Consider the following 57,671-nt stretch of genomic DNA (forward strand, 5'->3'; position numbering starts at 1 on the left):
GGCATGCTCAGGCCGGCTTGCTTGAACAGGTCGGTGCGGTAATAAGTGACGGTGCTTTCGCCGTAGAACGGCAAGGCGTACAGGGTGTCGTTGACCGACAGGCCCTGGCGCACCGAGGGGAAGATGTCTTCGGCGTCGTAGTCGGCGGGCAGTTGGGTCAACGGCTCCAGCCAGTGCTTGGCGCCCCACAGCGGGGTTTCGTAGGTGCCGATGGTCAGCACGTCGAACTGCCCGCCCTGGGTGGCGATATCGGTGGTGAGGCGTTGACGCAGCACGTTTTCTTCCAGCACCACCCAGTTGAGCCGGATGTCTGGGTGCTGCTGCTCGAACACCTTGGACAGGCGTTGCATGCGGATCATGTCGCTGTTGTTGACCGTGGCGATGGTCACGGTGTCGGCGGCCTGGCTGGGCACGGCCAGTGCCAGGCCGGACAGCAGGAACAGTGCTTGCGGGAACGTGGCTTTGCAGGACTGGAGCATGGCGGTTTGCACCTGTTGTTTTTGTTGTCGAGGGCCGATTACAGCAGCTTGGCCAGGCCCTAACAAACCCATGGCGCATGCACGACTGATACTTTTTTAACCGCCGGCCCCGGATCAAAAAAGTATCAGCGCCGGACGAAACCAGAGGTAGCGCTGCCGTTGCCAACCCGCGTATTTTGAGGCGATTCCACAAGCAAAAGAGGCATCAGCATGCCCGTCGACCGCGCCGCCCTGTTCGAACACCGCCCTGCCGAGCTGGAAGTGATCCTGCCCGAACCTGAGCACGGCTTTCGCTGGTTCGAACATGACTACCCTTTTGAGCTGGCGCGCTGGAACCACCACCCCGAATTCGAAATCCACCTGATCCGCCAGGGCAGTGGCAAGCTGGTGGCGGGCGACTATATCGGGGCGTTCAGCGCCGGGCATGTGGCGCTGATCGGCCCGGACCTGCCCCACGACTGGATCGGCGAGCTGGCACCCGGCGAATACCTGAAGGGTCGCGATGTGGTGCTGCAATTCGACGGCGCCGCCCTCCTCGCCCTGCGCAAGACCCTGCCGGAGCTCGGCGACTTGCACACGCTGTTCGAACAGGCCCGGCGCGGCCTGGAGTTCAGCGGCGACACCGCCGCGCAGGCTGCACGCTTGCTCGAGGCCATCGGCAGCGCCCACGGCCTGCAACGCCTGATCCTGTTCCTGCAACTGCTCGACACCCTGAGGAACGCCCCGCCCCCCGAGGTGAAAGCCCTGGCCAGCGCCTGCTACGCACCAACCCTGGACGCGCGCAGCGCCGAGCGCATCAACAAGGCGTTCGACTACCTGATGCGTGAACTGACCGGCGACTTGCGCCTGTCGGTCATCGCGCAGCAACTGGAGATGAGCGAACCGGGCTTCTCACGCTTCTTCAAGCGCAACACCGGCCACGGGTTCATTGACCTGATGCGCAAGTTCCGCGTGCAGCGCGCCTGTCGCCTGTTGCTGCAAAGCGAGATGTCGGTGGCGGATATCTGCTTTGAGGTGGGCTACGCCAACCTGTCCAACTTCAACCGGCACTTTCGCATCGAGATGCACCAGACACCCAGCGAATACCGGCGCGAAACCGCCATGCACTTGTTCAATCGGATTGAAAAAATGACACCGCGTCATTTCTGATCAAAAGGTCGATTAATCGCGATTTTTTCCAGTCCATTCAAGCCATTGCGCAAAGTTGGTACGACCTGTGCGAGCGTGTGCGCAACGAACTTGGTCGCCAAGTTCGCCTCAACCCGAAGAATCGGGTTCAAACCGCGTACGAATAGGGATTTTCAATGCACTTGACCTCAAGGCGTCCTGCTTATTTTGGTGTTTCCCTGCTACTGGTTGCCGTTACGGGAGTACTCAGCCCGCCCATTTTGGCGCAGCAACCGCCCATCGATGACTCAGCACAGGGCGAAACCCTCAGCCCGGAAGCCAGCCCGGCGAAAAAAGGCGTGTACCTGTCGGACTGGTTTAACCAGGACCTGACCTTGATCGGCAGCAAGGACATCAGCTTCGGCCCCAAACCGCAGGACGATGTCTACCTGGAATACGAGTACTTCGGCCGCAAGGGCCCCTTCGAGTTGTACGGCTACATCGACGTGCCGAAGATCCTCGGCATCGGCAACAGTCACGACAAAGGCGCGTGGGACCATGGCTCGCCGGTGTTCATGGAGCACGAGCCGCGTATCTCCATCGATTACCTGGCCGGCCGCAGCCTGGCCATCGGCCCCTTCAAGGAATGGTACGTGGCCTTTGACTGGATCTACGACCACGGCAGCAACCAGGCCAACCGTGCCAACACCCTGTACAGCGGCCTCGGCACCGATATCGACACCCACTCGCGTGTCAACCTCTCGGCGAACTTCTACGGGCGTTACCAGTGGGAAAACTATGGCGCCAGCAATGAATATTCGTGGGACGGCTACCGTGCGCAGATGAAATACATCGTGCCCATCGACACGTTCGACAACGGTGCCTCGCTGACCTATATCGGTTTCACCAACTACGATTTCGGCTCGGACCTGCACAAGGACAACCCGGCCCGTACCGCCAACGCGCTGGTGGCAACCAACGTGCTGCTGTATTCATTCACCCATTTGCGCTTCACCCTGGTCGGCCGTTATTTTCATAACGGCGGCAACTGGGAGGATGGCAGCGAATTGAATTTCGGCGAAGGCAACTTCCGCGCACGCTCCGACGGCTGGGGTTACTACGCTGGCGTGGGCTACCAATTCTGATCAAGGAGTACTGGATGAAAGCGTTTACCCGTCTCACGCTGGCTATCGGCCTGACCCTGCTGCCCCACATGGTGCTGGCTGACACACCCACGCCGATCAAACCGAAAGTGATGCTGATCACCATGTTCGCCCCTGAGGCGCAAACCTGGATCGAGCGCCTGGAACTCAAGCAGGAGGTGCGCGTACCGGGCTTGTCCGCCGACTACCCAGTGATCCGCTGCAACACCCAGGACGTATGCCTGCTGGTCACCGGCATGGGCCAGACCAACGCCGCCGCGTCCACCCTGGCCCTGGCGTTGTCGCCCAAGTTCGACCTGCGCCACAGCTATTTCCTGATCGCCGGGATCGCCGGCATCAGCCCCAAGCACGGCACCCTCGGCACGGCCGCCTGGGCCCACTACCTGGTGGAATTCGGCACCCAGTGGGAGCTGGATTCGCGGGATGCACCCAAGGATTGGCCGACCGGGTATATCGGCATCAACACCAAGGGGCCCAACGAAAAGCCGCCACTGGACTACAAGACCGAAGTGTTCGAGCTGAACCCCAAGCTGCAGGCCAAGGCGTTCGCCCTGTCGCACAAGGTCGAACTCACGGAAAGCAAAGAGTCCGCCGCCTGGCGCAAACACTACCCCGCCGCCCCCGCCAACCAGCCGCCGCAAGTCACCCGTTGCGACACCCTGGCGGGCAATACCTGGTTCTCCGGCACGCGCCTGAGCGAACGCGCCGAGGTGTGGACCAAGCTGCTCACGGACAACAAAGGCGAATACTGCACCACCCAGCAGGAAGACAACTCCACCTATGAAGCGTTGCTACGCGCCAGCCGTGAAGGGTTAGTGGATATCCAGCGCCTGGCCGTCGTACGTGCCGGATCGGACTTCGACCGCCCGTACCCTGGCTACAGCGAAGTGGACAACCTGCTCAAATACGCCGACCAGGGAGGGTTCGTACCCGCGCTGGAAAACCTGTACCGCACGGGCAATCCGTTGGTACAGGCGATCCTGAAGAACTGGTCGGCATGGGAAAAAGGCGTTCCCGACGCCTAGTGCCGAGCGAAATGTGGGGCAGCGTCCATCGCCTTCTGTAGGAGCGAGGGGGACGCCTAGTTCTTGCTCGCGAAAAACTCACAGGCGCCGCGTTCATTCAGGAAGCGCGCGTTATCGTTGAGGTTTTTCGCGAGCAAGAACTAGGCGTCCCCCTCGCTCCTACAAAAAGGCCTTAACTGCCCCGATCGTGTCAGGGCAGCAAGATGATTTTGTCGGCGCTGCCTTGATTCACGTCCTCATAGCACTGCACGCCATCGGCCAGCGCCACTTCGCGCAGGCCAGTCGGCAATGGCAGTTGCCCTTCATCGAAAAAGCGTCCGAACTGCTCCAGCATCACCGCGCATTGCTCGCAGTTGTAGAGCAATGAATTGATGCCCACCACCGAGCCACCCTTGCGGTACAGGGCCAGGGCCGGCAGTTGTACGTGGCCGTCCACCGGTGCGGCAATGATCGCGATGCGGCCAAACGGAGCCAGGCCGGCCACGGCGGCTGGCAGCCAGAAACCGGTGGTGTCGAAGATCACATCGGCGCCGCCCTTGAACACCGCATGAACCTGCGCGCCCAGTTCTTCGGGCTTGCCCAACGCAATGGCGTCGAACCCTTGCCCCTGCAACACCTCGACCTGGTCAGCCTTGCGCACCGCCGCCAACACGTGGGCGCCGCGGATGTTCGCCAAGGCCAATGCCGCACTGCCCACAGCACCATTGGCGCCGATCACCAGCAACCGCGTGCCTTTGCCCACGCCACTGCGCTCCAGCGCATCCCAGGCCGTGGTGTACGGCACTCCCAGGCTGGCGGCCTGGGAAAAACTCAGGTGCGCAGGTTTATGCGCGACACCTTTGGCCGACACGGTGAGGTACTGGGCGTGGGAGCCGTCAGCGAAAAAGCCCAGGTCGCGGCCGGTACCCCAGACTTCCTGGCCCACCAGTGCCTGCGGACCTTGCACGACCACGCCGGCAAAGTCGCGGCCAGGTATGCGCGGCACTGTGGTGTAGGGGAAACGCCCGAGTACGTTCTTCACGTCGCTGGGGTTAAGGCCCGCGGCCTTGATCTGGACCAGCACCTCATCGGCGGCGGGCACCGGGGTGGCAACCTCGACGAAGCGCAGGGCGGTGAGGTCGCCGGTGGCGGAAAATTGCAGTGCATTCATGGCCAATATCCATCGAGGGGAAGAAAGGGATCAGGACAACCAACCGGCGACCAACTGCCGGCCCATGGGCCAGAGCTGCTCACCGAGCAGCATGCCCATCAGGCCCACCAGCGCGATGGCCGGCGGTGCGGGCGAACGAAAGTCCAGGGCGCCGTAGATCAAGCCGACGAACAGGCCGATAGCCAGGGAAATCAGATAGTTCATGGTGGTGAGTGCCTGATGGGTAGATGGGCCCAGTGTAGAGAGCCCATCGCTGAAGCATCGGCCAAGTGCTTCAGGATTTCGGCCAACCCTCAGCCGTTGTATTGCGACGGTGCCACACCGAGCTCGCGGCGGAACATGTCGCTGAAACTGCTCGGCGAATAGCCCAGGGAGCGCGCGATAGCACTCACCGACTGGCCCTGGATCAACTCAGCCACCGCCGTGGCCAGTTGCACCTGGCGACGCCATTCGGCGAAGCCCATGCCCAGGTGGTTCTGGAACAGTCGCGCCAGCGTCCGCACACTGGCGCCGGCCGCTTCGGCGTGTTGCTCGAAGGGAATCTCCAGGGACGGCGCCGCCATGACCGCCTGGCAGGCATTGATCAGCCGCCGGTCGACGCCCACCGGCATGGCGATGCGAATGGGCGAGCGGCGCGCACGTTGCAGCTCCAGCAAGGCCAGGCCGACCACCGCGTCGTAATAGCCTGCATCGCCAGTGTCCCCCTGCTCCACCAGCGTGACGATCAACTCGCGCAGCAACCCACCGACTTCGATGACCTGCACCTGGCTGTCCAGCGTCGTCGCCAAGGCTGGACGCAAGTAGATATTGCGCATTTGCAAATCCGAGACCACGCGGATGCCGTGCTCCACCCCCGGTGGCAACCACACCGCCCGCTGGGGCGGCACCACCAGCGCCTCCTGGGGTGTCTCGACCCACATCACGCCGCTCATGGCGTAGAGCAACTGGCCCCAGTCGTGGCTATGGGGCTCCACGTACAAACCGCGCGGGTAGGTGCGGGCCAGGGGCAGTACGGGGACGGCGTGGTCACTGAGGTCGGGGGGCGCGGCCTGGGCCATGGGAAACACATCGTTCAAGGGTGAGCCGCCATGGTAATGACCACCGCTCGACAATCCGAGTGAATTTTTGCGGCCCACGAGGATCACTTGCTTACACCTGAAGGTTTGATGGGCCCATGAATAACGCAAAACTGTTTGTGATCGACTACACCCTGCATGGCGAACCCAAGTCATTCATCATTCGCCTGGAACAGCTCGATGCCGCTCAAGCCTGGCATTGGGCGAGCTGTGACGCCGGCGTGGGGCGCATCGGTCGCTTTGCCCGTGAGCAAGTGAAGAAAACCAGCCAGGAGCAGGCCGAGAAATTCGGCATTGAAAACGTGCAATGGCGCCGCTCGGATGCGCGCGCCCAGGCTTGATCAAGGAGCGATACCCATGGATTCAACCCGGCAAGTCAACGGCAAGGCCCGGATTGACTACACCCAGGACACGCTGTTCGGGCCACTGGCCAAGCATGTCGAATGCCAAGTGAGTGTGCAGCAAAGGGCCGGATGGCTGGTGTTGAAGGTGTTCCAGCCACTGCCCGATGATCTACATGCCGCGCAAACCGTAGTGTTTGCATTGGAGAGGCGGCGCACCAGCGCCGTGGTGAAAGACAGCCACCGCCTGGCCGATCACAGCCTGCGCCTGGAACTGGAAACCCAATAGCCGAAATCGAACCGCTGAAGCGTGGGAGGAAGCAGGCCCCCTCCCACCGTCATAACTGCGCTCAGCCTTTGGCCGACTTGGCGCACTCACACCCCGTCGGCGCTGCACAGGGTTCGCCATGGGCATGGTGCTCGGCACAGCCCTGGCAGCAATAACCCTTACCGTCTTTCATTACTGCATCAGCCCCCAACACGCACTTGCAGTGTGGGCAGGCACAGGTTGCATCTGGCATGGTCAGACTCCTTCTTCATGGTCGTCCGGTGCGGCGAGCGCCAGCACCTTAAGCAGTGACTGCGGGCCGGCGCGGATGGTTCCAACCATCAATCGGTGCGGGTATTGCTGCGGTACATGAACACCAGCGCCAGGGCCAGGCAGGCCATGGCCACGATGCGGCTGCCCGACAATTCGATCGCCGGGTTGCCCAGCCAGCCGAAGTTATCGATCAACATACCCATGCCCAACTGCCCGACGATCACCGCGACAGTGGCGACCGCCGTGCCGACCACCGGTACCGCGCCGACCATGACCATCATGTACACCACGCCGAACAGCGCGCCGGTCAGTTGCCATTTCGGTACGTCCAGCAGGCTCAAGGCCTGGGCCGGCTCGAAGAAGAAAATCAACAGCGCAGTGGTCAATGCGCCCACCGCAAAGGTCAGCAGGCTGCTGCGCAATACCCCCACCGCCTGGCCCAGGCGACCATTGATCGCCGCCTGCACACTCAACACCGCACCCGCGGCAATCACCAGCACCAATAACAGAATCAGGTTCATTGCCTTACCCTCGTGCAATCAAAACAAGTGCCGCCACAATCAACGCCAAGGCGATCCAACGCTCGCCATTGACCCGCTTGCGCGCGGTGCCGAACCAACCGAAATGGTCAATCAGCACGCTCTTGCCGACCTGGCCCGACAGAATCGCGATCATCGTCATCGCGATACCGATATGCGGCGTGGCCAGGGTCAACACCACCACATACATCGGCCCCAGGAAGCCGCCGATCAACTGCCAACGCGGCAAGTCGGTCAACGCCGGGCCCTTTTGCGGGCCGCTGAACAACAGCAGCAAATACAGGATGGCCGAGCCGACGCCGAAGATGCTCAAGGTCGCCCACAAGTGGCCCACCTGCACACCCAACGGCCCGAGCAAACCGGCTTCCACGGACAAGCCCATGCCCGCCAGGATCACCAGTGGCAACAACAGCAACCTGAGCGCATTTTTTTTCGTGGTGGCCCGCGCCACACCCTCGATAGAACTGGCCTGCATACATCACCTGCGCTTTAACAAAAGATTGGATGGCGCGCATTATCCGGTGGCCGTGCTGTGCGATAAATGGGAGCATACGGACAACACCTTTGCGCATTACGCACAACACGGGGGCACGATGCAGGGTTTGAATGAATTGAGTTTCAAGGCGCTGCGCCTGTTCGTCGCGGTGCTGGACCATGGCAGCTTTTCTGAAGTGGCGCGTCGCGAAAGCCTGGCGCCCTCCTCCATTTCGCGGCAGATCCAATTGATGGAACAGGCCCTCGGCCAGCAGTTGCTCTACCGCCACACCCGCGCAGTGACCCCCACCGAGGCCGGGCGTCTGCTTGGACGGCATGCACGCGTGATGCTGGAGCAGTTGGAAGTCGCCAGCCAGGCCCTGCAGGAACAGGACAGCGAACCCAGCGGGCTGGTGCGGATCAACGCGCCGATGGTGTTCGGCCAGCGCCACCTGTCACCGTGGCTGGGGGCGTTATGCCGGCGCTACCCCAAGCTGCAACTGGATATCCAGCAAACCGACACCTACGTTGACCCGCTGCAAGATGGCACCGACTTGCTGTTCCGCATCGGCGTGCTCAACGACTCCAGCATGCAAGCGCGCATCTTCGCCCCCCAGCGCTTTCGCATCGCCGCCAGCCCCGCCTACCTGGTCCGGCACGGCACGCCCAGGCACCCGGACGAACTGCTCAATCACCAGTGCCTGGCCTATAAAGGCATCACCGGCCAGCAGCGCTGGTTCTTCCGCCGTGACCAGGGCGACTGGACGCCCTACAGCGTCAAGGGCCCGATCACCGGCAACCACGCCGACACCCTGACCCACGCCGCCGAACAGGGCCTGGGGCTGGTGGTGTTTCCTTCCTGGCTGATCGGCGAAAGCCTGCGGGCCGGAACCTTACAGGCGGTACTGACAGAGTACGAAGTGGCAACCACCCTGGAGCCCCAGCAGATTGCGGCGTTGTGGCCCGGGAGCCGGCGTTTGTCGCTGAAGGTGCGGACGGTGATCGATTACTTCGTGGAGTGTTTTGGGGCCGTGCCGTACTGGGATCGAGGGGAGGTACCGGTTGTGTAGACCGCCCGAGCTACCCAGCTGATTCAAAACAACCACTGCCCAAGTAACCACGCATTCGCCCCGCTGATCACCGCAAACAGAAACCATGCCAGCCACCGCGTCGGCAGCCGATTGACGAACGGCCCCATCAATTGCGGGTCGCCGGTCATGCGGATCAGCGGGTACAGCGCAAACGGCAATTGCAGGCTGAGCACCACCTGGCTGAGGATCAGCAGCTTGCCAATCGCGTCATCGCCCATCAGCCACACGCCAAGGAACGCCGGGATCAGCGCCAGCCCACGGGTGATCAGGCGGCGTTGCCAGCACGGAATACGCAGGTTGAGGTAACCCTCCATGATCACCTGGCCGGCGATGGTGCCGGTAAAGGTCGAACTCTGCCCGGACGCCAGCAAGGCGACCCCAAAGAGGATGCTGGCAAAGGCGCCGCCCACCAGCGGGTCAAGCAGGTGGTAGGCGTCCTGGATTTCCACCACATCGGTATGACCGGTCTTGTAGAAGGCAGCGGCGGCGAGTATCAGGATCGCGGCATTGACCAGCAACGCCAGGGCCAGGGAGCCGATGGTATCGATGCGTGCCAGTTTGACCGCGTCCTGTTTGCTGGCGAGGTCCTTGCCGATCAGGCGGGTTTGCACGATCGAGGTATGCAGGTAAAGGTTATGGGGCATCACCGTGGCGCCGAGGATCCCAATAGCCAGGTACAGCGGTGCGGCATCGCTGATGACCGACAGTGACGGGGTGAAGCCGCTGAGCACGTCCGGCCAATAGGGTTTGATCAGCACCAGCTCGATAAAGAAGCACACGCCGATGGTCGCCACCAGCGCCAGCATGATCGCTTCCAGGCGGCGGAACCCACGGTTTTGCAGGGCCAGGATCAGCAGTGTGTCGAATGCGGTGATGACAATGCCGGTGGTCAGGGACACGCCGAGCAGCAGGTGGAACGCCAGGGCGCAGCCGAGTACTTCGGCGAGGTCGGTGGCAATGATGGAGATTTCCGCCAGTGCCCACTGGGTGCGTGCAGAGCGCGGGCTGTAGCGCTCGCGGCACAGTTGCGCCAGGTCCTTGCCGGTGGCGATACCCAGGCGCGAGCACAAGCACTGCACCGCCATGCCTGCCAGGCTGGCCAGCAGCACCACAAACAGCAGGTTGTAGCCGTAGCGTGAACCGGCCTCGATGGCCGTGGCCCAGTTGCCTGGGTCCATGTAGCCGATGGAGATCAGCAAGCCGGGGCCGGCGAACATCAGCACCCGTTTGAAAAACGAGGCCTTGGGGTCAACGATGACAGAGCCGGCAACTTCCGGCGGGCAGAACGGGGCGGTAGCGACTTTCGGCAGACTGAATTTCACGCGGTATCCCAGGCAAACACACAAGACAGAGGCGCAGCTTATCAGTCGGACGCGACCGTGCGCATTACCGTCTCCCGAGGCAAATCGAATGCCTCGACCACCTGCACCACCAGGTCCATCTCCTGATTCAGCGCCTCGCGCTCCATGCGTTGGCGAATCACGCCGATCACCAGCACCGCCAAGGTGGTAATGGAGTACGCCGGGCCGGAGAACGCACGCACACCGCTTACCACCAGCATCGCCGCCGCCAGCGCCTGGCCCACTACCGGAATCGCCGAGGTCGCCCCCCGGCGCAGGATAAACCCGGTCAGCCCCGCCAAGGCGGTGCCGCTGAGGGCCGTGGCGGCCGAACGGCCGACATCGAAACGATTGAACAGCCCCTGTTCCTTTTGCGCGGCGGCCTGGAGTTCGGCGTCGAATACCTGCCGGTCGGCGTTGCTGAGTTTGTGCTTGTACTGCTCGATCAGTTTTTCCGCGACCTGGGCTTCAATGTCGGCCAATGCAACGGTGTCCACTGGATCATCGAACGTGATCCCCAACCGCTGCGCCACGTCCTCGGCAATCTGGCGATAACTCACGCCATGGCCACGGGCTAGGTTCATAAAGCTGTCACCGCCCATGCGCTGTAGCTCGATCGCCAGCTTCAACGGCTCGCGCACGCTGGCGTCAATTGAGGCGCTGCGTTTTTGCGCCATCAACTCGGCGAGGAATTTCAGCTCTTCCGCGCGTGCCTGTACCAACGCCGGAAACAGGTCCACGTCTTCCTCGGCAAAGCGCACCTGCGCACTGCGCTGGTCGGCGCGGATCATGCCGCGCCGCTCCTGCAACAGGTCGGTGTACTGCACCACCGTACGCAACTGCGGCCAATACGCGGCATGATCGAAGCTGGCCAGGTGCACATTCGTCACCTTGGCCTTGAGCGCCGGCGTGACGGGAATCGCATATCGACCGATGCAGCGCTCGGTGTCGGGTTTCAGCGCCAGGGCCCAGTCCTTGCTGGAGTGGCAGTTGATCACCCGCCCCTTGAGCGGCGCCGCTATTTCATCCCACGGGCTCGACGTACAGATCGCGCCGCCCATCAACAGCAAATTGTCCAACGGCAGTTCGCGGGCGGTGTCGGGGTTGGCCAGCACGCTCTTGACCAGGATCCGTGCGCCGAGGGAATGACCGATCAGGTTGATGCGCCGCACGTCCAGCGATTCGCCGTGCAGGTAGCTGGCCAGCTCCGGCAATAAGGTCTTGGCCACTTCATCGACGCGCGCCTCGACGCTTTTGTAGTGATCGAGAAAATACGCGATCGCCTTGCCCACCCCCACCGTTGCCGCTCCCAGGCCACCCCCGCCGAGCATCGAGGTGATCACGTCCTTGAAGGGCGCAAACACATTTTCCAGGAAATGCCCCGCTGGCCAGAACAGCATCAGGTTGGTCGAACCTTCGATTGCCGCCAGCTGTTCCTTGAAGTTGCCCAGTTGTTGCCGGTTGAAGAATGCCGAATAACCGTGAACGTAGAGATTGAGCACATCCCCCTGGGGCTCGCCACACAGAACGAACGTGGGCTTGCGGGTGCGGTGCATTTCATCCCACTGGTGTTGCATGGGCCGGTGACTCCTGGTGACAAGGGAGAGCGATAGTAACAAAGGGCGGCCCGCTGGAAGGTGAATCCTGACCGACGCGGCAGCGGCACGCCGCCTTGCCCCTGGTATTTTTCATTGCACGCCCCGCCGTGCGGTTCCGCTACGTGGCCGCCTTCGGCTTTATTTTCGGGCTGGCCTGGCGGTGGGGTTATACCGCAGGCCCACCCCGGCGCACGGCAAGACGCGCCGTCAGCGAAAGGAGCGATCTTGCGCTGAACGTCGGGAAACCACGGGATAATGTCCCGGTTCGCGTACATCGCACGGATGCAGCCAGGCAGCGTATTCAGGACCGACCTTCGGCGGTTTCTTCAAATGCTTCCCCCGCCTTCAAGCAAACACCTCTCAAAAACACAATTTTGAAGCGGTAAAAAGCGCTCTAATAGCCGCCTGTCGATTGGTTTTAAAGATTTTGGAGTTCGCAATGCCCCATGAAGGCAACCTGTTACAAGCAGCCGTGGTGTTCCTGCTCGCCGCCGTGCTGACCGTGCCCCTGGCCAAGCGCCTGCAATTGGGCGCGGTGCTCGGGTATCTGTTCGCCGGCGTCATCATCGGCCCGTCAGTGCTTGGGCTGATCGGCAACCCGCAAAGCGTTGCGCAGTTCTCTGAACTGGGCGTGGTGTTGCTGCTGTTCATCATCGGGCTGGAGTTGTCGCCAAAGCGTCTCTGGGTAATGCGCAAGGCGGTGTTCGGTGTCGGCCTGGCCCAGGTGCTGCTCACTGGCTTGGTGATGGGCGCGGTGGCGCTGTGGCTGTTTGGCCAGGCGTGGAACAGCGCAATCGTGCTGGGGCTGGGCCTGGCGTTGTCCTCCACCGCCTTCGGCCTGCAAAGCCTGGCCGAGCGCAAGGAGCTGAACCAGCCCCACGGGCGCCTGGCCTTTGCCATCCTGCTGTTCCAGGACATCGCCGCGATCCCGCTGATCGCCATGGTGCCGCTGCTTGCCGGCGGCGACCACCCGACCAACGAAGCGCAAGGCGTGCAGCACGTGTTGCAGATCCTCGGCAGCATCGCCGTGGTGATCATCGGCGGGCGCTACCTGTTGCGCCCGGTGTTTCGCATTGTCGCCAAGACCGGCCTGCGCGAAGTGTCCACCGCCACGGCCCTGCTGGTGGTGATCGGCACGGCGTGGCTGATGGAGCTGGTCGGCGTGTCCATGGCCCTCGGCGCGTTCCTCGCCGGCCTGCTGCTGGCGGACTCGGAATACCGCCATGAGCTGGAGTCCCAGATCGAACCGTTCAAGGGCCTGCTGCTGGGTCTGTTTTTTATCAGCGTAGGCATGGGCGCCAACCTCAGCCTGCTGCTCAGCTCGCCACTGGTGGTGATCGGCCTGACCCTGTTGCTGATCGGTCTCAAGCTGCCGCTGCTGTATGCCGTGGGCCGCCTGGTGGGCGACCTCAATCGCGAAAGTGCCCTGCGCCTGGGCGTGGTGCTGGCGGCCGGCGGTGAATTTGCCTTTGTGGTGTTCAAGATCGGCCGCGACCAGGGCCTGTTCGAACCGCACCTGTACGACATCCTGGTGTTGACCATCACCCTGTCCATGGCCATTACGCCGCTGCTGTTGCTGGTGTGCCCGAAGCTGTTCAAGCCCAGGGTCAAACCGGTGGAAGTGCCCGAGGAGTACCGCGCCATCGAAAGCGATGCACCGCGCGTGGTGATCGCCGGGATGGGCCGCATGGGCCAGATCGTCGCGCGGATCCTGCGCGCGCAGAACATCTCGTTCATCGCCCTCGACACCTCGGTGGAAACCATCGAGCTGACCCGCAGTTTCGGCGGTATGCCGGTGTTTTACGGCGACCCGCAGCGCCCGGAAATCCTGCACGCGGCCAAGGTCGACCAGGCCGAGTTCTTCGTGATCGCCATGGACGACCCGGAGATCAATATCAAGACCGCCGAACTGGTGCGCAGCCTCTTCCCGCACATGAAAATCATCGCCCGCGCCCGTAACCGCCAGCACGTTCACCGCCTGGTGGACCTGGACGCATCACCGGTGCGCGAGACCTTCTATTCCAGCCTGGAAATGAGCCGCCGCACCTTGGTGGGCCTCGGTTTGAGCCAGGCCCAGGCCGATGCGCGCATCAACCGCTTCAAGAACCACGACCTGCAAGTCCTCGCCGCCCAGCACGCGGTGTATGACGACGCGGCCAAGGTGATGCAAACCGCCCAGGAAGCCCGTGCGGAACTGGCGCGACTGTTTGAAATGGACCGACTTGAGGAAGAGTCCGACAAGGTGTAAGGCAGTGGACGAACGATCTTGCGAAAATTCTGACAGAATACCGCGCAATTTCGTTCATCACTGGAGCGCTTCCCCATGGCCACTTTTACCAAGACCGCCGTCCTGCTGGCTCTTGCGCTCAGCGCCGGCAGCGCCTTCGCCGCGGCCAAGCCGGCCACGCAGACCATCTCCACCTTGGGCGGCAAGTTCACCTTCAGCCTGCCCAAGGCCTATGCGGCCGATACCTTGCCGGCCGGCAAGGCCGAAGATGGCACCGCCGATACCCAAGGCACGATGTACGCGAACCAGACCACGAAAAGTGTGGTGATCGTCGCCGAAACCGTGCGTAACGATGGGGTGACCATCCAGGATAACGACCCGCAGTTCCTCGACGGCGCGGTCGCCGGTTTCGTCAAGGACCAAAGCGCGGCCCTGCCCGATTTCAAGAAGCAAAACGAAAAGAAACTGACCTTCAAGGGCCTGGGTCTGCGCCAGGTGGACAGCACCGCCACCCAGGGCGGCGGCAAGACCTTGAACTCCACCTTCCTCGGTGGTTCGGGCAACCACATGCTGGTGATCCAGGCCATTTCGCGGGCGGATGATGTGAAGGGGCATGCGGAGTTGGTGAAGCAGATTACCGGCGGTAAGTAAGCCGAGCAGGCTTGTCGTGGCGAGCGGGCTTGCCCTAATGCCGTTCAGTTAAGGCTTTTTTGTAGGAGCGAGCTTGCTCGCGAAGAACTCACAGGCGCCGCGCCGAGCTGAACCGCCGCGCCAATCGCCTGGCCCATCGTTTGCTCGAGGCAGGCGTCGGGCCGGATGTGCTGGTGGGCCTGGCGCTGGAGCGTTCCGTCGAAATGGTGGTCGGCTTGCTGGCGGTGCTCAAGGCCGGCGGTGCGTACGTGCCGCTGGACCCGGAGTACCCGCGCGAACGCCTGGCCTACATGCTCGAAGACAGCGGCGTGAAGCTGCTGCTGACCCAGGCGCAGGTGTTGGCGCAACTGCCGATCCCCCAAGGTTTGGAAACCCTGGTGCTGGGTGAATCAACATTCGAAGGCTACAGCGAAGAGAACCCTGGCATCGCCTTGGACGGCGAAAACCTGGCCTACGTGATCTACACCTCCGGCTCCACCGGCCAACCCAAGGGGGCGGGCAACCGGCATGCGGCGTTGCTCAATCGCCTGCACTGGATGCAGGAAGCCTACGCCCTGGATGCCAGCGACAGCGTGCTGCAAAAGACCCCGTTCAGCTTCGACGTGTCGGTGTGGGAATTCTTCTGGCCGCTGATGACCGGTTCGCGTCTGGTTGTGGCAGCGCCGGGGGATCACCGCGATCCAGCCAAGCTGATCAGCCTGATCAAGGCTGAACAGATCACCACGCTGCACTTCGTGCCGTCGATGTTGCAGGCGTTTCTCCAGGCCCCGGAAGTCGCCCATTGCCATAGCCTGCAACGCATTGTGTGCAGTGGCGAAGCCTTGCCCGTGGATGCGCAGCAGCAGGTGTTCGCCAAACTTCCGCACGCCACGCTCTACAACCTCTATGGCCCGACCGAAGCCGCCATCGACGTGACCCACTGGACCTGCATTGAAGAGGGTCGCGACGCCGTACCGATTGGCCGTCCGATTGCCAACCTCGGCTGCTACATCCTCGACAACAACTTCGAGCCCGCGGTCGCGACGCCGTACCGATTGGCCGTCCGATTGCCAACCTCGGCTGCTACATCCTCGACAACAACTTCGAGCCCGCCCCGGTCGGCGTACTGGGCGAGTTGTACCTGGGTGGCGTCGGCCTGGCGCGGGGTTATCACCGTCGTCCGGTGCTGACCGCCGAGCGTTTCATCGCCAACCCGTTCGTAAAAAGCGAACGCCTGTACCGCACCGGCGACCTGGCGCGCTACCGCGACGACGGCGTGATCGAATACGCCGGGCGCATTGACCATCAGGTGAAATTGCGTGGCCTGCGTATCGAGCTGGGTGAAATCGAAGCGCGCCTGCTGGAGCACGACTGGGTGCGTGAGGCCGCGGTGTTGGCGGTCGACGGCAAATACCTGGTCGGCTACCTGGTGCTGCAAGGCGCCGAGGAGGATTGGCGTGAGGTCTTGAGCGCCCACCTGGCCAGCCATTTGCCGGACTATATGGTCCCGGCCCAATGGCTGCGGCTGGACCAGATGCCCCTGAGCCCTAACGGCAAACTGGACCGCAAGGCCCTGCCAAAACCCGAAGCCGCGCAACCGTACGAAGCCCCGCAAAGTGCGCTGGAACAACGGATCGCCGCGATCTGGGCGCAAGTACTCGGGGTCGAGCACGTTGGCTTGAACGACAATTTCTTCGAGCGCGGCGGCGACTCGATCATCTCGATCCAGGTGGTCAGCCGCGCCCGTGCCGAAGGTATCCACTTCAGCGCCAAGGCCCTGTTCCAGCATCAGACCGTGCGCAGCCTGGCGCGCGTGGCGCAGTTGCAGACCGCCCACGTGATCGACCAGGGCCCGGTGCAGGGCGTGACGCCGTTGCTGCCGTTCCAGCAACTGTTTTTCGAACGGGAACTGCCGCACGCGCATCACTGGAACCAATCGCTGCTGCTGACCCCGCGCCAGCCGCTAGAGGCCGAGCGGTTGGCGGCAGCCCTGCAAGCCATCACCCGGCATCACGATGTGCTGCGCCTGAGTTTCAGCCAGCAGGCCGATGGCTGGGTCGCGCGCCATGACGCACCGAGCGCGAGCCTGCTGTGGCACGAGCGCGTACAAGATGCCAGCGAACTCCTGGCCCTCTGCGAACGGGCCCAACGTAGCCTGGACCTGCAACATGGCCCGTTGCTGCGCGCGGTACTCGCCGAGTTGGCCGATGGCTCCCAGCGCCTGTTGCTGGTGATGCACCACTTGGTGGTGGACGGCGTGTCCTGGCGGGTATTCCTTGAAGACCTGCAAAGCCTGTATCGCCAACATACGCTGCCGGCCAAGACGTCATCGTTCAAGGCCTGGGCCGAGCGTTTGCAGGCCCACGCGCGCGGCCCCTCGATGCAGGCGGAAAAAGACTTCTGGCTACAGCAGTTGCAGGGCGTGGCCACCGACTTGCCGTGCCGCGATCCGCACGGCGCGTGCCCCGGCCGGTTGGCGCAGACCGTGGTCAGCCAACTGGATGCCGAACACACCCGGCAACTGCTGCAACAGGCACCCACGGCCTATCGCACGCAGATCAACGATCTGCTGCTGACCGCCCTGGCACGGGTGATCTGCCAGTGGAGCGGGCACGCTTCAAGCCTGATCCAGCTTGAAGGCCATGGCCGCGAAGACTTGTTTGACGACATCGACCTGACCCGCACCCTGGGTTGGTTCACCAGCCTGTTCCCGGTCCGCCTGACCCCGGCCGCGACCCTGGCCGGCTCGATCAAGCAGATCAAGGCGCAACTGCGTGCTATCCCCAACAAGGGCCTGGGCTTTGGCGCGCTGCGCTACCTGGGCGATGCGTCGACACGCCAGGCCTTCAGCCAATTGCCGCAGCCGCGTATCACCTTCAACTACCTGGGCCAGTTCGACGGCAGTTTTGATCAGCCGGACGGCCTGTTTGCCCCCGCGTCGGAACCTGCCGGCGCCGAGCAGAGCCCCGATACCCCGTTGAGCAACTGGTTGACCCTCAATGGCCAGGTGTATGGCGGTGAGTTGCAGATCGGCTGGACCTTCAGCCCATTGATGTTCGAGGCCCGTGAGATCGAAGCGCTGAGCGAGGCGTTTACCCGCGAATTGACGGCCCTGATAGAGCACTGCTGCACCCCGGGCAACAGCGGCTTCACGGCCTGCGACTTCCCATTGTCGCGCCTGGACCAGGCACAACTGGAGTCGCTGCCGCTGGCCGCCGAGGGCGTGGAGGATATCTACACCTTGTCGCCGATGCAGCAGGGCATGTTGTTCCACACCCTGTATGAACAGGCCGCGGGCGACTACATCAACCAGGTCCGCGTCACGGCCGAGGGCCTGGACGTGGCACGCTTCCAGCAAGCCTGGCAGGCCACGGTGCAGGCCCATGAGGTGTTGCGCACGGGGTTCTTCTGGGAAGGCCAGTTGGAGTGGCCGTGCCAGGTGGTGTACCGCGATGCGCCAGTGCGGATCGAAGTGCTGGACTGGCGCGCCATGCCCGAACGTGAACTGGAACTGCACAACCTGCAGCGTGCCCAGCGCCGCCAGGGCTTCGACCTGGCCAAGGCGCCACTGCTGCGTTTGCTGCTGGTGCGCACCGATGAGCAGCGCCATGAGCTGATCTACACCTATCACCACATCCTGATGGATGGCTGGAGCAACTCGCGTCTGTTTGGCGAAGTGCTGCAACGCTATGCCGGCGTGGCCGTCCCCGAGGCTGGCGGACGCTATCGCGACTACATTGGCTGGCTGCAACAGCGGGATGCCGGCGCCACTGAAGCCTTCTGGCGCGCGCAGTTGAGCGCGCTGCAAACGCCGACTCGCCTGGGCAGCCGCCAGCCCGACGCTATCGACGGCTATGGCGACTACCGGTACAGCCTGGCGCAATCGCTGACCGCGCGGCTGGAAGCCTTTGCACGTTGCAATAAAGTCACCCTCAATACGCTGGTGCAGGCGGCGTGGTTGATTCTGCTGCAACGCCATAGCGGCCAGGCGGTGGTGTCTTTCGGCGCCACCGTGGCCGGGCGTCCGGCGGAGCTTTCCGGTGTAGAGCAACAGCTTGGCCTGTTCATCAACACCTTGCCGGTGATCTGCGCCGTGGACGGGCAACACACGGTGGCCGACTGGTTGCAGGCGGTGCAGGCGCAGAACCTGGCGCTGCGCGAGCATGAACACACTGGCCTGTATGACATTCAGCGTTGGGCCGGGCAGGGCGGGGCGGCACTGTTCGACAACATCCTGGTGTTCGAAAACTACCCGGTGTCCAAAGCCCTGGAACAGAGCGGCGGCAGCGGTATTCGCTTCGGCGTGCCCAAGGCCCATGAACAAACGAGTTACCCGCTGACCGTGCTGGTGGACCTCGGCGAGACCCTGTCGCTGCACTTCAGTTTTGCCCATGGGTATTTCAAGGCTTCGACCGTGCACGGTTATGGCCGGCACCTGGTCAACCTGTTGCAAGCCATGGTCGACGACGGCCAACAGCGCCTGGGCGATTTGCCGATGCTGGATATCACCGAGCGTCGGCAGGTGCTGCAGGACTGGAATGCCACCGCACGGGACTACCCGTTGCAGCGTTGCGTGCATGAGCTGATTGAAGCGCAGGTCGCGCGCGTACCGCAGGCCCCGGCGTTGCGCTTCGGTGACGTTTCGTTGAGCTATGCCGAGCTGAACCGCCGCGCCAATCGCCTGGCCCATCGTTTGCTCGAGGCAGGCGTCGGGCCGGATGTGCTGGTGGGCGGTCGCGACGCCGTACCGATTGGCCGTCCGATTGCCAACCTCGGCTGCTACATCCTCGACAACAACTTCGAGCCCGCCCCGGTCGGCGTACTGGGCGAGTTGTACCTGGGTGGCGTCGGCCTGGCGCGGGGTTATCACCGTCGTCCGGTGCTGACCGCCGAGCGTTTCATCGCCAACCCGTTCGTAAAAAGCGAACGCCTGTACCGCACCGGCGACCTGGCGCGCTACCGCGACGACGGCGTGATCGAATACGCCGGGCGCATTGACCATCAGGTGAAATTGCGTGGCCTGCGTATCGAGCTGGGTGAAATCGAAGCGCGCCTGCTGGAGCACGACTGGGTGCGTGAGGCCGCGGTGTTGGCGGTCGACGGCAAATACCTGGTCGGCTACCTGGTGCTGCAAGGCGCCGAGGAGGATTGGCGTGAGGTCTTGAGCGCTCACCTGGCCAGCCATTTGCCGGACTATATGGTGCCGGCCCAATGGCTGCGACTGGAGCAGATGCCGCTCAGCCCTAACGGCAAGCTGGACCGCAAAGCCCTGCCCAAGCCCGATGTCGTCGGCCGTGAGTACCTCGCGCCGAGCAGCGAGCTGGAGCAACAGGTCGCCGCGATCTGGGCTGAAGTACTCGACGTGGAACGTGTCGGGATGCACGACCATTTCTTCGAGCTGGGCGGCCATTCCCTATTGGCCACTCAAGCTGTGTCACGTATGCGCCATGGCTTGGGCCTGGACGTGAATGTGAAGGCGTTGTTTGAGCAGCCCGTGCTGGGCAACTTTGTCCGCGCCTTGACCCAGGCCCGCGTTGCAATCACCCGGATTGAGCGGGCCGAACGTGACCAACCCTTGGCCCTGTCCTATGCCCAGGAGCGCCAGTGGTTCCTCTGGCAGTTGGACCCGCACAGCGCCGCCTACCATGTGCCCCGCGCCTTGCGCCTGAAAGGCCGGCTGGATCGCGACGCCCTGCAGCGCGCCTTCGATACGCTGGTGGCGCGCCACGAAAGCCTGCGTACCCACTTCCAGCCAGAGGCCGGTCGTACCGTTCAAGTGATCAGCCCGCGGGCGCGGATCGAATTGCACCCGGTCGACACCGATGAAGCCCACCTCAAGGCGCAGGTCGAAGCGCGCATCACCCAACCGTTCGACCTGCGCCAGGGCCCGCTGATGCGTGTCAGCCTGTTGCGCCTGGCCGAGGACGAGCATGTCTTGGTACTGGTGCAGCACCACATCATCTCCGATGGCTGGTCGATGCAGGTGATGGTCGATGAACTGGTGCAACTCTACGCCGCCTATAGCCAGGGCCAAATGCTGCAACTGCCGGCCTTGCCGATCCAGTACGCCGATTACGCGCAGTGGCAGCGCGACTGGATGGAGGCGGGGGAGAAGGCTCGCCAACTGGCTTACTGGCGAGACCTGCTGGGGGGCGAACAACCGGTGCTGGAGCTGCCGTTCGATCATCAGCGCCCGGCGGTGCCTACCCATCGTGGCGCGCGCCTGAATATTGCGCTGCCGGTGCCGTTGGTCGAGCGTCTCCAGGCCCTCGCCCAGCGTGAAGGCGTGACCGTGTTCATGCTGTTGCTGGGGGCTTACCAGGCGCTGTTGCATCGCTACAGCGGCCAACGGGATATTCGCGTCGGCGTGCCCATCGCCAACCGCAACCGCGTGGAGATCGAGGGCCTGATCGGCTTCTTCGTCAACACCCAGGTACTCAAGGCTGACATCGACGGGCACACCACCGTCCGCCAGTTGCTGGCCCAGGTCAAACAGCGCGCGCTGGAGGCCCAGGCCCACCAGGACCTGCCGTTCGAGCAGTTGGTCGAAGCCCTGCAGCCGGAGCGCAGCCTGAGCCTTAGCCCGTTGTTCCAGGTCGCGTTCAACCACCATATCAGCCAGTCCGGCCGGCATTTACGGAGCCTGGCGCAGTTGGACATGAGCCCGGTGAGCTGGGACGAAGCCGTCGCGCAATTCGACCTGACCCTGGATATCGAAGAGTCCCCGGAGCAACTGGGCGCCTCGCTGAGTTATGCCACCGATCTGTTCGACGCCTCGACCATCGAGCGCATGGCGCGCCACTGGCAGAACCTGTTGCAGGCGATGGTCGATGATCAGGCGCAGAGCATTGGCCAATTGAACCTGCTGGATCGCGACGAACAGCAGCACATCTTGCAACTGTGGAACCGCACCGATTCCGGCTTCCCGGCCACGCGCCTGGTGCACGAATTGGTCGCCAGGGCAGGATCGGCAGGCACCACATAGGCCACCAGTTGCTTGCCGGTCGGGCCGTCCTGGGCCACGACCACGGTTTCGCCGACGCTGTCCTGCTCTCGCAGGCGCGCTTCGATTTCGCCCAGTTCGATGCGGAAGCCGCGGATCTTCACTTGATGGTCGACGCGGCCGAGGTAGTCCACCACGCCGTCCGGGCGGCCACGGGTCAGGTCGCCGCTGCGGTACACGCGGCTGCCGGGTTTGCCGAAGGGGTCTGGCACGAAGCGTTCGGCGGTCAGGGCCGGACGTTCCAAGTAACCCCGGGCCACACCCTCCCCGCCCAGGTACAACTCGCCGGCCACGCCGATGGGTTGCAGGTTGAGTTGCGCGTCCAGCACATAGCCGCTGCGGTTGCCGAGCAGTGTGCCGATGGGCGCATAGACCGCCCCGCATGGGTCCCCCTTGCGGGCCTTCCACAGCAGCGGCGTGACCACGGTTTCGGTCGGGCCGTAGCCATTGAACAGGTAGGTCGGTTTCAGCGCACGCCAGGCCAGGTCGTAGCTGGCTTGCGCCACCGCGTCACCGCCGAAGCAGTACACCCGCACGGCCGGTGGGTTGCCGTCGCGCTCGGCATGCTCGGCCAGCTGTTGCAGGTACACCGGCGGGAACACGGCCATCGTCACCTGGTGGCGATGCATCTGCGCGTAGGTGTATTCGGGCAACCACAGGCTGTCATCGCGGATCAGCACGCTCGCGCCGTTGATCAGCGGGTGCATCCAGCCTTCGTGGGAGCCGTCGAAGGCGAACGACATGAAGTGCAGTTCGCAATCGGCCGGCGAGGTTTCATAGCGCTCGCCGGTCGCAATGATGTGCGCCACCAGCGGGCCGTGGGACACCGCCACGCCCTTGGGCAGGCCGGTGGAGCCGGAGGTGTAGATCACGTAGGCGAGGTTGTCGCCGTGCAGCTTCACGTCTGGAGCCGTGTCGCTGTAATCGGCCCATTCCTCGGTGCGATCGATCGCCAAACTGTCGAGACCTTCGGGAATCGGCAGTTGCTGCAACGCCCGCGTATGCGTCAGCAGCAACCGGGCGCGGCTGTCTTGCATCATGTACAGCAGGCGATCACGCGGGTATTCGATATCCAGCGGCACATACACCCCACCCGCCTTCAACACGGCGAGGAACGCCACCATGATCTCGGCGCTGCGCGGCATGGCAATCGCCACGCGCACTTCCGGGCCCACACCACGGGCGATCAGTGCGCGGGCCAGGCGGTTGGCCTGGCGGTCCAGCTCGCCGTAAGTCAGGGTCTGCGCGTCGAACTTCACCGCCACGGCCTCCGGTGTTTCAGCGGCGCGGTCGGCGACCAATTCGTGCACCAGGCGCGTGGCCGGGAAGCCGGAATCGGTGCGGTTCCACAGTTGCAAGATGTGCTGCTGGCCCACCAGCACATCCGGCCCGACGCCTGCCTCGAGCAAACGATGGGCCAGGCGATTGGCGCGGCGGTTCAGCTCGGTATAGCTCAGCGATACATCGCCGAAGCGCAACGCTGGCGCCTGCGGTGCACGCGCGACCTGCGCTTCTATCAGCTCATGCACGCAACGCTGCACTGGGTAGTCCCGCGCGGTGGCGTTCCATTGGTAAACGATTTGCTCGCGCTCAGCCGCGTCCAGCACCGCCAGGTCCTGCAACGGCAACGCCGGGTTGGCCACGGCCACGCGCAACAGGCCCAGCCAGTGGCGCAGCATGCGCGACGCCGTGGCGGCGCCGAACAGGTCGGTGGCGTAGGTCAACGAGGCCCGCACGCCGTCGGCGCTTTCCTGGGTGTCCAGGCTCAGGTCGAACTGGGCGCTGCGGGTCTCCCATTCCAGGTTGGCCACGCGCAGGCCCGGCAGTTGCCGGGCGCTCGCCTGGGTGTTGGCCTGATGGTTGAACATCACCTGGAACAGCGGGTTGTGGCTCAGGCTGCGTTCCGGTTGCAACGCCTCGACCAACTGCTCGAAGGGCAGGTCCTGGTGGGCCTGGGCTTCCAAGGCGCGGCGCTTGGTGTGCTGGAGCAATTGAGCAAAGCTCATTTGGCCGTCGAGATCGGCCTTGAGCACCTGGGTGTTGACGAAAAAGCCGATCAGCGATTCGGTCTCGACGCGGTTGCGGTTGGCAATCGGCACGCCGACCCGGATGTCCTGCTGGCCGCTGTAGCGATACAGAAACGCCTGGAACGACGCCAGCAGCAGCATGAACAGCGTCACGCCTTCACCCTGGGCCAAGGCTTTCACCCCGGCCACCAGCGCGGGTTCCAGGGCGATGTCCTGGCGCGCGCCCAGGAAGCTCTGTTGCGCCGGACGCGGGTGATCGAGGGGCAGCTCCAGCACCGGTTGCGTGCCACCGAGCAGCTCACGCCAATAGGCCAACTGCCGCGCCTTCTCGCCCGCTTCCATCCAGCGGCGTTGCCATAGGGCGTAGTCAGCGTACTGGATCGGCAACGGCGCCAGGGTGCAGTCCTGGCCCTGGCTGTAGGCCGCGTAGCGTTGCATCAGTTCCTGCACCATCACGCCCATGGACCAACCGTCCGAGACAATATGGTGCTGCACCAGCACCAGCACGTGCTCGTCTTCACTCAGGGTGAGCAGGCTGACCCGCAGCAGCGGACCTTGCTGCAAATCGAACGGCCGCGCGATTTCGGCTTCCACGCGCGCCTTGAGCCGGGCCTCGTCGACCGGGCTTTCAGCGATCCGGACCACGGTATGGGCCAGCACTTCCTGGGAACGCTGTTCATCGCCCAGGTGCAAACGGGTGCGCAGGCTTTCATGCCGCGCCACCAGGGCATCGAAGCTGCGTTGCAGGGCAGCCTTGTCCAGCCGCCCGCTCAGGCGCAGGGCTCCGGGGACGTGATACGCGGCGCTGTCCGGGTCGAGCTGCCAGAGGAACCACTGGCGCTCTTGGGCGTAGGACAGCGGCAAGTGTTGGCCGTCCTCGCGGATTGCGGCAATCGGCAATTGAGCGAAACTCATGCCACGGCTTTGCAGACGTTGATAGAACTGCTGGCGCTGTTCCAGCGGCAAGCGAAGAAAGCGCGAGACCAGGTCGATATTCGGGTTGGAAAGCATGGTTCAAATCGCCTCTAGTTCGCTCAAAAAGTCACGAAGGTCATCAAAGTCTTCCGCCGTACCCGCGCGGAAGGTGGCAGCCGCCTGGGCATAGGCGCGCAGTGAATCGGTCTGGAACACTTCCACCAGCGGCACTTCCAGGCCCAGTTCAGCCTGAACCCGCGAGGTGATCTGGATGGCCAGCAGCGAATGGCCGCCGACTTCGAAGAAGTTGTCGTTCAAGCCCACCTGCGGCAGACGCAGCACCTCGGCCCAGATCGCGGCGATCTGTTGCTCCAGCTCGGTTTCAGGCGCCACGTAGTGTTGTTGCAACTGGCTCGGGTCCGGCGCGGGCAAGCCCTTGCGGTCGAGCTTGCCGTTGGGGGTCAGCGGCATCTGCGCGAGGAACATGAAGTGCGCCGGCACCATGTAGTCCGGCAGGCGGGACTTGAGGGCGCGGCGCAGGGTATCGCGGAACTCCACCGCGTTGATCAGGGCAGGATCGGCAGGCACCACATAGGCCACCAGTTGCTTGCCGGTCGGGCCGTCCTGGGCCACGACCACGGTTTGCCTGGCGATCCAGCTTGCCGTTCGGATTGAGCGGCATGCGGTCGAGGAAGATCAGGTGCGCCGGCACCATGTAGTCCGGCAGTTGCTCGCGCAAGGTGGCCTTGAGCGCTTCGACATCCTGTTGCTCGGCGACCAGGTAGGCGATCAGTTGATGGTCGGCCGCCAACACCAGCGCTTCACGCACGCCGGGCTGGGCCAGCAGCAACGTCTCGATTTCCCCCAGCTCAATGCGGAAACCACGGATTTTTACCTGATGGTCGACACGCCCGACGTACTCGATCACCCCGTCGGCACGGTAGCGCGCCAGGTCGCCGGTGCGGTACAGGCGCTCGCCGGTTGCGCCGAACGGGTCCGGCACAAAGCGTTCGGCGGTCAACAGCGCACGGTTCAGATAGGCGCGGGCCAAACCGCAGTGGCTGCCGATATACAGCTCGCCCACCGCGCCCAGTGGCGCCAGGTTCAAGTCGCGATCCAGCACGTACAGGGCACGGCCTGGCAAGGAGCGACCAATCGGGCTGGCGGTAGCGCCAATGGTCTCGCTGGACGTGCAATCCAGCACGCTCGAGACCACCGTGGCCTCGGTCGGGCCGTAGGTATTCAACAATCGAACATGGCCCAGGCCGGCCTTCAACCACTGTGCCGGGCCGTCCAGCGGCATGGCTTCACCGCCGATATGGATCTGGCGCAGCGCGCCATACGAGCGCGGCCCCGCCGCCAGGCAGTCGAGCAAAAACAGGTTCCAGTAGGCGGTGGGCAAGTCGGCCAGGGTGACGCCTTGAGCGATGATTTCCTCGTACAACCGCGCGCTGTCCCACAGCTCCGGGCCGCGCAACACCACGGTGGCGCCATGGGTCAGCGCCGGGTAGAGCTGCTCGACGAACCCGTCGAAGTTCAGGGTGGCGAATTGCAGGACGCGATCGTCCTGGGTCAACCGCGAATAGCCCGCCGCGATGCTGGAGAACTCGGTCAGCGCCCCATGGTTGATCGCCACGCCCTTGGGTTTGCCGGTGGAACCGGAGGTGTAAATCACATAGGCGAGGTTTTGCGGGTCGACGGCTACCCGCGGATCCGTCTCGGGGTACTGAGTCAAATCCGTATGCGTCAGGTCCAGCGTCGCCAAGCCTTCGGGCAGCGGCAGGTCGAGAGTCGCCTGGGTCAGCACCAGGCGCACGCCGCTGTCTTCAAGCATATGCAGCAGGCGTTCACGCGGGTATTGCGGGTCGAGCGGCACATAGGCGCCGCCGGCCTTGAGCACCGCCAGCAGGCTCACCACCATCTCGAACGAGCGCGCCACCGCCACGCCAACCAGCCCTTCCGGGCCAACACCCCGCGCGATCAGCGCATGGGCCAGGCGGTTGGCTCGGCGGTTCAATTCGGCATAGCTCAGCGACTGTCCGCCCAGGCACAGTGCCGTGTGCTCCGGACGCCGTTGCGCCTGGTGCTCGAACAGGTGCTGCACCCCCTGTTGAATCGAGCACGCCGGGGCCGGGGTATTCCAATCCCGCAGCAGGCGCGCGTGTTCCTGGCGATCGAGCAGCCTCAACTCGCCGATGGGTTGCCGGGCATCTCGCGCCACAGCGTCCAACAGGTTCTGCCAATGCCGCGCCAGGCGTGCCACGGTGGCGGCCTCGAACAGGTCGCTGGCGTAGGTCAGCGAGGCCCATATGCCTTCGGCGGACTCCTGGGTATCCAGGCTCAGATCGAAATGCGTGGTGTGGCTGTCCCACTCCAGCCCTTCCACCCGCAGGCCGGGCAACTGCTCGCCACGCGGCACACGCGCCTCGGCCTGGTGGTTGAACATCACCTGGAACAGCGGGTTGTGGCTCAGGCTGCGCTCCGGTTGCAGGGCTTCCACCAACTGCTCGAACGGCAAGTCCTGGTGCGCCTGGGCTTGCAGGGCGCGATGCTTGACCTGCTGCAACAGCTGGGCAAAGGACATCTGCCCGTCGATATCGGCCTTGAGCACCTGGGTGTTGACGAAGAAGCCGATCAGGCGTTCGGTCTCCACCCGGTTGCGGTTGGCGATCGGCACCCCGACACGGATGTCCGACTGCCCGCTGTAGCGATGCAACACGGCCTGGAACGACGCCAGCAACAGCATGAACAGCGTGACCCCTTCGCGTTGCGCCAGGCCCTTGAGGCGGGCAACCACGTCGGCATCCAGGCCGACTTCCAGCTGCGCGCCACGGTAGCTCTGCACCGCGGGGCGCGGATGATCCAGCGGCAACTCCAGTACCGGTTGCTCGCCGCCCAGCAGGCCCTGCCAGTACTCCATCTGGCGCTGCTTCTCGCCGGCGTCCATCCACTCGCGCTGCCACCCGGCGTAATCGGCGTATTGCAGCACCAGCGCGGGTAATTGCGCCGGCCGCCCCTGGCTGAACCCGGCGTACAGTTGCACCAGCTCATCGACCATGACTTGCATCGACCAGCCATCGGAAACGATATGGTGCTGAACCACTATCAGCACGTGTTCCTGTTCACTCAGTTGCAACAGTGTCACGCGTAGCAGCGGGCCCTGGTACAAATCGAAAGGCCGGGCGATTTCCGCTTCCACCCGCGCCTGCACCTGCTGCGGCGATGCACCGAGCAGCCGCGCCTCATCCAGCTTCAGCGTGGCGACGGGCAGGATGTGCTGCCGCGTGGACTCACCGTCGGTGACAAACACGGTGCGCAAGGTTTCATGGCGTGCAAGCAAGGCGTCAAAGCTGCGCTGCAAGGCCGCGCGATCCAGTTGCCCGCTCAGGCGCAATGCGTTGGGCACGTGGTAGGCCGCACTCTCAGGCTCCAGTTGCCAGAGGAACCACTGCCGCTCCTGGGCATAGGACAACGCCAGGGGTTGCTCACGGCTGAGCGCGAGCATCGGCGGGGCCAGTACCGTGGCGTCCTGCGCCTGCAACGCCAGCACAAACCCTTCCAGTTGCGGCTGTTCGAACAACGTGCGCAGGGCAACTTCGCGCGCCAGCAACTGGCGCAGGCGCGAGATCACCTGCATGGCCAGCAAGGAATGCCCGCCCAGTTCAAAAAAGTGATCGCTCAGGCCGATCCGTTCGGCGCCAAGTACCTCGGCCCAGATCGCAGCCACCTGCTGCTGCAAAAGGCTGACCGGCTCGACAAACACCCCCTGGGCCTGGGCAACGTCGGGCAGCGGCAGGCCTCGGCGGTCGAGTTTGCCGTTGGGAGTCAGCGGCATCTGCGCGAGGAACATGAAGTGCGCCGGCACCATGTAGTCCGGCAGGCGGGACTTGAGCGCGCGCCGCAGTGCTTCGCGGAACTCCACCGCGTTGACCAGGGCAGGATCGGCAGGCACCACATAGGCCACCAGTTGCTTGCCGGTCGGGCCGTCCTGGGCCACGACCACGGTTTGCGACCAATTCGTGCACCAGGCGCGTGGCCGGGAAGCCGGAATCGGTGCGGTTCCACAGTTGCAAGATGTGCTGCTGCTCGTCGCGATCCAGCAGGTTCAATTGGCCAAGGGTTTGCGACTGATCATCGACCATCGCCTGCAACAGGTTTTGCCAGTGGCGCGCCATGCGCTCGATGGTCGAGGCGTCGAACAGATCGGTGGCATAACCCAGCGACGCCCACAGCCCGTCGCGGTTTTCCTGCACGTCCAGGTCGAGGTCGAAGTGGGCCGTGCGGCGCTCCCACGCCAAGCCTTCGATGCGCAAGTGCGCGAGTGCCGACGGCGTATCGCCCGGGCGCCCTTCGGCCTGGTGGTTGAACATCACTTGGAACAGCGGGTTGAGGCTCAGGCTGCGCTCCGGCTGCAAGGCTTCCACCAGTTGCTCGAACGGCAGGTCCTGGTGGGCCTGGGCCTCCAGCGCGCGCTGTTTGACCTGGGCCAGCAACTGGGCAACGGTCGTCTGCCCATCGATCTCGGCCTTGAGCACCTGAGTATTGACGAAGAAGCCGATCAGGCGCTCGGTTTCCACGCGGTTGCGGTTGGCAATGGGCACGCCGACGCGGATGTCCTGCTGGCCGCTGTAGCGGTGCAACAACGTCTGGAACGAGGCCAGCAGCAACATGAACAGCGTTACACCGTGAGCCTGGGCCAATGCCTTGAGATCGGTGGCCAGGGCCGCTGGCAGCGCTACGTCCAGGCGAGCGCCGCGATGGCTCTGCTGCGCCGGGCGCTGATGATCGAACGGCAGCTCCAGCACCGGTTGCTCACCCCCCAGCAGGTCGCGCCAATACGCCAATTGACGCGCCTTCTCGCCGGCCTCCATCCAATCGCGTTGCCACAGCGCATAGTCGGCGTACTGGATCGGCATGCCCGGCAATTGCGGCATCTCGCCCTGGCTGAAGGCGGCATACAGCTGCACCAGCTCGTCGACCATCACCTGCATCGACCAGCCATCGGAGACGATATGGTGCTGCACCAACACCAAGACATGCTCGTCCTCGGCCAGGCGCAGCAGGGTCACACGCAACAGCGGCCCGGCTTGCAGATCGAACGGCCGGGCAATCTCGGCGGCGACCTGCGCGTGCAGCTCGACCTCGCTCACCTCACCCAGGGCAATCGACACGGGGGCCTGGGCTTGAATGACTTGGCGCGCGCCCTCTGGCAGCACCTGGATACAGGTGCGCAAGCTCTCATGGCGAGCGACCAGGGCATCGAAACTACGTTGCAGCGCCGAACGGTCCAACGCGCCCTTGAGGCGCAGGGCGCTGGGGATGTGGTAAGCCGCGCTGTGCGGGTCCAGTTGCCAGAGGAACCACTGGCGCTCCTGGGCATAGGACAACGGCAGTGGTTGCTCGCGGCTGGCCGGCAACAACGCGGGAACCGGCTCGCCAACGCTCGCTTCCAGGGCGTGCAAGGCGGCGGCAAAGCCTTTGAGACGCGGTTGTTCGAAAAGCAGTTTCAACGGCACTTCACGCCCGAGGGCATGACGCAGACGCGACACCACCTGCATCGCCAGCAACGAGTGGCCACCCCGCTCAAAGAAGTGATCCGCCAGCCCGACCCGCTCGACCCCAAGGATGTCAGCCCAGAGGGCCGCGACCTGTTGCTCAAGCTCAGTCACCGGCGCGACCCAGGCGTGTTGCGGCTGGCTGGCGTCGGGTTTCGGCAGTGCCTGGCGATCCAGCTTGCCGTTCGGATTGAGCGGCATGCGGTCGAGGAAGATCAGGTGCGCCGGCACCATGTAGTCCCCCGCGTTGGGGCGCGTAGCGGCCCTAAAACCAGTCTCCCGGTTCTACCAGAAGAAATGCGGTGGCCTTATTGGGGGCTGCTTCGCAGCCCAACGCGGGGCAAGCCCGCTCGCCACAGCGCTCCCCTGATAGAGCGGATCAGCCTGGGAAATTCGCCCGCAACGCCTCGACCCCGCCTTTGTAAACCCCGGCAAACAACGCTTCCACCGCGGCATCCGTGGTACCCGCCGCCGGGGTAAACACGCCCGACCAGGTCACCTTGGCCGACGACTCCGTCAGCGCCTCGACCTGCAGCGTCGACAGGTACGCACTCACCGGAAACGGTGACTGTTCAATCGTATAGCTGTAGGTGCGCGCCACGTTATCGAAAGTCTGCAAACGCTCGACCACCACGCCGCCGTCAGCGGTTTGCAGGTGACGTAGGCGGCCGCCTTCACCGAGCTCGCTCTTGGTGATCAGCGGCAGCCAGTCCGGCAGGCTGTTGAAGCCACCCACTAGCTGCCAGACCTGATCGGCCGATACCGGAATTTCAATTACTGCGGCTGCTTTTGGCACGGTAAATCTCCAGAAGTCATAGGAAAACGTCGCCCAGACTGCCACGCCCTGCACGTCAATGCATCAATTCCCTCAACCGATACCACAACATCCCCAGCGCCAGCAGCGGCGAACGCAATGCCTTGCCGCCGGGGAAGGTCATGTGGGGCACCTGGCTGAAAATATCCAGGCCTGGGCTTGTACCGGCGTGAATGCCTTCGGCCAGCAGTCGCGCGCACCAATGGGTGACGTTCAGCCCATGCCCGGAATACCCCTGGGCGTAGAACACGTTGGGGTACTGCTTCAAGCGCCCGACCTGCGGGAAGCGGTTGGCGGTAATACCGATCTTGCCGCCCCATTGGAACTCGATGGCGGTGGTGGCCAGCTGTGGGAACACCTTGAGCATTTTCGGCCGCATATAGGCCGCGATGTCCACCGGATCGCGTCCGGAGTAATGGCAAGCGCCACCGAACAACAGGCGACGATCTGCGGATAGCCGGTAGTAATCCAGGCCGACTTTCTGGTCGCACAGCGCCAGGTTCTGTGGGATCAGTTGACGGGCCAGCGCCGGCGACAACGGCTCAGTGGCGATGATGTAGCTGCCAGCGGGCAGCACCTTGCCACTCAAGCGCGGCTCCAGTTCTTCCAGATGTGCATTGCACGCCAGCACCAGGTTGGCAGCACGCACCGTGCCGGCGGCGCAACGCACCTTAACCGTGTCGCCGTGGATCAGTTCCACCACCTCGGTGTGTTCAAAGATCTGCACGCCGAGGGACTCGGCGACCTTCGCCTCACCCAGCACCAGATTGAGTGGGTGCAAATGCCCGGACCCCATGTCCACCAGGCCACCGGCATAGACCGTCGAACCCACCACCTGTTGTATATCCAGAGGGCCCACCAGGCGGGTTTCATGGGCATACCCCAATGCCGCCAGGTGCTCCTGCTCGCCGTTGAACGCAGCAAACTGCGCCGGGGTATTGGCCAGTTCACAAAAGCCCCAGCGCAAGTCGCAGTCGATGCCGTGCTCGATAATGCGTTCACCCACCAACGCCACCGAATCGATCCCGGCACGCTCCAGGTAACGCACGCCCTCCTCACCCACGTACTTGGCAAACCCCGCCACGTCATGGCCGATACCGCGAATCAACTGCCCGCCATTACGCCCGCTGGCGCCCCAACCGATGCGTCGGGCCTCCAGCAGGATCACCGAGAGCCCGCGCTGCGCCAGCTCGATGGCCGTGTTGACGCCAGTGAACCCGCCGCCGATCACACACACGTCGGCGGTCAAGTCGGCGCCCAGTGAAGGGCGCTCGACAACCGCGTTGGCCGTGGCTCGGTAATAGGAACGGGCGTGGTCACGGGACTGCATCATTTATTGGTCTTCACTTTGCTCCACGCGCGGGTCATCAGGCGCATGGTCGCCGGGGTCGGCGTGGTGGAAATATAGAGTTTGTCGAGGACTTCCTGGGACGGATACACCTCAGGGTTGTTCACCAGTTCCGGGTCCATGAACGCCTTCGCCGCCGGGTTGGCGTTGGCATAGCCGACCGAGGCACTGACCTTGGCAATCACTTCGGGATCCAGCAGGTAGTTGATAAACGCGTGGGCTTCTTTCGGGTTGCTCGCATCGGCCGGAATCGCCAGCAGGTCAAACCACAGGTTGGAGCCTTCCTTGGGAATCGAGTAGGCAATGTTCACCCCGTTCTTGGCTTCCTTGGCGCGGTTGGCGGCCTGGAATACGTCGCCGGAATAACCAAAGGCTACGCAGATATCACCGTTGGCCAAGTCCGAGATGTACTTGGAAGAATGGAAGTAGGTGATGTAGGGGCGCAGCGTCAGCAACTTGGCCTCGGCTTCCTGGTAGTCCTTGGGATTCTCGCTGCGCGGGTCCTTGCCCATGTAATTGAGGATCGCCGGGAACAGCTCGTCCGCCGAGTCAAGGAAGGCCACGCCGCACTGGTTGAGCTTCTTGAGGTTCTCCGGCTCGAACAGTACCGCCCACGAATCGATATGGTCGATGCCCAGCACCTGCTTGACCTTGTCGACGTTATAGCCGATGCCATTGGTGCCCCACAGGTACGGCACCGAGTGCGCGTTGCCGGGGTCGTTTTTCTCCAGCAGCTTGAGCAGCTTGGGGTCGAGGTTCTTGAAGTTGGGCAACTGCGCACGGTCCAGCTTGAGGAACGCGCCGGCCTTCACCTGGCGCGCGAGGAAGTGGTTGGACGGCACCACCACGTCATACCCGGTGCGCCCCGCCAGCAACTTGCCCTCCAGAGTTTCGTTGGAGTCGAACACGTCGTAGATCACCTTGATCCCCGTCTTGGCCTGGAAATCGGCCAGGGTGGTTTCGCCGATGTAGTCGGTCCAGTTGTAGACGCTGACGGTTGGCGCCGCCTGGCTGGCACTGCTGAACGCCGCCACCAGGGCCAGCGGGAGAAGCTTTTTCACGAGACGCATATCGACACCCCTTTATGATTATTTAGACGCTCAACAACAGGAACTCACGCTCCCAGGAACTGATCACCCGCTTGAAATTCTCATGTTCGGCGCGTTTGACCGCGACGTAGCCACGCACGAACTTGTCGCCCAGGTACTGCTTGACCGTCGCGCACTCCTCCATGCGCACCAGGGCGTCTTCGAGGGTGATGGGCAGGCGCAGGTTGCGCCGCTCGTAGGCGCGGCCCTCCACCGGGGCGCTGGGTTCGATCCGTTCGATCATGCCCAGGTAGCCACACAGCAGGCTGGCGGCGATCGCAAGGTAAGGGTTGGCATCCGCGCCGGGCAGGCGGTTTTCCACGCGCATGGCGTCGGGGTTCGAGGTGGGCACGCGCAGGCCGACCGTGCGGTTTTCTTCGCCCCACTCCACATTGACCGGCGCCGATGTGTCCGGCAAAAAGCGGCGGAACGAGTTCACGTTCGGCGCGAACATCGGCAACAGCTTGGGGATGTACTTCTGCAAACCGCCAATGTGATGCAGGAACAGTTGGCTCATCTTGCCGTCGGCGTCGACAAACACCGGCTTGCCCGTGGCGATCTCCACCACGCTCTGGTGCAGGTGCATGGCGCTGCCCGGCTCATCGGCCACGGGCTTGGCCATGAAGGTCGCGGCCACATTGTGCTTGAGCGCGGCCTCGCGCAGGGTGCGCTTGAACACGGTGATCTGGTCAGCAAGGTCCAACGCGTCGCCATGGCGGAAGTTGATTTCCATCTGCGCCGGGCCGTCTTCGTGGATCAGCGTATCGAGGTCCAGGCCCTGGGCTTCGCACCAGTCATAGACGTCCTCGAACAGCGGGTCGAACTCGTTGGCCGCGTCGATGGAAAACGACTGCCGACCGGTCTCGGCACGGCCGGAACGGCCCACCGGGGTTTTCAGCGGCAGGTCCGGGTCTTCGCAGCGCTGAGTCAGGTAGAACTCCATTTCCGGCGCGACAATCGGCTGCCAGCCTTGCTCGGTATAGAGCTGCAGGACCTTCTTGAGCACATTGCGCGGCGACAGTTCGATGGGGTTGCCCTGTTTGTCGAAGGTGTCGTGGATCACGATGGCGGTGGGTTCAATCGCCCACGGCACCACATAGGTGGCATTGGCCACCGGGCGGCAGACCATGTCGATGTCGGCCGGGTCGAGCAGGTCGTAGTAGATATCGTCGTCGACAAAGTCCCCGGTTACCGTTTGCAGCAACACACTTTCCGGCAGGCGCATGCCTCGCTCATGCAGGAACTTGTTGGTGGGTGCGATCTTGCCGCGTGCAATGCCAGTCAAATCACTGATCACGCATTCGACCTCGGTAATCTTGTGTTCTTTCAGCCAGGCGGACAGCTGATCGAAGGGGGCGTTCATAAGGACCTCGTCATGGGTGGAGTGCTGCGCCGGCTTGTACTCCTGGCGCATTGAGGTCTATCTTGGGCCAGCCGTCGAACGGCATCTATCCACTTTGCACGAACCACAACGCACCAATAGAGTGCGTACGGATCACCCCATGACACAGGCAACCGCCTTGCGCGTACAGGCCTTCACCACCGGTGATGTGGCCGCTCAATGCCGTGCGACACCCGGCTGGGTACAGCAGTACCAGCAGATGTCCCCGGGGCATTTCGCCGGCCGTATCCGCTACCTCGACCTGCAAGGCGTCGAGGTCTACGAAGAGTGCATGAACACCCGTGTGGAGCAGCATTTCAATGCGCCGCCGGGGTCCCTGGCGTTCTGTTTCGATGGCAGCGACAACGCGCTGTACCTGCTGAATGGTGAAAGCCGCAACACGTGGATCACCCCGGAGAACTACCGTGAAGTGGCGGTGGTGTTCGGCCCGCAGTTCGTGCAGCGCCATGGGCTGGATGTGGCGAAACTCGAAGGGCTGTTCATGGCGCCGCTGCTCTGCCAACAGAATGCGTTGTTCAGTCGCTGGCTCAGTGGAACCCTGACGCGCTTGTCCAGCACGATCGACCCGGCCAGCCGCGACACCCTCACCCAACAGTTGCTCGACGATTGCCTGTTCATTCTCGATAACGCATGCGTGTGCCTGGACCGCAGTTCATTGCAGCGGCGCAGCCAAGAACGCCAGTTGATGGCACGCATTGGCGAATGGGCGGCGGATGCACCCGATGAAAGCGTCAACCTGCTGGAACTGGCGCGTATCGCCGGCGTGCCGCTGCGCCAGTTGCAGCAGGGCTTCAAGACCTACACCGGGATGAGCCCGGCGCAGTGGTTGCGCTTGCGGCGCTTGAACGGCGCGCGGCGGGAGTTGTTGAGCGGTAGCGGAACGACCGTGGCCGAAGTGGCGATGAACTGGTCGTTCTGGCATTTGGGGCGGTTCTCTAACAGCTATAGAGCGCTGTTCAAGGAACTGCCGAGCGAGACCCTCAAGCGCTCACTTTGAAATGCATTCGACAATGTGGGGGGTCTCACTAAATCCCCGACTTAGCACTGTCGCACAGCAAACTTGAGCCTTGTGGCGAGCGGGCTGGTTGTGGCGAGCGGGCTTGCCCCGCGTTGGGCTGCGCAGCAGCCCCAAAACCAGTCTCTGCGGAATATCTGGTACACCGCATACGTCCTTCATTGGGGGCGCTGCGCGCCCCAACGCGGGGCAAGCCCGCTCGCCACAACAAGCCCGCTCGCCACAGGGGTTACAGTTCGCTGCGCGACAGCGCTACGTTGAAGAGGTCGTGAGGCCTCCCACATTGGGTTCGCTATCAGGCTTGGGAGTTGAGGAAGGCTGCCATCAACTGGTTCACCCGCTCCGCCGCCTCCAACTGCACCATATGCCCCTGCCCCGGCAATATCTCCACCTGGGCCTCCAGCCCCTGGGCATGGCTGGCCGGGATGATTGCATCGTCATCGCCCCAGATCACCAGGCTCGGCTGCTGCCCCACCACGTTGCGCAGATCCAGGCGCTGCCGCCCGCCATCGAACAGTTGGGCATTGAGTTGGCGTAATGCCTGGTCCACGCCTTCGAGGCGCTTGAACTTGAGCATGTCCTCCAGCATCTGCCGCGTGACCAGTGCCGGGTCGCTGAACAGTTGCACCAACTGCGGCTTGAGCGCGTTGCGGTTATTGGCCTCGGTAAACCCTTGCAGGTAGTCCCCGTTGATCGCTTCACCCAGCCCGGCGCTGGCAATCAGGGTCAGCGAGGCGACCCGCGCCGGCGCTTGCCGCGCCACTGTCAGGCTGACCAACCCACCCATGGAGTGCCCGGCCAGGTGCACGCGGTCGAGTTCAAGGTGATCGAGCAACGCCAGCAGCGCCTGGCTCAACTCGTCGGCGTCGCCATTTTGCAGGGCCTTGCCCGACTCGCCGTGCCCCGGCAGGTCCAGGGCGATCACCCGCCGCTCGGCGGCCAGGGCCGGGTGATTGAACAGCCAGTTGTTCAAGTCGCCGCCAAAGCCATGCACCAGCACCAGCGGCGTGCCGCCCTCGCCGAGGTCGAGGTAGCGCAGCAGGCGCCCGCCCACCTCGACTTTCTGCGCGCGGGGCCCCGAGGCTTCCGCCTCGGCCGCACTGGACACGAACCCGGCCTGGAAGCCTTCGATCACCGCGTCAATCTCGGCTTCCGTGGCCTCGCCCTCCACCACGATCCCGAGCAACGCCCCCACCGGCAAGGTCTCGTCGCTCAGCGCCAGCACCCGGCGCAGCACCCCGCTGAACGGCGCCTCGACACTGCTGGAAATCTTGTCGGTCTCCACATCCAGCACTTCCTCCCCCTTCTCCACCGAGTCGCCGGGTTGTTTCAGCCACACATCAATGCGGCCCTCGGTCATCGACAACCCCCACTTGGGCATGGTCAAGGTATGGATCATGCGGCAGTCCTCTTGTCGGCGATCTTCAGCACAGCCGCCTCGATCTTCGCGGCATTGGGGATGTACAGGTCTTCCAGCGCATCGGAGAACGGCACCGGTGTGTGTGGCGCGGTGACCATTTCGATGGGCGCGCGCAGGAACGAAAACCCGCGCTGTGCAACCAAGGCGCTGATATCGGTGGCGATGGAGCAACGTGGGTTGGATTCGTCGATCACCACCAGGCGCCCGGTTTTCTCCACGCTTTCGAGGATGCTGTCTTCGTCCAGCGGGCTGGTGGTGCGCAGGTCCAAGACTTCGCAGTCGATACCCTGGCGCGCCAGGTTGGCCGCGGCTTCCAGGGCGATATGCACCATGCGCCCGTAGGTCACCAGGGTGACGTCATTGCCTTCGCGTACAAAGTTGGCTTCGCCAAAAGGTACGGTGTACAGCTCTTCCGGCACTTCGCCCTGCAGGCTGTAGAGCATTTTGTGCTCGAGGAAGATCACCGGGTCGTTGTCGCGGATCGCCTGGATCAGCATGCCCTTGGCATCATACGGCGTGGCCGGGCACACCACCTTGAGGCCGGGGATGTGCGTCCACATCGAGGTGAGCATCTGCGAATGCTGGGCCGCGGCGCGCAGGCCGGCGCCGTACATGGCGCGCACCACCAGCGGCGTGGTGGTCTTGCCACCGAACATATAGCGAAACTTGGCGGCCTGGTTGAGCAACTGGTCGAGGCAGCAGCCGATAAAGTCGACGAACATCAATTCGCACACCGGGCGCATGCCGCGGGTCGCCGCGCCGACCGCCATGCCGACGTAGCCGACTTCGGACAATGGCGCATCGAGTACGCGGTCGGGAAACTGCGGGTACAGGCCCTTGGTCACGCCGAGCACGCCCCCCCAGGCATCCTGCTCGCCGGGGGAACCGGTGCCGCCGGAGACGTCCTGGCCGATGATGAACACACTCTGGTCCCGGCGCATTTCCTGGGCCAGGGCTTCGTTGATAGCTTGCTGATAACTGATTTTGCGAGCCATGACGGTCTCTCCACGAATTGTTTTTGTAGTGGGTGGCGATTAGCGGTAAGCCACGTAGACATCGCTGAGCAGGTCGGCGGCCTGGGGCTTGGGATCGGACTTGGCCAGGCGCACGGCGTCTTCGATCAGTTGTGCGACCTCTGCGTCGATGCGCTCGAATTGCGCCGCATCGAGCCAGCCTTCGGCGTTGCAGCGTTGACGAAACAGCGCCAGGCAATCGTGGGATTCGCGCAGGTTCTTGACTTCATCCGGGCCGCGATAGGTTTGCGCATCGCCTTCGAAGTGGCCGTAGAAACGGCTCAGCTTGACCTCCACCAGGGTCGGTCCCTGGCCATTGCGCGCGCGCTCCACGGCCACGCCAAGGGCTGCGTGCACGGCGAAGAAATCATTGCCATCGACAATCACCCCCGGCATGCCAAAGCCCACGGCGCGCTCGGCAATGTCCTTGCACGCCACCGACCAGCCTGAACCGGTGGCTTCGGCATAGCCGTTGTTTTCCGCGACGAACAGGCACGGCAGCTTCATGATCGAGGCCAGGTTCATGGCTTCGAACACCGCCCCCTCGTTGGAGCCGCCGTCGCCGAAAAACGCCACGGCCACACCCTGGCTGCCCTTGAGCTTGGAGGCCAGCGCCGCACCGGCCGCCAACGGCGCACCGGCACCGACAATGCCGTTGGCGCCGAGCATGCCTTTCTCCTGGTCGGCGATGTGCATGGAGCCGCCTTTGCCGCCGCACACGCCGGTTTTCTTGCCATAGATCTCGGCCATCATGCCGAACACATCCACGCCCTTGGCGATGCAATGGCCGTGGCCACGGTGGTTGGAGGCGATGCAATCTTCATCGTTGAGGTGCGCCATCACTCCCGCTGCGCTGGCTTCCTGGCCGGCATACAGGTGCACGAAACCGGGGATCTCGCCGGTGGCGAATTCCACATGCAGGCGTTCTTCGAAATCACGGATGGTGCGCATCACGGTGTAGGCATGCAGCAATTGATCGGTGGACAGGTGAGTGGACATCTTGTTGTTCTCCAGGTTGTCTCGACACACAAAAGGCTGGCAGCGGCCAGCTGCAACCTGCTCAGCACAGCCTGTGCCAAGGCGCGAAAAAACCGCGCAAAGCCTTGATCCAGAGCAGTGCCCCGCGGTTGTGCGGCGACACCCCCGAGCCGCAAAATGAGACGGGCCATTGCAACCTGCCCGCGGTGTCTCAGCCCGAATGAGACGCTGCGTCTCACGCCGGGCAGTTGGTCAGGCCGCCCTTGTCCCTCTGCGCACATGCGCGCTTAATGGCGGGCATAACAACAAAGATCGAGAACCGGAGGCCTTATGCTCGCCGCGAACTCCAAGGACCATGTCGACTGCGTCAGTCGCGTGGTGCGCAATGCCGATCGCCTGCCACAGGCGCCAGTGCCGTCACTCATTTTCGATTCGTGGCGGCGCTCCATGGAACAACACCACCTCGACCCTGGCTCACTGCAAGGCCCGCGCATCCTCAGCGAACCACGCCTCAAGGAATGCCGCGAGCGCGCCGAGCTGTTCATGCGCATCGCCAGCGAGGCCGTCGGTCAGCTGCACCACCGTGTGCGCCAGGCCGACTACTGTGTGATGCTCACCGACGCCCAGGGCCAGACCATCGACCACCGCGTGGACACGGCCATTCGCACCGATTGCCGCAAGGCCGGCCTGTACCTAGGCACCTGCTGGTCGGAAGCCGAGGAAGGCACGTGTGGCGTGGCCACCGTCCTCACCAGCAAGGCGGCGGTCACGGTGCACAAGCGCGATCACTTCCGTGCAGCCTTTATCAGCCTGACCTGCTCCGCCGCGCCGATCTTCGACCCCCAGGGCAACCTGCTGGGGGTGATGGACGCCTCGGCGCTCAAGTCCCCGGATGACCGGCGCAGTCAGCACCTGGTGCGGCAGATGGTGGCGCAGAGCGCCCAGGCCATCGAGAACGCCTTCTTCATGCACAGCGCCCGCCAGCACTGGGTGCTCCAGGCCCACAGCACGCCAGGGTATGTCGACAGCCAGCCCGACCTGTTGCTGGCCTGGGACCAGGACGGCCGCCTGCATGCCCTCAACAGCAAAGCGCGCCAGGCCCTGCGGCTGCGCTTTGGCCAAGTGCCGGAGCATATCGGCGAGGTTTTCGACCTGGACGCCTTGCACGCCGTCACCGATCAATCGACCCAGCAGTTGAACTGGCTCGGCGAACCTGGCGCGTTACATGTGCGGGTCAACCCACCCCGACGCAAACCGGCGCGGGTGGTTGCAAACACCCAGGTCGACCCGCGCGTGGAAGAACACCTGCGCCTGGCTGTGCGCGTGAAGGACCGTAACCTGCCGGTGCTGGTGCAAGGTGAAACCGGTGCGGGCAAGGAGGTTTTCGCCCGCCAGTTGCATGAACGCAGTGCGCGCCGCGAGGGACCGTTCGTGGCAGTGAACTGCGCGGCGATCCCGGAAAACCTGATCGAAAGCGAGCTGTTCGGCTACGTGGCCGGTGCCTTTACCGGCGCCTCCAGCAAAGGCATGCCGGGGTTACTGGTGCAGGCCGATGGCGGCACGCTGTTCCTCGATGAAATTGGCGACATGCCGCTGGCCCTGCAGACCCGCTTGCTGCGGGTCATGGCCGAAGGTGAAGTGGCCCCGCTGGGCGCCGCGAAAACCCGCGCAGTGAATATCCAAGTGATCTGCGCCAGCCACCGTGACCTGGCCGCGCTGGTGAGCGAGGGGCGGTTTCGCGAGGACCTGTACTTTCGCCTGGGTTGTGCGCGCTTCTGCCTGCCGCCCCTGCGCGAACGCAGTGACAAGCTGGCCTTGATCAACCGGCTGGTGACCCAGGAAGCCCGCGGCGGTGGCATCTCGGTGGGCATCGCCCCGGCCGCGCTGGAGTTGCTGCTGGGCTATGCCTGGCCGGGCAATGTGCGGCAACTGCGCCATGTACTGGCGTATGCCTGTGCGGTGTGCGAGGGCGGTACGATCCAGCTGGCGGATTTACCCGTGGAAGTGCGCGGCGAGCGGGCCGAGGCCGATGTGCAAGCCCCTGTCAGCCCGGAGCGCCAGGTGGTGCTGGATGCGTTGATTCGGCATCGCTGGAAGCCATTACCGACGGCGCAGGCATTGGGGATTTCCAGAGCGACACTCTACCGACGCGTCAACCAGTTGGGCATCGACATGCCGGGCAAACACTGAACCTGTGGGAGGGGCTTGCCCCCCTCCCACACCGGACCGATGCAGACCCCGAGGTATCAGCGGTAGACCAGGCCACCATCGATCAACGGGGACTGCCCGGTCATGTAATCCGCATCCGGCCCCGCCAGGTAAGCCACCAGCCCCGCCACATCCTCTGGGGTTTCCGCACGGCCCAGGGCGATGCCGTCCACGTACTTCTTGTAGGTGGCCCCCACCTCGGCACCAGTGATCTCGGCCATGCGCTTGTCGATCTCGACCCACATGTCCGTGCCCACCACACCGGGGCAATATGCGTTGACCGTAATCCCGACGCTGGCCAGTTCCTTGGCTGCCGCCTGGGTCAAGGCGCGCACGGCGAACTTGGTCGCCGAGTACACGCCAAGCAGGGCGAAACCTTCATGCCCAGCAATCGAGCAGGCGTTGATGATCTTGCCCTTCTGCTTGAGCGCCTTGAATTTATTGCCGGCCGCCTGGATGCCCCACAACACCCCCTGCACGTTGATGCCCAGGGTGCGTTCGACCTGTTCCGGGGTCACGTCCAACAGCGAATCGATCTGCGCCACCCCGGCGTTGTTGACGATGATGTCGAAGCCACCCAGGGTCTGGTGCGCGTGCTCCACGGCCGCCACCACCTGCTCGCGCTTGGACACATCAGCGATGAACACCGAAGCCTTGCGCCCCAGGGCCACCACTTCGGCGGCTACCGCTTCAAGCTTGGCGCCATTGATGTCGACCAGGGCGATATCCGCACCGTCCCGTGCCAGGCGCAAGGCGATGGCTCGGCCAATGCCTTGCCCGGCGCCGGTCACCAGCGCAACTTTTCCAGCGATGACTTTTCCAGCAGTACTCATGACGAACTCCTGCAATGATCAGAGAAGCCTCGTCTATCGCAGGTCCGCGCCGCAGCTGTCGAGCCGCGAGTGGATCGACGTGCGGGCTGAGACGCGATGTCTCAGCCCGCGCCTGGCCTGAACGCTTGTAAAACCGCGCCGTTATGCCTAGCTTATGCGCCCCTCGCCCCGCGCTTCTAAGGCCCTGCCCCATGGTTTTGCGTTTTCGCCCCGTCGTCACTTCCCGCTTCGCCCTCGGCTTGCTGCTCAGCGGCGGTATTGGCAACAGCCTGGCGGCGGAGATCGAACTGCCGGCGGTGAACGTCCAGGGCCAGGACGAGTCCGGTTATCGCAGTGAAACTGCCGCCGTCGGCGGCTTCAGTGAAGCGCCGCTGCTGGACACCCCCGCCTCGATCACGGTGATCAACGCCGCGCTGATCAAGGACCAGCAAGCGCGCCTGCTCAGTGAAGTGCTACGCAACGATGCCTCGGTGGGCGACAGCTATGCGCCGATCGGCTATTACGAAAACTTCGTGGTGCGCGGCTTCTCGCTGAATGCCGCGAGCAGCTACAAGATCAACGGGCGCACCATCACCGGCGAACAGAACGTCGCGCTGGAAAACAAGCAGCAGGTGGAAGTGCTCAAGGGCCTGGCCGGTTTGCAGAGCGGGATTTCCGAGCCCAGCGGCGTGATCAACTACGTGACCAAGCGCCCGGAAGACGTACGCTCGGTGACGGTCTCCACCGACGATCGCGGCAGCGGCTATCTCGCCACCGATGTCGGCGGCTGGTTTGGCAGCGAGCAGCAATTGGGCCTGCGCGCCAACGTCGCCCATGAAGACCTCAACTCCTACGTGGAGCACGCCAACGGCCAGCGGGATTTTGTGTCCCTGGCCTTCGACTGGAACATCAGCCCCGACGCCGTGCTGCAGCTGGATGCGGAATACCAGAACAAGCAACAACGCTCGGTGCCGGGCTATCAATTGCTCGGCGGTACGCAAGTGCCCCACGACGCCTCGCCGAAAAAACTGCTGGGCCATCAAACCGGCTCCAAGCAGGTCGGCATCGATTCGTTGAACCTCAACGGCACGTTCGAGTACCGCTTCAGCGACCAGTGGAAAGGCAGTGTCAGCGCGGCGCGCAGCAAAGTGGTGATTGATGACTACAGTTCGTTTGCGTGGGGCTGCTATGGCTCGACCAGTTGCACCTCCAGCGTGCCGAACTACTTCAGCCCCGAAGGCAACTACGACGTCTACGACTACCGCAGCCCCGACGACACCCGCCGTGACGATGAAGTCCAGGCGGCGATGACCGGCATGTTCGACACCGCAGGCATCGGCCATGAACTGACCTTCGGCACCAGCGCATTTCGCCGGGTGATCGACAAGCGTAAGTTCGTCAACGAGTACATCGGCACGACCAATATCGACGAGGATGCGCCGAGCTTCACGCCCACCGACAAACCGTTGAACGCCCGCCATCGCAACCTCGACAGCCGCCAGTACGGCGTGTTCGTCACCGACCGCCTCCGCTTCAATGAGCACTGGCAAACCATCCTCGGCGGTCGCGAAGTGCGCCTGGATGAAAAAGCCTTCGACGACAATGGCGACCCGGCGCGCCATACCCAGCAATACGTGTTCCTGCCCCAGGCGTCGCTGATCTACAAACCGGTGGAAGACATTTCGCTGTACACCACCTACAGCAAGGGCTTGTCCCTGGGCGGCACGGCGCCGTGGTTTGCGACCAACCCGGGCGAAACCCTGGCGCCGACCGTGTCGCGGCAGATCGAAGCCGGGGTGAAATACGACTGGCGCCGCATCAGCTTCGCCGCCGCCGTCTTCCAGACGCGCCAGGCCTACCAGTACGCCAAGCCGGATGACACCGGGGCCTTCACTTATGTGCAACAGGGCGAGCAGAAGAACACTGGCGTGGAATTGTCGGCCAACGGCTGGGCGACCGAGCGCTTGCAGATCGCAACCAGCGTGGCGGCGATTCGTGCACGAGTCAGCGGCAGCGGCACAGCGGCCTACGAAGACCACCAGGCGATCAACGTGCCCAAGCTGCGCGCCAGTGTGTACGCCGATTATGCGTTGCCATGGGTCAATGGCCTGGCGCTGCACGGCGGCGTGCAATACAGCGCCAAGAAGTACGCCAATCGCACCGGCAATGTCGAAGTCGGAGATTACGCGGTGGTCAACGTCGGCAGCCGCTACAGCACCCGCGTCGACGGGTATGAAACCGTGTTTCGCCTGAGCGTCGACAACCTGTTCGACAAGCGCTACTGGCGCGACGCAGGCGAGTACATGGGCGATGACTACCTGTTCCAGGGCGCGCCGCTGACGGCGCGCCTGAGTGCTACGGTGAACTTCTGATCGCTTATTTGGGCATCTTGCGAAAGCCGACGGCCAGGCGGTTCCAGCTGTTGATCGTGGAGATCGCCACGCTCAGGTCGACCTGTTCCTGAGCGCTGAATTCGGCGGCCAGCGCGTTGTAGTCTTCGTCAGGGGCATGGGTCTGGCTGAGCAGGGTCAGGCTTTCGGCCCAGGCCAGGGCGGCGCGTTCACGCGGGGTGAAGAACGGCGTTTCACGCCAGGCCGACAAGGTGTACAGGCGCCGTTCGGTTTCACCGCCCTTGCGCGCATCGGCGGTGTGCATGTCCAGGCAGAATGCGCAGCCGTTGATCTGGGAAACACGCAGGCGCACCAGCTCCAGCAGCGGCAGCTCGATGGACAGTTTGCCGACGGCAGCTTCCAGGGCGCGCATGGCTTTCATGGCGTCCGGGGAGGCGGTGTAGAAATCGGTACGGGTTTGCATGATGGAACTCCAGGGCGGTGAGGATTGATGGCTAGGTTAGTCACCGCCGTGGTCGGGAAAAATATCCAATTGCGCAGAAGATCAGGTGACCAATTGTGGGAGCAGGCCGCCCTTATCAAACATAAATAATTTATTGATTATTAAGGATTAAAATCTCTTCCTAAGTGACCACATTTTTTGTGGCGAGCGGGCTTGCCCCGCGTTGGGCCGCGAAGCGGCCCCTGACAAAGACACCTGCGCGGTGTCAGGTACGCCTCAGTGGCTGGTTGGGGGGCCGCTTCGCGGCCCAACGCGGGGCAAGCCCGCTCGCCACAACAGCCCGCTCGCCCCCCCCCCCCCCCAAAAAAGCACTACCCCGGCAACGGCATCACGCGCAGCGGCCGCACCGATTTGTAGGAAAAGCTCGAGTAAATCTCCTTCACGCAGGGCAGCGTCTGTAACACCTCCCGCGCGAACTCGCCGAATGACTCCAGGTCTTTGGCCACCACCTCCAACAGGAAGTCATAACGCCCCGACACGTTATGACACGCCACGATTTCCGGTATCGCCAACAGCCGCTGCTCGAAGGCGCGGGCGATTTCCTGGGTGTGGCTCTCCATCATGATGCTGACAAACGCCGTTACGCCATAGCCCAGGGCCTTGGGCGACAGGATCGCCTGGTAGCCGCTGATCACCCCGCTCTCTTCCAGGTGTCGGACCCGGCGCCAGCACGGCGAAGTGGTGAGCGCGACGCGGTCGGCCAGTTCGGCCACGGTCAGGCGGGCATTGCCTTGCAATGCGTTTAAAAGGGCTTTGTCGGTGCGGTCCAGACTGACGGGCATAACGTGCCTCTGATCATTATTTTTATGGATGTTTCGTCCCATAACCCGGGATTTATCAGCAAACTTCGCAAAGTTCGGCTGTGGTTATGAGCATAGCATTGTAGGAAATAAGGAGCGCCAGACATGAACAATAAACATCCTGCCTTCGGCTTTTCCACCCGTGCCATCCACCACGGTTACGACCCCCAGGACCACCATGGCGCGCTGGTGCCGCCGATCTACCTGTCTGCAACCTTTGCCTTTCCCACCGCGGAATACGGCGCGGCCTGTTTTGCCGGGGAAGAAAGCGGCCACTTCTACACCCGCATTTCCAACCCGACCCTGGCCTTGCTGGAGTCGCGCATGGCCACCCTGGAAAACGGCGAAGCCGCGATAGCGTTCAGCTCTGGCATGGGCGCGATTGCCGCGACCTTCTGGACCCTGCTGCGCCCCGGCGACGAGGTGATCGTCAGCCAGACCGTGTACGGTTGCACCTACGCCCTGCTGCACCATGGCATCAGCGAGTTCGGTATCAAGGTGCGCCATGTCGACCTCACCGACCTGGCCGCGCTGCAAGCCGCGCTGTCCCCGGCCACGCGCATGATCTACTGCGAAACCCCCGCCAACCCCACCTTGCAACTGGTGGACATCGCCGCCATCGCCGCGCTGGCCCATCAGCAGCCCAACATCACCGTAGTGGTCGACAACACCTACTGCACGCCTTACCTGCAACGCCCCCTGGACCTCGGTGCCGACGTGGTGGTGCATTCGGCAACCAAGTACCTCAGCGGGCATGGCGATATCACTGCCGGCATCGCGGTGAGCAACCAGGCCCTGGCGCATCGTATTCGTCTGCAAGGGCTCAAGGACCTGACCGGCGCGGTCATGTCACCCCAGGACGCGGCGCTGCTGATGCGCGGCCTCAAGACCCTGGCGCTGCGCATGGATCGCCATTGCAGCAACGCCCAGGCCGTGGCCGAGGCCTTGCAGGCGCACCCGGCCGTGGCATGGGTGACTTACCCTGGGTTGCGCTCTTTCCCGCAGTACGAATTGGCGGCCCGGCAAATGCGCCAGTCCGGCGGAATGATTGCCTTCGAACTCAAGGGCGGTATCGACACCGGCCGGCGCTTCATGAACGCGCTTCAGTTGTTCACCCGCGCCGTCAGCCTGGGTGACGCCGAATCCCTGGCCCAGCACCCGGCGAGCATGACCCACTCCACCTACACCCCGGAAGAACGCGCACAGCACGGCATCAGCGAGGGCCTGGTGCGTTTATCGGTAGGCCTGGAGGACGTCGCCGACCTGCTGGCGGACGTTCGGCAGGCCCTGGCCCAGTGCATGCGTATCGCGCCCCGTCACACCCGGACGGCTGAACCGGCACTGAAATAACGCCAACGCCTGGGGTTAAGCGTTCCCACAACGGTGGCCGGCCCAGTCCGACCGCCGTTGAGGCAATTGCATCGCGTTTTCGCGGATTGGATCCCCATGCCGAGCCGGGCCTGTACTAGCATAGGTTTTTCGGCGGGCGGGATTTTCACTGTGGGTTATTCGCATTGGCCAGCACCTTGCCCCCCCCGTCGCGATAAGGCCGAATACCCGCACTTTTCATGGATGAGTTGATGAACGCACACCTGTTCCCCCATATCGGCAAGGTCATCGCCAGCACCGGCAGCCGCCATTTCCCGCGCATGCTGCATGACCTGATCCTCACCCAATTGGCTGTGGACGCCACCCATATCACGCAACTGCAGGTCAGCCCCGAAGGCCATACCCGGCGCAAGATCAGCCCGGTGTACACCGACTCGGTGACCGCCGGCAGCGCCGAACCACCCACCGCCCAACTGCACCTCACGCGGCGCAAGGACGATATGCGCTACGTACTGTCGGTGTACCGCTCGCCCCCGTCAGCGTGTTTTTCCGCTCAGGAACGCAGCCTGCTACAAGACTTCTCCACCTTGCTGCTGCCCATGGTGGAAAAACACATCAACGCCATCCAGCCTTGCCGCACTGTCAGCGACCCGGTCGTAGCGCAAAACCACGGCCTCGACACCCTGCGCCGACGCATCGAAGAACGCCTGGTGCAATCGGGGCTGAACCTGTCCAAGCGCGAGCTGGAAGTGTGCGTCGGCCTGCTGGCCGGGCGCACCGCGCCGGAGCTGGCGGAACAACTGGCGCTGAAGGTCAACACCATCGAGAGCTACCTCAAGCGCGCGTCGGTCAAGCTGGGTATCAGCGGGCGGCATTCGTTGTTGCGGTGGATGTATGCGACGCAGGAAGGGGCGGCCGTGAGTTGAGGGGGCCGCCTCTCAAGCCTTCACCTTCAAATGCCGCGCATACCAGGGCCGCTTCGGCACGCGCTTGAACAACCCCTTCAACATCTCGTCCTCGGCACCGAAGGTAATGCGCAACGCCAGCTTCATGGTCTCCGGATCCATTTCCATTGAGCGTCCCATCTGCAGCCCCGGCGTGGTGCTGCAGCCATGGGTGTCCGGCCCCAGCCAGGGGTCGCCGACCTCGACCCAACGCCCCGCTGCGAACCATGCCACGCCGTTGACTTCAAGCCGGCTGACCTCACCGGGATGGAAGCGTTCATGGGCGCGAAACCAGTCTTCGACGCGGTCGTCGATCCAGCCGTGGAAGTGCCAGAACACCGGGTTCACATGGGAGGAAAACGGATCGCCAAGGAAGTCGTTTTCCGCCGCATACCAGCGTGCAGCAAAGTCCGCGGGGTCACGGGCGAACGGTACCGGGGCGCCGTTGGAGGGGTCGCGGGGCACGGAGGCCCAGCGCATGTGCAGCCAGTCGTGCAGCCCCAGTTCCATTTCGGAGCCGAGTTGGCCCAGGGTCAGTTTGGCCAGGTAGCGTGGGTCGCGGTACTGGGATTCCCACACCTGGAAGTTGCTGTGGTAGGTCTCGGCGGCCTTGATATCGCTGACCCATTGGGTGTAGTCGCCGTCGTCCGGTGCCAGCCAGGTGGGGGGCAAGGCAAAGCCGTCGTGGTTGTCGAAGTAACGCACGAAGCCCAGGCGATCACGCTCCAGGGGCGGTTGCGGTTCGGGGAATTGCGCCCATGAGGGCAGGTGTTGCATCGAGCGCGCGGTACCGAGCATGTGGCGGTGCATGAAGAAGAAGTCGATGCCCGAGCCGTTGCGGTCCTTGAGTGTGCCGCGGGCGTCGCGTTCCTTGCCGCGCGGGCCGGGTTGCCAGCCGATGCCGCGCAGCGCGTCGCGTTTTTCTTCGGAGAGTTTGTGCCATTGGTCACGGGTGGCGTGCCACAGCTGGTGGAACAGCCGGTGCTCCGGTGAAACCAGCCAGGCCAGCAGGGCCGGGTTGAGGCCGATGCGTTCGCGGGCTTCGGGAAACACCTGTTTGTGCGCGACGAAGCGGTTGTCGCGTTCAACCAGCGCGAGGGGCCGGTCCAGGTCGAGGATGTGCCCGCTGAGGGTGCTGCTGCCGGCATTGGCGAAGTTGGCCCAGACTTCGTCCAGGGTCATCTTGAATTCATAGGCCGGTGTGCCGTCGGCGGTGTCGCGGTCGATCAGGCGCCAATAGAGCACGGCGCCCTCGCCCGTGAGCAAATCACCGAGGACGCGATAGCGCGGTTCAGCGTCGGCACGCAGGTTTGCAGCCGTGTCGAGATAGCCGCGCAGGCCACGGCCGCGTGGGGCGATATCCAGCAGCAATTCCAGCCCCTGCAACGGCAGGCCCTTGAGGCCAGCATCGCGGCCTTCCAGGCGCAGGCTCCACACGCCGCGCAGCGTGTTCGCCAGGTGTTGGCCGGCAGTGTCGGCCAGGTCGACGGTGGCTTCGCCGGGCGTGATGGGAAATTCTTCGCGCGTCAACTCGCGATGGGCATAAAAGGCCGCCGGCACGGCTGCGCCGGTCAGCGCCAGGCCTGCGATGAACCCACGTCGAGAGATGGTCATTGTCTACCTTAGGAAACGCCTTTATCAGAGCTAGAACGTTTGCTCACGGGGGAAATTTAGCTTGCCGCCCGCGACGCCTAAATTTGCGCGCTCATGGCTCGTTCTTCCCAGATAGCAAAGGCCTCAACTGACTGAGACGGCAATGACAAAACCACGTTCGAAAAAGGCGCTGTATATCGGCTTGCCGCTGGCATTGGCCATCGGTGCCGGCGCCGGCTTCCTGGCCTGGGATCACTGGTTCAGGGGCAATGCCGGTTACCCGTTGGCGGTGATCAAGCAGGCCAACGACCTGCAGGATCGCTTGCTGTCGTTCGACAGCCATATCACCGTGCCGCTGGATTTCGGCACGGCCGGCAACGAAGCCGACAAGGATGGCGGCGGCCAGTTCGACCTGGCCAAGGCGGCGCGGGGTCGGTTGTCCGGCGCGGCGCTGACGATTTTCGGCTGGCCGGAAATCTGGAACGGCGCCAATGCACCGCACAAACCCACCGAAGGGTTTGTCGAAGAGGCCCGCCACGAGCAGGAAGTGCGCTACAAGATCATCTCCGGCATGGTGCGCGACTTTCCCAATCAGGTCGGCATCGCCTACACCCCGGACGACTTCCGGCGCCTGCATGGCGAGGGCAAGTTCGCGATCTTTATCAGCATGCTCAATGCCTACCCGCTGGGTAATGACCTGAACCAGCTGGACTTATGGGCTGCGCGCGGCATGCGCATGTTTGGCTTCAGCTACATCGGCAATAACGCCTGGTCCGATTCGTCGCGGCCGCTGCCGTTTTTCAATGATTCCACCGATGCCCTCGAAGGCCTGTCGGACATCGGCAAGCAAGCGGTACAGCGCCTCAACGACTTGGGGGTGATCATCGATGTGTCGCAGATGTCGACCCAGGCCCTGGAGCAGGTGGCACAACTGAGCCGCACGCCAATGGTCGCCTCGCACTCGGCGCCGCGGGCGTCAGTGGACATCCCGCGCAACCTCAGCGACAAGGAACTGCAACTGATCAAGAACAGCGGCGGCGTGGTGCAGGTGGTGGGCTTCCCCGCCTATTTGCGCCCGCTGAGCCAGCCAACCCAGGACAAGCTCAACGCCCTGCGCGCTCGTTTCGACCTGCCACCATTGCCCAACCTGGCCATGGCCCTGATGCCAGGTGACGCGATCATTGCGGCATGGCCCGAGCAGAAGTTCGGCCAGTACGCCCAGGGCCTGTACGGCATCCTGGAGGAAGAACCCAAGGCCACGCTCAAGGATTGGGGCGACGCCATTGACTACACCGTGCGCAAGATCGGTATCGATCACGTCGGCATCGCCTCGGACTTCAACGACGGCGGCGGCCTGCAGGGCTGGGAGAACGTCGGCGATGTGCGCAACGTCACCGCCGAACTGATCCAGCGCGGCTACTCCGAAGCCGATATCGCCAAGCTGTGGGGAGGCAACTTCCTGCGGGTGTGGGACCAGGTCCAAAAAGCCGCCAAACCTTTGGCCAACCGCTAACCACCGGTGAAGTAAGTCCATGACCGACCGCCGTACGTTTCTCAAACAGGCCGGGGTAATCGCCGCCAGCCTGCCGCTGGGCGCTGCCATCCTGCCCCAGGCATCGGCCGCCAGCGCGCCGGACAGCCCATGGGCGGACCTCAAGCAACTGTTCGACCAGGATCCGAGCTACCTGCACTTCTCCAACTTCCTGGTGGCGTCACACCCCAGGCCGGTGCGTGAGGCCATCGAACGCTACCGCCGGCAGATCGACCGCAACCCTGGCCTGGCGATGGACTGGGGACGTGAAGAAGCCTGGAAACGCGAAGGCCAGGTGCGCGAGTGGGCCGGCCGTTACTTGAAGGCCAGCCCGCCACAGATCGCCCTCACCGGCAGTACATCCGAAGGGCTGGCGATGATCTATGGCGGGATCAAGGTGCGGCCCGACCAGGAGATCCTCACCACGGTTCACGAGCATTACGCCACGCAGAACTGCCTGGATTTTCGTGTCGCCAAGCAAGGCACCCAGGTGCGCCGCATCCGCCTGTTTGAACAGGCCAGCCAGGTCTCCATCGACGAGGTGCTGGGCAATATCCAGCGCTCGATCCGCCCCAACACCCGCGTACTCGGCATGACCTGGGTGCAGTCCGGCAGCGGCGTGAAGCTGCCCATCGGCGAAATCGGCCAACTGGTCGCAGAACATAATCGCAACCGTGACGATCAGGACCGCATCCTGTATGTGGTCGACGGCGTGCACGGTTTCGGCGTGGAAAACCTCGACTTCCCGGATATGCACTGCGACTTCTTTATCGCCGGCACCCACAAATGGATGTTCGGCCCCCGTGGCACCGGGCTCGTCTGCGCCCGCGACCCGGTGAATAAATACGTCACGCCGATGGTGCCCACGTTCTCCGAAGACAAGGACTTCGCCACGATCATGACGCCCGGCGGCTATCACGCCTTCGAGCATCGCTGGGCGGCGGACGAGGCCTTCAAGCTGCATTTGCAACTGGGCAAGGCGCAGGTGCAGACGCACATCCATGCCCTTAACACCGAACTGAAAACCCAGCTGCTGGCCCTCCCTCAGGTCGAACTGGTCACGCCTCGCAGCCCCGGCTTGTCGGCCGGTTTCACCTTTTTTCGGGTCAAGGGCCAGGACAGCGACGCCGTAGCGGATTACATGATGAACAACCGCGTGGTGATCGATGCGGTGGACCGCGATGTCGGGCCGGTGATCCGCACCGCCCCCGGCTTGCTCAATAACCTCGATGAGATCCAACGCTTCATAAGCCTGCTGAGCCAGCAAGTGTGACGGTGATTTTTCCCTTTGAACGAGAGGCTCCCATGACTCCATTGCGACTCACCCCTTTGACCGCCTTGACGCTGACGGCCCTGTGCACGGCATGGCTGCCCAACCTGGCCCAGGCAGCCACGCCGCAACCCGGAAAAGTGTTCAAGGACTGCAAGGACTGCCCGGAAATGGTGGTATTGCCGGCCGGCACCTTCACCATGGGCACCCCGGCAGATGAAGTCGGCCGCGAGCCGGACGAAGGCCCACTGCATGACGTGACCTTCGCCAAGCCCTTCGCCATGAGCCGCTTCCAGATCACCGCCGGCGAGTGGGACAGCTACGTGCGCCAGACCGGGGTGAAGATCGCCGACGGCGACACCCGCCCCGGCCGCGAATGCATCGCCAGCAAGCCACGCTATCCTCAGGGCCCGCGCCAACCGGCGGTGTGCATGGACATGGACGACATCAAACACTACGTGGCCTGGCTGTCGAAAAAGACCGGGCAGCAGTACCACATGGTCAGCGAGTCCCAACGTGAATATGCCGCGCGCGCAGGCTCGACCGGGCCATTCCCCTTCCCGTTCGACGAGGGCAAGGGCTACAGCATCGCCCAGCACGCCAACACCTACGGCCCGGCGGATGGGTACAGCTATTCGTCGCCGGTGGGCAGCTACCCGCCGAATGCGTTTGGCATGTATGACATGCACGGGAACGTCTATGAGCGGGTGGCCGACTGTTACCACGCGGATTACATCGGCGCGCCCACCGATGGCAGTGCCTGGGTCGAGCCCACGTGCGAGCTGTACCAGATTCGTGGCAATGACTGGGGTGAAGCGCCGGTGTTCTCGCGCTCGGGCAATCGCAACAACATCTACCCGCAGACCCGCGGGGATTGGATCGGCTTCCGCGTCGTGCGCGATCTCTAAGCCCAGCCCCTACCCTGTAGGAGCGAGCGTGCTCGCGAAGAACTCATTGGCACCGCGCTGATCCTGAATACACGCGTTATCGTTGACGTTTTTCGCGAGCAAGCTCGCTCCTACAGGGGATCGCGGCGCTTCAGCCTTTGAGCGCCAGCAACTCCAAACCTTCATGCAACGCCGGGAACAGGCTGTTGTTGAAGTTGTTCCAACGCAGTTCAAGGATGGTGTCGTCCGGCGAGATCTCGGTCTTGAGTACGTCGTGGAATACTTCGCCGGAATCGATGCCATTGTCCACGTAGTGGAACGAGGCGCCGGTCAGGTACAGCGGCTCGCACGGTGTGGTCGCCCTGGTCGCCCAATCCACCACCGCTTGCCCCCGCGCTCCGTACAGCGCATTCCAGGTGGCATAGGCACCACGGCGCTCGTACGGCGACTCGATACGGGTAATGCCCGGGTGGATATTCATGATCCGACGCGCGAACGGCGCACCTGGGCGCACCAGTTCATCGAGAATCACCAGCAAACCATCCAGCACCACGATGTCGGCCTTCAATTCGACCAGCGTGTCATACAGGCGACGTTCGAAATCCTGCTTGCCGGCGATATGCTCGGCACTGCCCCGTGGCAGGCGGCGATAGGTGGACGGCACGCTCAGCAGCAGGTCGTTGACCAGGCGCCCCTGCACCCGCAAGTCCGCGGGGTACAGCCATGGGCGCCCAGGCGTGCAGGCAAAGCCATAGTCGGCGACCAGTTGCTGGTCCCGTGGGTTCTGCTCGTCATCGTCATACACCACGCCCACCAGGTGGTAGGCCTCGCCCAGCGGCGTGTCGTTCAGCGACCCCACCAGAAACTCCAGTACCGACTTCATGTAGCGCTCATGGTCCTTGTAGGCCACCGGCTGCCCGGCCTTGTCGGCGGCAGCATTTCTCAGGGACCAGACATACACCAGGTTCTTCTTCGTCATTGTTTCGCTCTCGCTGAAGGGACCACGCCCCGCGTCGTTACGCGTGCGCCTACAGAACAAGAACGAGCCAGCCGCCCAGCAATTTATCCGTCACTGCCGCCGCCGGGCATACCGAGCTAAATACTCGCGCCGACGCTTCGTTTGTCATGGGTAAGGGACTGTGTGCCCAGCCCCCTCTTTTTCACTCTCCGGGATGTACTTATGACCGACCCCAAGCGCGGCGCCTTCAGCGGTTTGCTCGCATTGCTCAGGCCCTTTCGCACCCTCGTGACGGTCTCCGTTGCCCTGGGCATGGCGGGTGGCCTGGCCATCACCTTGCTGCTGGCGACTATCAATAATGCCCTGCACGCCTCCACCGGCATGACCCAGGGCGTGATCCTGGCCTTTGCCGCGCTGTGCCTGCTGGCCCTGACCAGTTCGATCGTGTCGGACATCGGCACCAACTATGTCGGTCAACGCATCATTGCCGCGCTGCGCAAGGACCTTGGCGAAAAAGTCCTGTCGGCGCCTATCGAGCAGATTGAACAGTATCGCTCCCACCGCCTGATCCCGGTGCTGACCCACGACGTCGACACCATCAGCGACTTTTCCTTCGCCTTTACACCCCTGGCGATCGCCACCACCGTCACCCTCGGTTGCCTGGGCTACCTGGCGTACCTGTCGGTGCCGATGTTCCTGATGATGATCGTGGCCATCGTCATCGGCAGCAGCGTGCAGTTCATTGCCGGCCACAAGGGCATTCGTGGCTTTGACGAAGCCCGCGACCTGGAAGACGAGTTGCAGCGCTACTACTCGGCGATCGCGTCAGGCGCCAAGGAGCTGCGTATCCACCGCCCCCGACGCTTTCGCATGAACACCCATCGCATCCAGGAAACCGCCGACCGCATCAGCGATATCCAGGTGCGCTCGGTGAATATCTACATCGTGGCCAAGACCTTTGGCTCGATGCTGTTCTTCGTGGTGATCGGCCTGGCCCTGGCGATGCAGGCCTACAACCCCAACCCCGACCCCGCGGTGATCACCGGTTTCGTGCTGGTGCTGCTCTACATGAAAGGCCCGCTGGAGCACGTAGTGGGTTACCTGCCGATTATCGGCAAGGCGCGGATTGCCTTTGCGCGTATCACCGAACTGTCCGAACGCTTCTCGTCGCCGGAACCGCACCTGCTGATGGATGGCAGCGAGGCGCCGACACCGGTGGTGCACAGCCTGGAGTTGCGCGGCGTCAGCTACAGCCCGCCGGCGGTGGAAGGCAGCCAGCCATTTCACCTGGGGCCGATCAACCTGAGCATCAAGCAGGGCGATATCGTGTTTATCGTCGGTGAAAACGGTTGCGGCAAGACCACGCTGATCAAGCTGTTGCTGGGCCTGTATCAGCCCCACGCCGGGGAAATCCGCCTCAATGGCGAGACCGTCACCGACCCGCTGCGCGATGACTATCGCCAATTGTTCACGACGGTGTTCGCCGACTATTACCTGTTCGATGACCTCGTCCAGGGCAGCGCCACCCAGTCGCTGGACAGCGCCACCCGGTACCTGGAGCGCCTGGAAATCGCGCACAAGGTCAGCGTCAAGGACGGCGTATTCAGCACCACCGACCTGTCCACCGGCCAGCGCAAGCGCCTGGCGCTGGTCAACGCCTGGCTCGAAGAACGCCCCGTGCTGGTGTTCGACGAATGGGCCGCCGACCAGGACCCGGCCTTCCGACGCATCTTCTACACCGAGCTGCTGCCGGACCTCAAACGCCTGGGCAAAACCATCATTGTGATCAGCCACGACGACCGTTACTTCGATATCGCCGACCAGTTGGTGCGCCTGCGCGCGGGCCAGGTGGTGCATGAAATGGCACCGGCGTGAAATTTTTTTCCGGTTTCTCCAGTTAGGAACGTCTCACTAGTGGTAATGAGAACCAGACTCAATAAATACTTATAAACTGCCCACCTCACACACAGAAGAGAAAGCATTCATGTCAGTACGACTCGGTCTGAGCCCCCTGAGCAAAGCGCTATCCATGCGACGGGCCCTGAACTTCAACCTTACGCCTTGCGCGCTCGCGATTGCGGTATCGCTGCCCATCGCCGGGTATGTACAGGCCCAGGAGCTCGAGATCGATATTCCTGCACAGCCGTTGGGGACGGCGCTGCAGGAATTTGGCCGCCAGACCAATCTGCAAGTGCTGTACAGCCCGACCGATGTGCAAGGCAAGAACAGCACTGCGGTCAAGGGCAAGCAGGAACCCGACAAGGCGATCGCCTCGCTGCTCAACGGCACGGGTGTCCATTACAGCCTGCAAGGCAACGCCGTGACCATCAGTGCAGCCGCGACTTCGGGGCTGGAACTGGGGGCTACGCAAGTCACCGCTAACCAGTTGGGCACCGTGACGGAAGGCACCGGCTCGTATACCCCTGGCACTATTGCCACGGCGACACGCATGGTGCTGACGCCTCGCGAAACGCCGCAGTCGATCTCGGTGGTGACGCGCCAGGTGATGGATGATTTCGGGCTTAACGCCATCGATGACGTCATGCGCCATACCCCGGGCATCACCGTGTCGACCTACGACACCGAGCGCACCAACTACTATTCCCGTGGCTTCTCTATCGTCAACTTCCAGTACGACGGCATCCCGACCCTGCGTGACGCCCAATACTCAGCGGGCCAGACCCTGACCGACATGGCGATCTACGACCGTGTCGAGGTCCTCAAGGGCGCCACCGGCCTGCTCACCGGCGCTGGCGGCCCAGGGGGCACCATCAACCTGATCCGCAAAAAACCGACTTCCGAGTTCAAGAGCAGCATCGAACTGGGCGCCGGATCCTGGGACAACTACCGCTCCCAGGTCGACGTCAGCGGCCCCCTGACCGAAACCGGCAATGTGCGTGGCCGTGCCGTCGCGGCGTATCAGGACAAACAATCGTTCCTTGACCACTACTCGCGCAAGACCGGTGTGCTCTACGGCATCCTCGAATTCGACCTGGACGAAAACACCCTGTTGACCCTCGGCGCCGACTACCAGGACAGCGATCCGAAAGGCTCCAGCTGGACCGGCACACGGACCATCTTTGATGCAACGGGAAACAAGCTGAACCTGCCGCGCTCGTTCAACAAC

At 63.4% G+C, this 57,671-nt stretch carries 39 protein-coding genes and 4 pseudogenes (2 of these 43 only partly in view); 20 read left to right on the forward strand and 23 right to left on the reverse strand.

Annotated elements, in window-relative coordinates; translation table 11 throughout:
* On the reverse strand, positions 1-479 hold the beginning of the coding sequence (locus A7317_RS10870; RefSeq protein ID WP_069075775.1) for an ABC transporter substrate-binding protein. 847 nt of this gene lie to the left of the window's left edge; 479 of the gene's 1,326 nt are visible here — the first part of the coding sequence; the start codon lies at positions 477-479; its stop codon lies beyond the left edge, outside the window.
* Positions 480-689: 210 nt separating this feature from the next.
* Here A7317_RS10870 and A7317_RS10875 point away from each other — a divergent pair, with 210 nt between their 5' ends.
* The 3 genes from A7317_RS10875 to A7317_RS10885 all read left to right on the forward strand — a co-directional run bounded on the left by A7317_RS10875 (position 690) and on the right by A7317_RS10885 (position 3,774).
* Positions 690-1,628, forward strand: a complete 939-nt coding sequence (locus tag A7317_RS10875) for an AraC family transcriptional regulator (protein ID WP_069075776.1) — start codon at positions 690-692, stop codon at positions 1,626-1,628.
* A 155-nt stretch (positions 1,629-1,783) separates the two neighbouring features.
* Complete coding sequence (locus tag A7317_RS10880) at positions 1,784-2,731, forward strand: nucleoside-specific channel-forming protein Tsx (protein ID WP_069075777.1); 948 nt, start codon at positions 1,784-1,786, stop codon at positions 2,729-2,731.
* 14 nt (positions 2,732-2,745) lie between these two features.
* Positions 2,746-3,774 (forward strand): purine-nucleoside phosphorylase, encoded by a 1,029-nt coding sequence (locus A7317_RS10885; RefSeq protein ID WP_069075778.1) that lies wholly within the window; start codon positions 2,746-2,748, stop codon positions 3,772-3,774.
* Between the two features lie 190 nt (positions 3,775-3,964).
* On the opposite strand, the gene A7317_RS10890 is transcribed toward A7317_RS10885, so the two are convergent.
* The 3 genes from A7317_RS10890 to A7317_RS10895 all read right to left on the reverse strand — a co-directional run bounded on the left by A7317_RS10890 (position 3,965) and on the right by A7317_RS10895 (position 5,982).
* Positions 3,965-4,924 carry a quinone oxidoreductase family protein gene (locus A7317_RS10890; protein ID WP_069075779.1) on the reverse strand — a complete coding sequence of 320 codons (960 nt, stop codon included), beginning with the start codon at positions 4,922-4,924 and terminating at the stop codon, positions 3,965-3,967.
* 30 nt (positions 4,925-4,954) lie between these two features.
* Positions 4,955-5,128, reverse strand: a complete 174-nt coding sequence (locus tag A7317_RS29915; protein ID WP_024074843.1) for a DUF1427 family protein — start codon at positions 5,126-5,128, stop codon at positions 4,955-4,957.
* An 89-nt stretch (positions 5,129-5,217) separates the two neighbouring features.
* Positions 5,218-5,982, reverse strand: a complete 765-nt coding sequence (locus tag A7317_RS10895; RefSeq protein ID WP_024074842.1) for an AraC family transcriptional regulator — start codon at positions 5,980-5,982, stop codon at positions 5,218-5,220.
* Positions 5,983-6,098: 116 nt separating this feature from the next.
* On the opposite strand from A7317_RS10895, the gene A7317_RS10900 reads away from it, so the two are divergent.
* Together A7317_RS10900 and A7317_RS10905 are read left to right on the forward strand one after the other, a co-directional pair.
* Entirely contained in the window at positions 6,099-6,341 is a 243-nt protein-coding gene (locus tag A7317_RS10900) for a DUF6555 family protein (protein WP_024074841.1), read from the forward strand.
* A gap of 16 nt (positions 6,342-6,357) precedes the next feature.
* Complete coding sequence (locus A7317_RS10905) at positions 6,358-6,630, forward strand: hypothetical protein (RefSeq protein WP_069075780.1); 273 nt, start codon at positions 6,358-6,360, stop codon at positions 6,628-6,630.
* Positions 6,631-6,691: 61 nt separating this feature from the next.
* Here the strand turns inward: A7317_RS10905 and A7317_RS29920 are convergent, their stop codons facing one another.
* The 3 genes from A7317_RS29920 to A7317_RS10915 form a co-directional block, all read right to left on the reverse strand.
* On the reverse strand, positions 6,692-6,862 hold the full coding sequence (locus A7317_RS29920; protein WP_081329179.1) for a metallothionein: 171 nt from the start codon (positions 6,860-6,862) through the stop codon (positions 6,692-6,694).
* A gap of 88 nt (positions 6,863-6,950) precedes the next feature.
* The gene (locus A7317_RS10910; protein WP_024074839.1) at positions 6,951-7,403 is read right to left on the reverse strand and encodes a DMT family transporter; all 453 of its coding nucleotides are present in this window, start codon (positions 7,401-7,403) and stop codon (positions 6,951-6,953) included.
* A gap of 4 nt (positions 7,404-7,407) precedes the next feature.
* Positions 7,408-7,896, reverse strand: a complete 489-nt coding sequence (locus tag A7317_RS10915; protein WP_024074838.1) for a DMT family transporter — start codon at positions 7,894-7,896, stop codon at positions 7,408-7,410.
* 118 nt (positions 7,897-8,014) lie between these two features.
* On the opposite strand from A7317_RS10915, the gene A7317_RS10920 reads away from it, so the two are divergent.
* Positions 8,015-8,965 (forward strand): LysR family transcriptional regulator, encoded by a 951-nt coding sequence (locus tag A7317_RS10920; RefSeq protein WP_069077387.1) that lies wholly within the window; start codon positions 8,015-8,017, stop codon positions 8,963-8,965.
* Positions 8,966-8,988: 23 nt separating this feature from the next.
* Here A7317_RS10920 and A7317_RS10925 read toward each other — a convergent pair whose 3' ends face one another.
* A complete protein-coding gene (locus A7317_RS10925; RefSeq protein WP_069075781.1) occupies positions 8,989-10,308 on the reverse strand; it encodes an Nramp family divalent metal transporter in 1,320 nt (439 codons plus the stop codon).
* A 41-nt stretch (positions 10,309-10,349) separates the two neighbouring features.
* Positions 10,350-11,903 (reverse strand): DUF726 domain-containing protein, encoded by a 1,554-nt coding sequence (locus tag A7317_RS10930; protein WP_069075782.1) that lies wholly within the window; start codon positions 11,901-11,903, stop codon positions 10,350-10,352.
* 89 nt (positions 11,904-11,992) lie between these two features.
* On the opposite strand from A7317_RS10930, the pseudogene A7317_RS31530 reads away from it, so the two are divergent.
* From A7317_RS31530 to A7317_RS31020, 4 genes and pseudogenes are all read left to right on the forward strand, one after another.
* Positions 11,993-12,091 (forward strand): annotated as a pseudogene (locus A7317_RS31530) (EamA family transporter); the annotation flags it as partial.
* Positions 12,092-12,363: 272 nt separating this feature from the next.
* Positions 12,364-14,172: a monovalent cation:proton antiporter-2 (CPA2) family protein gene (locus A7317_RS10935; RefSeq protein WP_069075783.1), complete on the forward strand. Its 1,809-nt coding sequence runs from the start codon at positions 12,364-12,366 to the stop codon at positions 14,170-14,172.
* A 75-nt stretch (positions 14,173-14,247) separates the two neighbouring features.
* Complete coding sequence (locus tag A7317_RS10940; RefSeq protein WP_069075784.1) at positions 14,248-14,802, forward strand: hypothetical protein; 555 nt, start codon at positions 14,248-14,250, stop codon at positions 14,800-14,802.
* 101 nt (positions 14,803-14,903) lie between these two features.
* Positions 14,904-21,739, forward strand: a pseudogene (locus tag A7317_RS31020) (condensation domain-containing protein); the annotation flags it as partial.
* On the opposite strand, the pseudogene A7317_RS31535 reads toward A7317_RS31020, so the two are convergent.
* The 6 genes and pseudogenes from A7317_RS31535 to A7317_RS10985 form a co-directional block, all read right to left on the reverse strand.
* Positions 21,736-28,696 (reverse strand): annotated as a pseudogene (locus A7317_RS31535) (amino acid adenylation domain-containing protein); the annotation flags it as partial. The pseudogenes A7317_RS31020 and A7317_RS31535 overlap by 4 nt on opposite strands.
* A 25-nt stretch (positions 28,697-28,721) precedes the next feature.
* Positions 28,722-30,548 (reverse strand): annotated as a pseudogene (locus A7317_RS31540) (condensation domain-containing protein); the annotation flags it as partial.
* 112 nt (positions 30,549-30,660) lie between these two features.
* Complete coding sequence (locus A7317_RS10970) at positions 30,661-31,077, reverse strand: SRPBCC family protein (RefSeq protein ID WP_069075789.1); 417 nt, start codon at positions 31,075-31,077, stop codon at positions 30,661-30,663.
* A gap of 55 nt (positions 31,078-31,132) precedes the next feature.
* Positions 31,133-32,428, reverse strand: coding sequence for an NAD(P)/FAD-dependent oxidoreductase (locus tag A7317_RS10975; RefSeq protein ID WP_069075790.1), 1,296 nt, complete (start codon positions 32,426-32,428; stop codon positions 31,133-31,135).
* Positions 32,425-33,513 (reverse strand): polyamine ABC transporter substrate-binding protein, encoded by a 1,089-nt coding sequence (locus tag A7317_RS10980; RefSeq protein ID WP_024076033.1) that lies wholly within the window; start codon positions 33,511-33,513, stop codon positions 32,425-32,427. Before A7317_RS10980 ends, A7317_RS10975 begins: the two co-directional genes overlap by 4 nt.
* 22 nt (positions 33,514-33,535) lie before the next feature.
* Positions 33,536-34,894, reverse strand: a complete 1,359-nt coding sequence (locus tag A7317_RS10985; RefSeq protein WP_041161242.1) for a glutamine synthetase family protein — start codon at positions 34,892-34,894, stop codon at positions 33,536-33,538.
* A 139-nt stretch (positions 34,895-35,033) separates the two neighbouring features.
* Here A7317_RS10985 and A7317_RS10990 point away from each other — a divergent pair, with 139 nt between their 5' ends.
* Positions 35,034-35,930: a helix-turn-helix domain-containing protein gene (locus A7317_RS10990; protein ID WP_069075791.1), complete on the forward strand. Its 897-nt coding sequence runs from the start codon at positions 35,034-35,036 to the stop codon at positions 35,928-35,930.
* A 313-nt stretch (positions 35,931-36,243) separates the two neighbouring features.
* On the opposite strand, the gene A7317_RS10995 is transcribed toward A7317_RS10990, so the two are convergent.
* The 3 genes from A7317_RS10995 to A7317_RS11005 are packed head-to-tail and all read right to left on the reverse strand — an operon-like array spanning position 36,244 to position 39,380.
* Positions 36,244-37,347, reverse strand: coding sequence for an acetoin dehydrogenase dihydrolipoyllysine-residue acetyltransferase subunit (locus tag A7317_RS10995; protein ID WP_069075792.1), 1,104 nt, complete (start codon positions 37,345-37,347; stop codon positions 36,244-36,246).
* Complete coding sequence (locus tag A7317_RS11000) at positions 37,344-38,363, reverse strand: alpha-ketoacid dehydrogenase subunit beta (RefSeq protein ID WP_024076037.1); 1,020 nt, start codon at positions 38,361-38,363, stop codon at positions 37,344-37,346. The genes A7317_RS10995 and A7317_RS11000 overlap by 4 nt, the downstream gene beginning before the upstream one ends.
* 39 nt (positions 38,364-38,402) lie before the next feature.
* Positions 38,403-39,380, reverse strand: coding sequence for a thiamine pyrophosphate-dependent dehydrogenase E1 component subunit alpha (locus A7317_RS11005; protein ID WP_024076038.1), 978 nt, complete (start codon positions 39,378-39,380; stop codon positions 38,403-38,405).
* 309 nt (positions 39,381-39,689) lie between these two features.
* Between A7317_RS11005 and A7317_RS11010 the strand changes: the two genes are divergently transcribed.
* Positions 39,690-41,549, forward strand: a complete 1,860-nt coding sequence (locus tag A7317_RS11010; protein WP_069075793.1) for a sigma-54-dependent Fis family transcriptional regulator — start codon at positions 39,690-39,692, stop codon at positions 41,547-41,549.
* A 56-nt stretch (positions 41,550-41,605) separates the two neighbouring features.
* Here A7317_RS11010 and A7317_RS11015 read toward each other — a convergent pair whose 3' ends face one another.
* Positions 41,606-42,400, reverse strand: coding sequence for an acetoin reductase (locus tag A7317_RS11015; RefSeq protein ID WP_024076040.1), 795 nt, complete (start codon positions 42,398-42,400; stop codon positions 41,606-41,608).
* 191 nt (positions 42,401-42,591) lie between these two features.
* On the opposite strand from A7317_RS11015, the gene A7317_RS11020 reads away from it, so the two are divergent.
* Positions 42,592-44,751 carry a TonB-dependent siderophore receptor gene (locus tag A7317_RS11020; protein WP_069075794.1) on the forward strand — a complete coding sequence of 720 codons (2,160 nt, stop codon included), beginning with the start codon at positions 42,592-42,594 and terminating at the stop codon, positions 44,749-44,751.
* Between the two features lie 4 nt (positions 44,752-44,755).
* Here A7317_RS11020 and A7317_RS11025 read toward each other — a convergent pair whose 3' ends face one another.
* Complete coding sequence (locus A7317_RS11025) at positions 44,756-45,193, reverse strand: carboxymuconolactone decarboxylase family protein (protein WP_024076042.1); 438 nt, start codon at positions 45,191-45,193, stop codon at positions 44,756-44,758.
* Positions 45,194-45,543: 350 nt separating this feature from the next.
* Positions 45,544-46,014, reverse strand: a complete 471-nt coding sequence (locus A7317_RS11030; protein ID WP_069075795.1) for an Lrp/AsnC family transcriptional regulator — start codon at positions 46,012-46,014, stop codon at positions 45,544-45,546.
* 123 nt (positions 46,015-46,137) lie between these two features.
* On the opposite strand from A7317_RS11030, the gene A7317_RS11035 reads away from it, so the two are divergent.
* On the forward strand, positions 46,138-47,382 hold the full coding sequence (locus A7317_RS11035; protein ID WP_024076044.1) for a methionine gamma-lyase: 1,245 nt from the start codon (positions 46,138-46,140) through the stop codon (positions 47,380-47,382).
* Positions 47,383-47,612: 230 nt separating this feature from the next.
* Entirely contained in the window at positions 47,613-48,287 is a 675-nt protein-coding gene (locus A7317_RS11040) for a helix-turn-helix transcriptional regulator (protein WP_081329181.1), read from the forward strand.
* A 12-nt stretch (positions 48,288-48,299) separates the two neighbouring features.
* Here the strand turns inward: A7317_RS11040 and A7317_RS11045 are convergent, their stop codons facing one another.
* On the reverse strand, positions 48,300-49,919 hold the full coding sequence (locus A7317_RS11045) for a hypothetical protein (protein ID WP_024076046.1): 1,620 nt from the start codon (positions 49,917-49,919) through the stop codon (positions 48,300-48,302).
* Between the two features lie 142 nt (positions 49,920-50,061).
* Between A7317_RS11045 and pvdM the strand changes: the two genes are divergently transcribed.
* From pvdM to A7317_RS11060, 3 genes are read left to right on the forward strand one after another with little or no spacing between them, the layout of a single operon-like run.
* The gene (gene pvdM, locus A7317_RS11050; RefSeq protein ID WP_069075797.1) at positions 50,062-51,411 is read left to right on the forward strand and encodes a pyoverdine-tailoring dipeptidase-like protein PvdM; all 1,350 of its coding nucleotides are present in this window, start codon (positions 50,062-50,064) and stop codon (positions 51,409-51,411) included.
* Between the two features lie 19 nt (positions 51,412-51,430).
* The gene (locus tag A7317_RS11055) at positions 51,431-52,702 is read left to right on the forward strand and encodes an aminotransferase class V-fold PLP-dependent enzyme (RefSeq protein ID WP_069075798.1); all 1,272 of its coding nucleotides are present in this window, start codon (positions 51,431-51,433) and stop codon (positions 52,700-52,702) included.
* Between the two features lie 32 nt (positions 52,703-52,734).
* Positions 52,735-53,607, forward strand: a complete 873-nt coding sequence (locus tag A7317_RS11060; protein ID WP_069075799.1) for a formylglycine-generating enzyme family protein — start codon at positions 52,735-52,737, stop codon at positions 53,605-53,607.
* Positions 53,608-53,737: 130 nt separating this feature from the next.
* Here A7317_RS11060 and A7317_RS11065 read toward each other — a convergent pair whose 3' ends face one another.
* Complete coding sequence (locus A7317_RS11065; RefSeq protein ID WP_069075800.1) at positions 53,738-54,565, reverse strand: N(5)-hydroxyornithine transformylase PvdF; 828 nt, start codon at positions 54,563-54,565, stop codon at positions 53,738-53,740.
* A 201-nt stretch (positions 54,566-54,766) separates the two neighbouring features.
* Here A7317_RS11065 and A7317_RS11070 point away from each other — a divergent pair, with 201 nt between their 5' ends.
* Together A7317_RS11070 and A7317_RS11075 are read left to right on the forward strand one after the other, a co-directional pair.
* The gene (locus A7317_RS11070; RefSeq protein ID WP_024076051.1) at positions 54,767-56,419 is read left to right on the forward strand and encodes a cyclic peptide export ABC transporter; all 1,653 of its coding nucleotides are present in this window, start codon (positions 54,767-54,769) and stop codon (positions 56,417-56,419) included.
* Positions 56,420-56,573: 154 nt separating this feature from the next.
* Positions 56,574-57,671, forward strand: partial view of a TonB-dependent siderophore receptor gene (locus A7317_RS11075; protein ID WP_069075801.1) — the 5' portion only. Its footprint extends 1,275 nt past the window's final position; only the first 1,098 of its 2,373 coding nucleotides appear in the window; the start codon lies at positions 56,574-56,576; its stop codon lies beyond the right edge, outside the window.

Origin of the sequence: Pseudomonas fluorescens (genome assembly GCF_001708445.1) — a bacterium.
Classification (GTDB): Bacteria; Pseudomonadota; Gammaproteobacteria; order Pseudomonadales; family Pseudomonadaceae; genus Aquipseudomonas; species Aquipseudomonas gorinensis.

Coding starts and splice junctions, on each gene's coding strand:
- A7317_RS10875 (WP_069075776.1), top strand. CDS start 690: ATGCCCGTCGACCGCGCCGCCCTGTTCGAACACCGCCCTGCCGAGCTG.
- A7317_RS10880 (WP_069075777.1), top strand. CDS start 1,784: ATGCACTTGACCTCAAGGCGTCCTGCTTATTTTGGTGTTTCCCTGCTA.
- A7317_RS10885 (WP_069075778.1), top strand. CDS start 2,746: ATGAAAGCGTTTACCCGTCTCACGCTGGCTATCGGCCTGACCCTGCTG.
- A7317_RS10890 (WP_069075779.1), bottom strand. CDS start 4,924: ATGAATGCACTGCAATTTTCCGCCACCGGCGACCTCACCGCCCTGCGC.
- A7317_RS29915 (WP_024074843.1), bottom strand. CDS start 5,128: ATGAACTATCTGATTTCCCTGGCTATCGGCCTGTTCGTCGGCTTGATC.
- A7317_RS10895 (WP_024074842.1), bottom strand. CDS start 5,982: ATGGCCCAGGCCGCGCCCCCCGACCTCAGTGACCACGCCGTCCCCGTA.
- A7317_RS10900 (WP_024074841.1), top strand. CDS start 6,099: ATGAATAACGCAAAACTGTTTGTGATCGACTACACCCTGCATGGCGAA.
- A7317_RS10905 (WP_069075780.1), top strand. CDS start 6,358: ATGGATTCAACCCGGCAAGTCAACGGCAAGGCCCGGATTGACTACACC.
- A7317_RS29920 (WP_081329179.1), bottom strand. CDS start 6,862: ATGCCAGATGCAACCTGTGCCTGCCCACACTGCAAGTGCGTGTTGGGG.
- A7317_RS10910 (WP_024074839.1), bottom strand. CDS start 7,403: ATGAACCTGATTCTGTTATTGGTGCTGGTGATTGCCGCGGGTGCGGTG.
- A7317_RS10915 (WP_024074838.1), bottom strand. CDS start 7,896: ATGCAGGCCAGTTCTATCGAGGGTGTGGCGCGGGCCACCACGAAAAAA.
- A7317_RS10920 (WP_069077387.1), top strand. CDS start 8,015: ATGCAGGGTTTGAATGAATTGAGTTTCAAGGCGCTGCGCCTGTTCGTC.
- A7317_RS10930 (WP_069075782.1), bottom strand. CDS start 11,903: ATGCAACACCAGTGGGATGAAATGCACCGCACCCGCAAGCCCACGTTC.
- A7317_RS10935 (WP_069075783.1), top strand. CDS start 12,364: ATGCCCCATGAAGGCAACCTGTTACAAGCAGCCGTGGTGTTCCTGCTC.
- A7317_RS10940 (WP_069075784.1), top strand. CDS start 14,248: ATGGCCACTTTTACCAAGACCGCCGTCCTGCTGGCTCTTGCGCTCAGC.
- A7317_RS10975 (WP_069075790.1), bottom strand. CDS start 32,428: ATGATGCAGTCCCGTGACCACGCCCGTTCCTATTACCGAGCCACGGCC.
- A7317_RS10980 (WP_024076033.1), bottom strand. CDS start 33,513: ATGCGTCTCGTGAAAAAGCTTCTCCCGCTGGCCCTGGTGGCGGCGTTC.
- A7317_RS10985 (WP_041161242.1), bottom strand. CDS start 34,894: ATGAACGCCCCCTTCGATCAGCTGTCCGCCTGGCTGAAAGAACACAAG.
- A7317_RS10990 (WP_069075791.1), top strand. CDS start 35,034: ATGACACAGGCAACCGCCTTGCGCGTACAGGCCTTCACCACCGGTGAT.
- A7317_RS10995 (WP_069075792.1), bottom strand. CDS start 37,347: ATGATCCATACCTTGACCATGCCCAAGTGGGGGTTGTCGATGACCGAG.
- A7317_RS11000 (WP_024076037.1), bottom strand. CDS start 38,363: ATGGCTCGCAAAATCAGTTATCAGCAAGCTATCAACGAAGCCCTGGCC.
- A7317_RS11005 (WP_024076038.1), bottom strand. CDS start 39,380: ATGTCCACTCACCTGTCCACCGATCAATTGCTGCATGCCTACACCGTG.
- A7317_RS11010 (WP_069075793.1), top strand. CDS start 39,690: ATGCTCGCCGCGAACTCCAAGGACCATGTCGACTGCGTCAGTCGCGTG.
- A7317_RS11015 (WP_024076040.1), bottom strand. CDS start 42,400: ATGAGTACTGCTGGAAAAGTCATCGCTGGAAAAGTTGCGCTGGTGACC.
- A7317_RS11020 (WP_069075794.1), top strand. CDS start 42,592: ATGGTTTTGCGTTTTCGCCCCGTCGTCACTTCCCGCTTCGCCCTCGGC.
- A7317_RS11025 (WP_024076042.1), bottom strand. CDS start 45,193: ATGCAAACCCGTACCGATTTCTACACCGCCTCCCCGGACGCCATGAAA.
- A7317_RS11030 (WP_069075795.1), bottom strand. CDS start 46,014: ATGCCCGTCAGTCTGGACCGCACCGACAAAGCCCTTTTAAACGCATTG.
- A7317_RS11035 (WP_024076044.1), top strand. CDS start 46,138: ATGAACAATAAACATCCTGCCTTCGGCTTTTCCACCCGTGCCATCCAC.
- A7317_RS11040 (WP_081329181.1), top strand. CDS start 47,613: ATGAACGCACACCTGTTCCCCCATATCGGCAAGGTCATCGCCAGCACC.
- A7317_RS11045 (WP_024076046.1), bottom strand. CDS start 49,919: ATGACCATCTCTCGACGTGGGTTCATCGCAGGCCTGGCGCTGACCGGC.
- pvdM (WP_069075797.1), top strand. CDS start 50,062: ATGACAAAACCACGTTCGAAAAAGGCGCTGTATATCGGCTTGCCGCTG.
- A7317_RS11055 (WP_069075798.1), top strand. CDS start 51,431: ATGACCGACCGCCGTACGTTTCTCAAACAGGCCGGGGTAATCGCCGCC.
- A7317_RS11060 (WP_069075799.1), top strand. CDS start 52,735: ATGACTCCATTGCGACTCACCCCTTTGACCGCCTTGACGCTGACGGCC.
- A7317_RS11065 (WP_069075800.1), bottom strand. CDS start 54,565: ATGACGAAGAAGAACCTGGTGTATGTCTGGTCCCTGAGAAATGCTGCC.
- A7317_RS11070 (WP_024076051.1), top strand. CDS start 54,767: ATGACCGACCCCAAGCGCGGCGCCTTCAGCGGTTTGCTCGCATTGCTC.